Genomic DNA, 57671 nt, shown 5'->3' with positions numbered 1-57671 from the left:
GGGTCCAGGCCCCAGTCGGTCCCGAGGCCGGCCGCCACTGCCGGTCCATGTACTCGATGATCCAGGGATCGCGCTCGACCCGGGAGAACACCCGCACCAGCTCGCGCCGATCCAGGCCCTTATCCTCCATCTGCGCGATAAAGCGCTCGACATCAGGGCGGCCTGCATAATCGCCCGTGGTCAAGCGAGCAGGATAGGCACCGACATCGCTAGCTCGACTCGTGGCTCGGAAGCTGCTAGTCACCGGCTCGGCGCTCCGCTCGAGCTCGGCCGCGTTGCCGGCGCCCGGACTGAGATCGGAAGGGGGCCCGGCGCTCTTAGCGGGACTGGAGCCACAGCCAGCCAGCCCGAAGGCAGCGAAAATGGACAGAACGAGAACAGACAGAACGAGCGGCTGACGCATTGGTTCTTCCCCCGGCTAATCGGTCAGCACCATCACCGCATCCATCTCGACCGCGGCCCCCTTCGGCAGCGCCGCAACCCCGATCGCCGCGCGCGCCGGATAGGGCTCGGCGAAGGTCTCGGCCATCACCTCGTTGACGAGCGGGAAGTGCGAAAGGTCGGTCAGGAAGATATTCAGCTTCGCGACATCGGCCAGGCTGCCGCCGGCGGCCTCGGCCACCGCGGCCAGGTTCGCGAACACGCGCCGGGTCTGGGCCTGGATGTCACCGGCGACCAGCTCACCGGTCTCGGGCTGCAGCGGGATCTGCCCGGAGAGATAGACGGTCTCGCCGACCCGAACCGCCTGCGAATAGGGACCGATCGCCGCCGGCGCGCGGTCGGTGTGGATGATCTGTTTGGTCATTTCGAATACCTCCGCCGTGGATCGCCCTGGAAGCGCCTTAGAAGCGCCCTGAGAGCGCCTTGGAAGCGCCCTGGAAGCGCCTTGGGAGCACCCGGGTAACGCCTCGGGCGACTCGACTTCATCGATGTTCTGCGCACTAGGAAACTGTCCATCAACGTCTTCCCGATTTGAGGGGCACTGTTGGACGATCATCGGGAAGTAGAAAATGGACAGCCACGAGGCCCGTCGATCGCAGCCGCCTTGGCCACTGCGTCAATGGAAATGCGCCGGATCATACTGCACGCCCAAAGAGGATCGAGGCTCGCCGCCTCACGCGTGGCGAGTATAGCGAAACGCGCCTGTTCGTTGACTGATCCCGCTTTCACCTTCGCCGTCCCATGACTCGCCCCGTTCTGCGGGGCTCCTTGCTCCTTTGCGGTCGGACGCGCCTCCGAGCGCTTGCCCGCAAATGCTGATGCAGGGCGCTCCGCCCCCAGCGCACGCCCGGAGCAGGCCGCGCAGGCCCAGGATGGGGCCCCTCGTAGGTCGCTCCGCCCCCCCCCAGCGAACGCCCCGCTGCGTCATAGTCGCTCGCCTTGTTTTCCGGACAGGCTGAGCCCGTCGGCGCTGACTGTTCCGGCGCTTTCTGTCCGACGATCAGGCGGAATGGCGATACAACGCATTGGGGTCGCATGATGTCCCGCCTCGTTGTGCCTTGCTGGCCTGTTTGCGAGCAGGCACGTGGAACGCATCCTGACAGCCGTTCATCTGCCGTTTCGAGAGGATTATCGCTGCCCGCACTGGTCATGGGGTAGGAGCCCGCTTGCGGGCGATCTTCGCCGCCGCGCGCGCGGCCTGGTCGCCCGCAAGCGGGTTCCTACAGCGCCGAGAGCCCAGGTGGCAGGATCAGGTGGCAGGATCAGGTGGCAGGATCAGGTGGCAGGATCAGGTGGCAGGATCAGGTGACAGGAAAAGGGTCTCGGTATTGCTAATGCGATGCACTAGGACGCCTCTGCCCCAGCCCCAGCGAACAACCGCTGCCACCAGCGCCGGCGACCCTTGGGCACCAGTTGGGTCGCCGGCAGATCGACCGGCGGCAATTTGCTCATCACCCAGCCCGGCAGCGGCGGATTGCTGCTCGAGCCACAGACTACACCGAGGTTGTTCGGATCGTAGATCTTGACCAGACTCGGCACCCGTAGGTCGTCCGCATAGACGATCCCGCACAGGCGCTCATCGTGCTCGCGGCGCAGCAGCGCATCGATCTCGTCGATGAAGCGCTCGACCGTCGCCGCGTCGGCGGGCACTTCCGGCGGTGGCTCGCCGATCGCATAGAGATACCAACCGGCCTTGGCATCGATGCGCAGCCGCTGCCAGAGCGCATCCAGATCGCTCCAACGCAGCGCCGAGGTGAAGCTGCCGCGAAAGGCGCGCAGGAACGGATCGGTCGGGGCCGAGGCATCGAGCGCGTTGTGGCTTGGGCGTGACATCGGAGTAACGGAGCCTGAAATCGGGATGACAGAGAGGGATCGACGGCGGCGAGCGGTGCGCTGGTATAGTCGCAAGGCCGACAACCAACCCGCAACCGAGATGACCAGCCTCTACCAGTCCGAGCTCACCGAGCTGCCCCTGCTCAACCGCGGCAAGGTCCGCGACCTCTATGCCGCCGGCGACGACCATCTGCTGATCGTGACCAGCGACCGCATCTCAGCATTCGATGTCGTCCTGCCGCAGCCGATCCCGGGCAAGGGCGAGGTACTCAACCGCCTCAGCCGCTTCTGGCTCGAGCGCACCGCCGATCTGGTCGCGAACCACCTTGCCAATCGCCCAGTCGAGGACTTCGTCACCGACCCCGAGCAGCGCCGCACGCTCGGCGACCGCGCGCTGGTCGTGCGCAGGCTCAAACCATTGCCGATCGAGGCGATCGCACGCGGCTACCTGATCGGCTCCGGCTGGAAGGACTACCAGACCAGCGGCGCCGTCAGCGGCATCGCACTACCGAGTGGGCTGCGCCAGGCCGACCGCCTGCCCGAGCCGATCTTCACCCCGTCGACCAAGGCCGACGTCGGCGCGCACGACGAGAACATCGACTTCGACGGCGCCGTCGCGCGCATCGGTGGCGCCGTCGCCGAGCAGGTGCGCGACCTGACACTGCGCATCTACCAGCAGAGCGCCGCCTATGCGCTCGAGCGCGGCATCATCATCGCCGACACCAAGTTCGAGTTCGGCCTCGATGACACCGGCCGGCTGCACCTGATCGACGAGGTGCTGACGCCGGATTCCTCCCGCTTCTGGCCGGTCGATCAGTACCAGCCCGGCAGCAGCCCGCCGAGCTTCGATAAACAGTTCGTCCGTGATTACCTGGAGACCCTGGGTTGGGACAAGACCGCTCCCGGGCCGGACCTGCCCGAGACAATCATCGAGCAGACCGCGGCCCGTTATGCCGAGGCCGAGCGTTGCTTGACCGGCCCCTGAGAACCGCTGAGCGCCCGGACTCAGGCGCTAAGGCGATTGCCGGTCGCCAAGTCGTGCCTCGTTCGACTGGCAAATGCCCCTACCAGTGACAGGCCTTGCGCAACGGACCGATCGCGGCCTCGAGGCCCATGACCGGAAAGACGATGGGCTCATCAACCTCCTGGAGCGAGTGCAACCGGATACGGACCTCGTTGGCCTCGAACAGCTCTCTGACCAGCGGGATCGAGTGTTTTCCGAGCCACAGCCCAAGCCCGGGCTCAGTGCTCGGCTTGGTCATCCTCAGGGTTTGCGCCGATTGATCATCGACCTGCCAGTCGATCACCGCTTCGGCATCGACGTCGGCCAGAGCGCAGTCCGAGACCAGATAGAGCGAGGTCGTATTGTCCTTGCAGCGGATGTGCAGCTCCACTCGCTCGCTCTCCGACTGCTCGCACGCGATCCGCTCGCTCGAGCGCGTGCTCAGCACCACAGCCCGCTCGCCACCCGGCCCGGTCGCGTTGATGTGCCGAAGCCAGGCGCTGCGAAGACGCCGAAACCGCGGCAGCAGCTCGCGCTCAGGCGTCGCCTGCGCCCCGGACCCCATCTGTGACTGGGCGCCAAGCGCGGACTGGACCTCGGCGGCCTGTCCTGATTCATGCTGCGCGTCATAGCACGCGAGCCGTTCGGCGTCGTCGGCGATCTCGCTGCAATTCACACCGAAGGCTGGGCTGCTGGCGAGCGCAATCACCGCACCGAATGCACTGCCGAATGCACCAAGGGACCAATGCACAGTCATCGCTCTTCCGTTTATCCGTTAGGAGTATCGGCCCCGGGCTCGAGGCGCGCCGGGAGGCTGTTCAGATCAGTCTGCGGCGCCGTTACCCTGAAACGGCCGGGGAGCCTAGCCCGAGCCGGCCGATGTCGGCGCTGAGCATCGGCCCAGAGCCGTTTTCGAGGCCGATGCCGTCCAGTCTACTGCGCCTTGACGGGCAATGGCCCAACTGCCTAAGTTGCCGATCCGGTATCCTTATATCGGGCGGTTTCGAAGGCTGCGGATCAGGCGCCACTCCGGCCGACCCGTCCCGGCGGGATCGCCGTCCGCCAGCCAGTCTAAAGCTCCGATGAATCGGCGCTTCCTTCGCCCGCCTGTTCGCGGTAAACAGGCTAGCAGTCCATCGCAATCCCCGGAGGCTTGCTCAATGCCCGGCCGTGGCCATGATCTGGTTGGTTCCGACCAGAACGTCGATTGGAAGCGCAATCCACCTCAATCCGGGGAGGGTGCCGGCCGTCTGCCGCAGATCGAGGTCGTCACGCGCGAGGGTCCCGAAGAGCGCCCCTCCAAGCGACGCTCGACCGGATCACTGGTCGTCTGGTTCCTCGCGGCCTTCGCATTGGTCGCGATACCGGCCAGCATCTGGAACTTCAGCCGACCGCCGGTCTACCGAGCGGCCGCCATGGTGCTGACCATCGTCCCCGAAGCCCGCAGCGGCTACGGCGCCTCCGAGGCCAACCTACAGCATGTTGCGATCCAGCGCAGTGTCCTGCTGAGCCGGCGACTGCTCGAGGACACTTTGGCACGCCTGCGCCGCGAACCGGCGCCGGCCCCAGCGGTTGAAGACAACCCACGGCAGACATCCGAGCAGTCCACAGCGGAGCATCGCACCGCAGGCAGCCGCAGCGCGGCACTCAATCCGCTCAGCGCCCATGTCACCTCTGGCACTGGCACTGGCACTGGCACTGGCACTGGCACTGGTACTGGCACTGGCACTGGCTCTGGCTCTGGCTCTGGCACTAGCACTGGCGATGCGGTCTTGGTCTCAGATACAGCGGGCGCGGCAAGCCAGTCCAACCCGCCGGCGCCGGGATCAACGACCCCAACCGATGCCAGCGCCGATAGCGCACCGAGTGTCGAAGACCTCACGGCCGATGATCTGCTGACAATGCTGGCGGTCGACCCGGTCCCGCAGACGAACCTCGTCGAGCTGAGCGCACGCGGCGGTGATCCGGCACTGCTGGCACGAATCGTCAATGAATGGCTCGCGGCCTATGAGGTCCTGCGTGAGCGGGAGATCGAGGCCCAGGTCGGCGACCGGCTTGAGAAGCTCGAAGACCGTGCAAGTCGGCTGGAGGACCGCATCAAGGCCAAGCGCGATGCGCTCGATGCGTTCCGCGAGCGTTTCGACATCGTCACGCTGGGCCGCGACAGCAACGAGGCGATGGAGCGCCTGAGCTCGCTGCAAGAACAGCTGAGCCGGGCCGAAGAGGCCGTCGCAGCGGCCCGGGCCGAGCGCGACCGGATCGAGAGCGCCATCGCCGCCGGCCGCCCGGTGGTCCCAGAACAGCTGGAGGACAGGCTCTCGCGGCTGCGCCAGCAGGCCGAGCAGGCCCGCGCGCGGGTGCTGCGGCTGCGGGAGCGTTACACCGACTTCTTCATCGAGAAGGATCTGAACAAACGCCGCGTGGTCGATCAATTCGAGCAGCTCGAGCAAGAGGTCGCCGCGATGGAACGCCAGGGCAGCGAGCAGGCATTGCAGAGCGCACGCGAGGCGGTCGATGTCGCCCGCCGGCGTGTCGAGGAGCTGCAGCAGGCGTTGACGGCCCAGAAGGCCCGAGCGTCGCGCTTCTCGTCCGGATTCGCCGAATTCGAGGCCCTGAAGGAGGACCTCGCGCAGCTCGAGGCAATGCAGCGCGAGGTCGAATCCGAACGGGTCAGCCTGGAGACGACCGTCTACGCCGACTATCCACAGATCGAGGTCATCGATGCAGCCTTTACGCCGCGCGACCCGATCGAGCCCGACTACGGTCGGGACCTGATGGTCACGCTGATCGCGGCAACCGCCCTCGGGCTGCTGACGGTCATCGTATTGACCTGGCTCGACGCCGGCGCACGGCGCACGCGTTCGTCGACGCCGGTCACTGGGGTGCGCATCTGGGGTAGCGACGGTCAACGCAGCGAGGACGGCCCATCCGACAGCCAGCTTCCGCGGCAAGCGCGTTACCAAGCACTCGGCCGCGATGCGGCAGGCTCGGCCGATCCGCCCCCGCTGCTTGGCGCGGCGGAGAGCGCTCCCAGGCAGCTGACGGTCGGCGAGATCGAGGCGTTATGGCAGCTGGCGGACACCGCGGAACGGCAGTTGATCGGACTTCTATTGTCCGGTATCCAGCTGGACGAGGCGCGGGCACTCACCCATGAGGACTTCGATCTCGCCGCTAGGCAGGTGCAATTACGAAGCGCTGCACAGCCGGACGGGGCGCGCACACTGCCGCTGCCACCGCGGCTTCTCGAGTGCTTCCAGGGCGCCGAGCCGCTACCGCTGTGGGAAGGCCAGGAGGCTGACCGGTTCGACGACCTGATGCATCGAATCAGCCTGCTCGCCGCCGACGCCGGGATCGCTCACGCCGACGAGATCGACGGCCAGGCATTGCATGACACCTATGTGATCTACTTGGTCCGACAGGGTGCAAGGCTGACCCGACTCGACCAGGTAGCCGGCCCAATGAGCGGCGCTGAGGCCCGCCGCTTTGCGCCCTATGCCCCGCCAGGCCCATCCCGACCATTCGAGGAGCTCGAGTTGACCCATCCGGCGCTCACCTAATGCATCGGCCCGGCGACAACGGCGCAGACACCGCGGAACCGGCTCGCGCATCGAGATGGCGAATCAATACACCAGCATCCAGCCGGGCAACATGATCTCGTACATCTCGGTGACCTGCAGATTGATATCGCATGGCAGGTCAGTCATTGACTCCGGGGCCAACCCCAAACGCTTGGCAAGCGCTTGGAGCCTTTGGGTCACAGCGTCCGATTGCACCGCCTCGCCATCGAGCATGGAGGCCTGAAAGAGATTGGCGATCTCCCGAGCGGCGCACAAGATCTCGGTTTCGGGGCGATAGTGCAAGGCAGCCTCGGGATCGAGGTGATGCGCGATCGGCTGCCAGAGGGATTCGGGCAGTTGCCAGTTCCTGAGCAAGGCGGCGGTCAGCTCGGCCTGATTGAACCCGAAGACCCGCTGCTCGGCAGCAAACACGTCAAGACCGTCCTGCTCGGTGAGCTTCAGCACGTCCCGATACGCCTCAGGCCGTTGACCGAGGAGGACCAGCTTGCCAAGCGAATGCAGTAGCCCTGTGATAAAGAGCCGCTCGCTCTCGGGCACCGACAGGAGTGACGCCAGTTTCCTGGCAGCAACCCCACAGGCGACCGAATTGAGCCAAAAGCGCTCCATATCCATCTGCTCGCGCGGAAGTCCCTTGAACACCTCAACCGCAGAGGTGGCGAAGACAAGATCGCGCAGAGCCTCGTAACCGATCATATTGATCGCCTGGGTGACGGTCTCCACGGGATGAGGTCGAGCGTAGAAGGCGCTGTTGATGAGGCGCAGCAAACGCGCCGACAACGCTGGATCACAGAGGATGACCTCTGCCAGGTCAGAGGGCTGCGATGCGGGATCACCGATCAACTGATTGACGCGCAATGCGACATCAGGCAACGAATAGAGGTGTTCGGCTTCCTGGACGAGCGAATCGGGAGTCATGACCGGATTACCCCATGTGATGTCGACGTGAAGCGATCCTCACTATTCTATCAAGTCCCACGGGACCTGCTGGAACGGTCAAGCACCGGCAGGCTCTCGGCATCGTTGCGTGCGGACGGCTCGGCAAAGAAGGCTGACTTTCCGGATCAGCTTGACGGCATTGCCGTCAGCGGCAGTCCAGGCATCTCACGTTCGTCGCGCAGTGCCACCCCGGACGAGCAAGTCCGCGTGATTCACGGTAACGCGGACACTATTACAGTCACCTGCCCTGGTTTCCGGACAGGCTGAGCCCATCGGCGCTGACTTTCCCGGCGCTTTCTGTCCGGCGATCAGGCGGAATGGCGATACGATCTGCAGCTCAAGCGCAGCCCGGAAACGGCGCGCTGACCTCACGGATCGACCGGGCACAAAAAAGCCGCTGTTAAGCGGCTGATTTGACTTTGCATTTCTGGTGGCTACGGATGGACTCGAACCACCGACATCGGCATTATGAGAACTGTCGAGCCGGTTTTCCTAGGTCGCTGACCTGCCGGCCGATTCTCGGCTAAAATAGTGTTCTTGCAAACTTTTCCTGCTTCTCAAAAAGCCGCATTGAATTGCAGGAAATTGCATAATTCTGTGACCCCAGCGTGACCCCCAGCACCCCCAGGGTCACAGAAACGACGAAGCCGAGCGGTGCGGTAACACCAACCCGGCTTCTAGTCACAACCCGCTGAGCAGGAGCGAACCGTGACAGATGCAACCATACCCCAAGACCCGTTCAAGTTCACTCAGGCACGACTGAACGCGCTACCCCCGGCTAAGGGCAAGCGCTACAGCGTCAAGGACACCGATCAGCCCGGCTTGATCTGTGTCGTCTATCCAGCGAGCGCGACCTATCCCGATGGCCTGAAGGTTCTACAGGTCCGCAGTCGACCGCGCGGCGGAACCAATGCGATCAGGGTCAAGGTCTGCAATCTCGGCGAACTACCCATCACTGCACTGAAGGGACAGCCCAGCGTCCGCAGCCGCGTTGCCGAGATACTGGCGAAGCTCCGGGAAGGCATCAATCCGAACGACGAGCTACGCCAGCAACAAGCCGAGCAGCGCCAGCAAGCGGCGGTCGATCAGGTCGCTTCAATCACGCTCGGCGACGCCTTCGCCGAGTACGTCGTCACCAAGGCACTGCGCAAGCAGACGCTCGACGGCTATCAACGCGCCATCGATCGCGACCTGAAGGCATGGAAGGACAAGCCGCTGAAAGACATCACCGGCGCGATGGCGGTCACTCGTCACGCCGAGCTGAGCAAGAAGGCATCGCCCAACGTCGCCATGCGGGCGATGCAGGTCCTACGTGCGACGCATCGGTTCGCGACCGAGTTCTACGGCACCGAGGACAACGAGCTACCGTTCGGCCGCTGCCCGGTCGACAAGATCAACAAGATTCAGCGCAAGTGGTCGCAGTCGAAGCCGCGCACCGGCCGGCTTTCCGTTGACGAGCTGGCGCCCTGGCTGACGGCAGTCCGCAACCTGCCAGCGCATCAGAAGCGAAGCATCGGCGACTGGTCCCGCGTTGCGGTCTACCTGGAGCTGATCCTGCTCACCTGCTTACGTCGGCGCGAGGCGGCCTATCTGCGCTGGGAGGATGTCGATTTGAGGCGCGGCACCTACACGGTTCGCGCGACCAAGAACGGCGACGATCACACGCTTCCGATCAGCAAGCGCGTTCGCCAACTGTTCGAGCAGCGCCAGCAAGCCGCAACCGAACTGGCAGAGGTCGCCAAGCGGCAACCGACCGAGCGCAACATCGCGGCGGCAGAGCTGGCTGAGACCTACGTCATCGGCACCGCACAGATTCAGCGCCAGCTCGACGCCATCGAAGCCGAGACCGGCCTGAAGATCGGCCCGCATGATCTGCGGCGGACGTGGGCATCGATGGCAGAGCGCGCGGGAGTCGGCGGCTACGGCATCAAGGCGGCACTGAACCACAAGACCACCGGCGACGTCACGGGCCTGCACTATGCCCAAGTCACGGTCGAGGATCTGCGGCCGATCATGCAACAGGTCGAGGACGCCATCCTGCGGCGCGCCGAGCAACGAACCGATAACGTCGTCGCACTGCGCAGCGAAGCGGCCGCATGAGCAGTCACTTCGACCCTGACCGCATCGGAATGCGAGAGTTCGTGAGACAGCTGCGACCGCACATCAAGATCGGCGACAACGGCGACTTCGTGATCGATGAAAACGGCGTGCGCGCAGTCGGCATGCCTGACTCGAGGGAAATCAACAGGCTCGGCCTAAGCGACAATGAAATCGATGCCCTATGGGATTTTGAAGACGCGTGTCGGCTAGACTTCCCGGTCACGATTGAGGAAGTTCATGACTGGGCTTCCCGCGTGTTGGGCGTCAACCATCCTGAATTGATGGACGCTGCTCTCATTCTCAACCAAGACGAGCCCAAGGCTTCAGTCTTATGGTTCAAGATGCCAGAAACTATCCTGGACTTGTGCAGGACGCGCAAAGCCAATGGCCCCTCTGACGCCACTCAGATGCCCACACAGGAAGAAGGCACCAGCGAGACAGCGGTCGCGTCGGCGCTCGAGATCCCCATCGTCGAGCCTGGCAAGCCCGGCCGCCGTGTGACGAAAGCGGAAGCCGCAGCGTTCGCAATCCAAATCTATCAGGGTCAGCCGAAAGAAAACAAGAATATGGCCGAAGCCTGTCGGCAAGCAGTCAAAGAGCACTTCCCAGGCCATCACGACCCAAAAAGAAAGGCAGACAGCATAGCGGGAACAATCCGCAATCAGAGAAACAAGGCAAAGCCGTAATGACCACCGACCGAGGTTCCAAATATGCCCGAACTTCATCCGCAATTCCTAACAAGCCCAGACGGCGAGCGCCTATCTGTCGTCTTACCGATCGCTGAGTACGAAGCCTTGATCGAACGACTTGAGGATCTCGAAGACTTGCAGGAGGCGCGCGAAGCGCTGGCTCAGATCGAACAAGGCGACGAGGACACCATCCCATGGGAAGCCGTGAAGGCGGAACATGGCCTATAAGGTCACCTTCACCAAGGCGGCCAAGCGGCAATTCGACAAGCTGAGCCCAGCGGCTCAACGCCAGCTTGGTAAGGCCGTTGACGCGCTCGCCATCGAGCCGCGCCCGGCCGGCGTCGTCAAGCTATCCGGCGAGGACCACCTGTACCGCATCCGCAGCGGCGACTACCGCGCCATCTACCAGATTCAGGATCAGCGTCTCCTGATCCTCGTCGTCAAAGTCGGACATCGGAGCCAAGTCTATCGTCGACATTGAACCGCTCGCCATCGAGTCGCGTCAAACCGACACCTACTAAGCCGCCGATCCTGGCGGCTTTTTTGTGCCTCTGGGACCGAGCGAATCAATGCGAATCTATTATTCGCCTAATGTTTCGATTTCATTCGCTTAGCGTGTCGGTCAATGCTTGCAAACCATCGCAACGGCTGAGCAATGCGGCTCATCGGTCGCACCGTTGCGCGAGGTTTTGCAATGAAAGCGAATCGCTCAAAGTCCAAGGCATATCAAGACTACTGCGCACGCTGGGGAGTCGATCCAGAGAGCCATCCAAACCGGCCGACGTCCGACTCCATTAAGGGATTCTGCGAGCGCTGGGGCATCAATCCCTCGACTTTCTACCGGCACCCTGAGCTGATGCCGCGAACGATCAAGGTCGCCGGTCAACGGCTCATTCTTGACGCCGACGAGCAGGAATGGATTGAACAACAGCGCCAAGGGAGGGCTGCGTTATGAATGACACGGGTGGAGGCGCCCGGCCGGCTGGCACCGGACCGAGCGCTAAGCAATGCGACCTGTTCGAGTCTGATGATAGCAAGGAGGCGCCCGATGCGTAAGGACTGCCATATGGACCCGGCGCGCTGGATCCGCGAGTTCCGCCAAGCGCTGAAGCTCGGCGACGCCGCGCTCAAGGTCCTGATCTACTGCGAGAGCGGACCGGAGTCGCACCGCACCGGCCTGTATCACGTCTCCGACGGCACAGTCGCGAGCATGGTCGGCGAGCCGATCGACATCGTCGAGCGCGCGTTCGAGGACCTGGAGACGGCCGGCCTGCTGATGCGTGACGCTGACGCCGGCCTGGTCTACCTGCCGGACTACTGCGAGCGGCAATTCGCCTGGAAGGGCAAGGCAACGGCCGCGAAGGACTGGCGCGTCATCGAGGCACGGCGCCATATCGCACGGCTTCCAGCTTCGCATCTGGTCGCGCATTTCCTCGACGCATGGCCCATGCTCCGGCCTCAGCAAAGCCCCTTGGAAGCCCCTTCCAAAGCCCCTTGGCAAGGGACCCCCCATGCCTCCCCCCAAGCCTCAACTACATCTACAGAGAGGGAGGGGACGAGTGGATTGGCGCCCGACGGCCAGCACCACGGCCAGCCGGATGACGATCAGGCCGAGATAAAGCGATCGGCCCGCCGAGGTATCCGGCTGAAGGAGATCGAGCCATCGGTGAAGCTCGGGGATGCAGCATGATCAAGCTCAGCACCCGCACCGAGTATCTGAGCCGATTGTTCGCTGATAACGGCCTGGTCGAGCTACGCCACCATGCCGGCGGTCGCTGGCAGACCGGCTGGTTCACAGACGTTGACCGCATCGAGAGGGAGATTCAGCAGCGTGAGGATCACGGCGACCTGTACACGTCGCTGAATGCACCGCGACCACGGTCAGCACCCAACGCCATGCGCGGCGAGCCGATCACGAATGACGCGATCGGCTGGATCACCCGGCTGCCGTTCGATTTCGATCCGGTTCGACCGGCTGGCGTATGCAGCACGGCCGGCGAGCTCGCAGCGGCGAATCGTCGGCGCGACGGCCTGGTCGCCATGCTGCGCAAGCTGGACTGGCCGATGCCGTTACACGCCCTAAGCGGCAACGGCTACCACGCGCAATATCGCTGTCGGCTGCCGAATAACGGCGAAACCGCGGAGATGCTGCGAGCCATATACAGCGGCCTGCACGCGGAGTATTCCGACGACGAGGTCGACTTCGATCGCTCGGTCCGCAATCCCGGCCGCATCTTCCGGCTCTACGGCACCATAAATCGAAAGGGACCGGACACGCCGGAGCGCCCGCATCGGCGCGCACAATGCTGGATACCGGCGCGATGGAGACAGGTTGACCGGCATTTGATCGAGCGACTAGCGGATCAGTACGCGCGTCGCGCCGAGAACCGACCGCCGAGCAGCGCAGGAGGCGCACAGAGCGGTTTTCGAGCCACCGGCCGAGGCGACTATCGGACACTCGACATCGTCGCTCTCATGCGCGCCCACGACCTGTACCGGCGCGCGCTCGGCAATGGAGCGCACTCGGTCTGGTGCCCTTGGAGAGACGGACACTCGACACCGCACGGCGCGACCGGCGCGGTCATCTTCGAGGACGGCCCGGACACTTGGCCCGGCTTTCATTGCCACCACGGAAGCTGCAACGGCCGGACCATCGCCGACGTCATCGCCAAGCTCGGCGATGCGGATCAGTTCTGTCGCGATGCGTTCAAGGGAAAGAGAGCATCATGATCGAGCTGTACCCATTCCAGCGCCAGCTACTCGACGAGCTGCGAGCCGGCTATGCGGCCGGGCATCGGTGCCAACTCTGTGCGCTCGCCACCGGAGGCGGCAAGACCGTTGTTGCAAGCCATGCGATCAAGGCATCGGCGGACCGAGGGACGACCGCAATGTTCATCGTCGACCGCGTCGAGCTGGTCATGCAAGCCGCGCGGACCTTGGCTGCACTCGGTCTGAAGGTCGGCACATTCCAAGGTGACAACACATTCTTGCGCCCGGACGACGACGTCATCGTCGCATCCATTCAATCGATTAGAGCGCGCGAGGCGCCGCCGGCCGGCTTTGTCATCATCGACGAGGCACACGTCCTGCACAAAGCGCACATCGAGCTGATGCAGCGCTGGAACGCGGTTCCGTTCATCGGCCTGTCGGCGACACCGTTACGGCCGGACCGGGGAAAGCACTTCACCAACCTGGTGCGAGGTCCGACCGTCCGCTGGCTAATCGATCAGGGATTTCTGACGCCGGTTCGCGCGTTCTGTCCGATGAAAGACAAGATCGACAAGGCCCTGGAGTCGGTCAAGGTCCGCGCTGGCGACTTCGTCGAGTCGCATTTAAGGCGATTTCTGTCAAAGCTCATACCGCCTTGCTGGTCTTTTCGCTCGCCTTCTTCGTCGCGCCGCCGGTCACATAGCCCGGCTATACTCCCGGCGACGCTCCTCGAAGGCAAACGAAAATCCTGCGCAATTCGGTACGAGCTTTTCCGGCAATCGCCTAAGCGAAGCCTTCAACCGCAAGGAACTGGTCGGCGACATCATCACCACATGGAAGGAGCGCGCGACCGATCGGCCTACCCTGGTATTCGCGGTCGACATCGCGCATTCAAAGGCGATCATCGAGGATTTCGTCGACGAGGGCATCGCAGCAGCACACTTGGACGCCTACACCACGGCGGACGAACGCGAGCGAATCATCGACGCCTTCCGCACAGGCGAGATCAAGGTCCTGTCGTCGGTCAACGTGCTCGGCATCGGCTTCGACTATCCCGGCGCAAGCTGCGCCATTCTGGCCCGACCTACTCTGTCAGAAGCCTTGCACATGCATCAAATGGGACGCGCCATTCGCAAGGCGGAAGGCAAGACCGATGCGGTTATTCTGGATCATGCCGGCAATACCCTGCGGTTCGGTCTGCCTGAACATTTCGAGGTCCCGGATCTTGGCAAAGCGTACATCAGTCGACCAAGGCGAAGCGCAAGGACAAGAACGACACCATCCGCCGCCGCCTAGACCGGCTCGAAGCAGACGACGACTGGACCATATACCGACCGTGCCCGCACTGCGGCAAGCTGGTGCGTAACGACACCCTAGACAATTGCGCCGCGCACGTCGTCGCGCCGCCTGAATCGGAGCGGCACGGCTGGATCACGCTGCGATGGGCGGGCGGTCAGAGCAACATCGACTGGTGCTAGCCCCGGCTTCGTCCGCACCCAAAGCCGCACGGTCCCACCCTGCGGCTTTTCTTATGGCCGCCGTCGTCGCGACCGTTGAAAACCGTGACCCCAGCCAGGCCGGCCAATTTCCAGACCAGTGCCGATACAAAAAAGCCGCTGTTAAGCGGCTGATTTGACTTTGCATTTCTGGTGGCTACGGGTGGACTCGAACCACCGACATCGGCATTATGAGTGCCGCGCTCTAACCAACTGAGCTACGTAGCCGGCAAGCCGTGCAGAATAGCGTTTCTGCAGGGGCGGGTCAATACCGACCGCGCGGCGCATCGGCGGACTCAGACGTTGAAACGGAAATGGATCACATCGCCGTCCTGGACGATGTATTCCTTGCCTTCACTGCGCAGCTTGCCGGCCTCCTTTGCACCCTGCTCGCCGTTGCAGGCGACGAAGTCGTCGTAGGCGATGACCTCGGCACGGATGAAACCGCGCTCAAAGTCGCTGTGGATCACGCCGGCGGCCTGCGGGGCGGTGGCACCAGCGGGGACGGTCCAGGCGCGGGCCTCTTTTGGCCCGGCGGTGAAGTAGGTCTCGAGCCCGAGCAGCCGATAGCCGGCGCGCACGACGCGGTTCAGGCCGGGCTCGTCGAGCCCGAGATCGGCCATGAACTCGGCGCGCTCGTCCTCGTCGAGCTCGACGATCTCGGCCTCAATCGCGGCGCAGACCGGCACCACGATGGCGCCCTCCCCGGCAGCATGCTCGCGGATGCGCTCGAGCAGCGGATTGTCCGCGAAGCCGTCCTCGGCGACGTTGGCGATGTACATCGTCGGTTTGGCCGTGAGCAGAAACAGCTCGCGCAGCTCAGCGCGCTCGTCGTCGCTGAGCCCCATGGCGCGCACCGGTCGGCCTGCGTCGAGGTGCGCACTGACGCGCTCGAGCAGCGCCTTGCGCGCGAGCTGCGTCTTGTCACCGGTCTTCGATTGCTTGACCGCCTTCTCGAGCGCCTTGCCGACCGTCTCCATGTCGGCGAGCGCCAGTTCGGTGTCGATCACCTCGATATCGCCGATCGGATCGACCCGACCGGCGACATGGACCACATCGTCGTTCTCGAAGCAGCGCACCACATGCGCGATCGCGTCGGTCTCGCGGATGTTGGCGAGGAACTTGTTGCCGAGCCCCTCGCCCTTGGAGGCTCCGGCGACCAGACCGGCGATGTCGACGAACTGCATCGTGGTCGGGATCACATTGGCCGGCTTGACGATCCCGGCGATCACGTCGAGCCGGGCATCGGGCAGCGGCACCACGCCGACATTCGGATCGATGGTGCAGAAGGGATAGTTCTCGGCCGCGATCCCGGATTTGGTTAAGGCGTTGAACAGCGTCGATTTGCCGACGTTCGGCAGACCGACGATCCCGCATTTGAAGCCCATGCTGATGCCCTGCTGACAAAAGCCCGCGATGGTAACGAAAGCCAGGCAGCGCCGCTACAGCAAATGGCGCCCGAGTCAAGGGTGCCCCGAAGTCCTGCTTGCTTCCGCGCGACACCAAGCGCCGGCTCAGTAACGGCTCAGCAACTGCTGTCACCGCCGCGGTTGTAGAGGTCCTCGAAGCGGACGATGTCGTCCTCGCCCAGGTAGCTGCCGGACTGGACCTCGATGATCTCGAGCGCGATGGTGCCCGGATTCTCGAGCCGGTGGGTGGTGCCGATCGGGATGTAGGTCGATTCGTTCTCGGTCAGCAGGAAGACCTTCTCGTCGCAGGTGACCTTGGCGGTGCCCGAGACCACCACCCAGTGCTCGGCGCGATGATGATGCATCTGCATCGAGAGCGCCTCGCCGGGCTTCACGGTCAGACGCTTGACCTGATAGCGCCCGCCCATCGTGATCGACTCGAAGGTGCCCCAAGGGCGATGCACGCGCTGGTGATGCCGGTGCTCGTTGCGCTGCGCCTCGTTCAGGAATTGGGTGACGGTCTTCACATCCTGGGCGCGCTCGCGGTCGGCGACCAGCACCGCGTCCGGGGTCTCGATCACGATCAGATTGTCGACCCCGACCGCCGCCAGCAGCCGGCTCTGCGCGATCAGCAGGTTGTTCCTGGACTCGTGCACGAAGGCATCGCCATCGAGCACGTTGCCGGCCGCGTCCTGCTCGCGCACCTCCCAGAGCGCCGACCAGGCACCGACGTCGGACCAGCCGGCATCGAGCGGCAGCACCAGCGCCGGGTGCTCCGTTGGAGCCTCGGCCTCGGACAAGCGCTCCATCACCGCGTAGTCGATCGAGTCGCTCGGGCAGCCCTTGAAGTGCACCGCGTCGAGCCGCTGGAACTCGCCATCGCGATGGCCCGCCGCCAGTGCGTTCTCGCAGGCCTCGGCGATCTCGGGGCGGAAACGGCGGATCAGCTCCAGCCAGACCGAAGCGCGCATCATGAAGATGCCGCTGTTCCAGAGGTATTCGCCGCTGTCGAGATAACGCTCGGCGGTCGTCCGGTCCGGCTTCTCGACGAACGCATGCAGCCGGTAGGCGCGGCCATTGAGGTCCTCATCCTGCCGGGCCTCGCCCTGCTGGATGTAGCCATAACCGGTCTCCGGCTTTGCGGGCACGATGCCGAAGGTGATCACAGCCCCCTGCTCGGCCAGTGTGGCACCGTCGGCGACCGCGCTGCGGAAGGTCTCGGCATCGACGATCGCGTGGTCGGCCGGGGCAACGAGCAGGACCGGGTCATCATCACCGGCCGCCTCGACGCTCAGTGCCGCGAGCGTCAGCGCCGGCGCGGTGTTGCGGCCGAAGGGCTCGAGCAGGATCGTCGCCAGCTCGCGCCCGAGCAGCCGGAACTGCTCCGCGACCAGGAAGCGATGCGCCTCATTGCAGACAACGACCGGGTCGCGCATCAGTAGCCCAAGCCGCGGATGCTCATCGACCAGGCCATCGAGCCGCAGTGCGGTCTCCTGCAGCATGGTGTGGGCGCCGGTCAGCGGCAGGAATTGTTTCGGGTAGGTCTCGCGCGAGAGGGGCCAGAGCCGGGTGCCCGAGCCGCCGGACAGGATCACAGGCTGAAGGTGCATCGCGTTTCCTCTGCTGGCGCTTGGTGGCTACTGAGGCTTGCTGGCGCTGGGATGCGCGGCGCCGAGGTCGCTCGGTCCGATTCCACGCCGATTTGCGCCAGGAGTATATACCGATCGCCAGCTGGGGTACGGCTCCACAGCGTCCTTCAGCTCAGAGCACGGCCCTTCCTCTAGGCAAACAAGCTTGGCGAGAAGGGACCGCCCTTCACCTTCGGCAAGCCCTGCCTCTACAATCCAGGCTCGTAATTTCCGGTCCCGCGCGTCAGCAGCCACCTCCGTTTGGCCCCCCAGCCGGTGGTCCAGCCGGTGGCCCAGCCGGGCGCGCCTGATCCCTCAGCAGCGAGAGCACCATGAAGATCCTGATCCTCGGCGGCGGTGGCCGCGAGCACGCCCTGGCCTGGAAGGTCGCGCAGTCTCCGCACGCCGATCTGGTCTATGTCGCCCCCGGCAACGGCGGCACCGCGACCGAGCCGGGTGTTGAGAACCTGGCCATCGACGCGCTCGACGCCGAGGCGCTGGTCGCCTTTGCCCAGGACAACGCGGTCGAGCTGTGCATCATCGGCCCGGAAGCCCCCCTGGTCGCCGGGGTCGGTGATGCACTCGCGGCAGCCGGTATTCGCTGTTGCGGCCCCTCGCAGCAGGCGGCCCAACTCGAGGGCTCGAAGGACTTCGCGAAGGCCTTCATGCAGCGGCACGGGATTCCGACCGCGCACTACCGCACCTTCACCGAGCGCGAGTCCGCCCTCGCCTATCTCGATGAGGTCGGCGCCCCGATCGTGATCAAGGCCGACGGACTCGCGGCGGGCAAAGGGGTCGTGGTGGCCGAGGACCTCGAGCGTGCTCGCAACGCCGTTGAAAGCATGCTCGGCGCCGGGCGTTTCGGCAGTGCCGGACAGCGCGTGGTGATCGAGGAGAGGCTGACGGGCGACGAGGTGAGCTTCATCGTGCTGGTCGGCGGCGGCCAGGTGCTGCCATTGGCGACCTCACAGGACCACAAGGCGCGCGACGAGGGCGACCGGGGGCCGAACACGGGCGGCATGGGCGCCTATTCGCCGGCCCCGATCGTCGGCGCGGCGCTCCAGGCGCGGATCATCGACGAGATCATCAAGCCCACCGTCGCTGGCCTCGATGCCGAAGGCATGCCCTACACCGGTTTCCTCTACGCCGGGCTGATGATCGGCCCGGACGGCGCGCCACGGGTGCTCGAGTACAACTGCCGGCTCGGCGATCCGGAAACGCAGCCGATCCTGATGCGGCTCGAGAGCGATCTGGTCGAGCTCTGTCTCGCCGCCACCGATGGCCACCTGGCCTCCGAAACGGCACGCTGGACCGCTCAGGCAGCACTCGGCGTCGTGATCGCAGCCGGTGGTTACCCGGGCGACTATGCCAAAGGCGACCCGATTGCCGGGCTGGAGAGCGCCCCCAGCGAGGACGCCAAGCTGTTCCATGCCGGCACCCGACGGGAAGGCGGACAGACCCTGACACACGGTGGGCGCGTGCTCTGCGCGACCGCACTCGGCGACGACGTCGCCGCCGCAGCCGCCAGGGCCTACTCGCTCGCCGAGGGCATCCACTTCGAGGGTGCCTTCTACCGCCGCGACATCGGCCACCGCGCGATTGGCCGCAGCATCGATGCGAGCTGAAGCGAGCTACCGGTCGCGGTTGAGCCCGTCCAGGCGCGGTCGAACGCGCTCGCTGATCAGTCCCGCGAGCGGCCTCAACTCGGGATAGAGACCTCCAAGCTCCTCGACGTAACCGAGCGTCCGCGGCAGATCGGCCAGATAGCCGTGCCGCCCGTCGCGCACCGCAAGACGGGCGAAGATACCTGCCGCCTTGAGGTGGCGCTGCGCCCCCATCAGATCGAACCAGCGCACGAGTTGCCCCCAATCGGCTGGAACTGGGAGGCGCGCTGCGCGGGCTCGCTCCGCATAGCGCGCCAGCCATCTCAGCACCATCTTCCGCGGCCAAGCGATATAGCAGTCCTTCAGGAGCGAGACGGGGTCATAGGTCAAGGGCCCCAAGACGGCATCCTGCAGGTCCAGCACGCCTGGGTTGGCGAACTCTGACAGCATCAGATTGCGGCTGTGATAATCACGATGGACGGCAACCCGCGGCTGCTCGAGGGCATGCTCGACGAGCTGCCCGAACGCCGCTTCCACCTGGGCCTTCTCAGACGCCGCAAGCTCGAGCTCGAGCAGTGCTTCGAGCAGCCAGTCGACGAACAGGCTCAGCTCACGCCACAGCAACCGTTCGTCGTAGAGCGGCAGGTCCGCCGCGGACAACCCGACCTGGAGCTTGATCAGCGCATCGATCGCGTCACCGTAGAGGGCATCCGCAGTGGTTGTCGTCAAGCGTTTGAGGTAGGTGATGCGGCCCAGGTCCGAGAGCACCAGAAAGCCGCGGCGATGGTCCTCAGCGATCACCTCTGGGCTGTTGATCCCGACCTGCCGGAACGCCCGTGTCAGACGGGCAAAGCGGGCGCTATCCTCCCGCTCCGGCGGGGCGTCGACGGCGATCAGGGTCCAGTCCTGGTATGCGAAACGCCAATAACGGCGAAAGCTGGCGTCCGAAGAGGCCGACTCGAGCGGACCAACCCACTCGGGTCGCACCAGATCGAGCCACTGCTCGAGTAATCGTCTGCGGTCGCCCGACACGCGGCCTCCAGATGGTTGAACGAGCCAGCACAGGGGGTTGTTGCTGTGCGCCCGGTTTGCCGCACCGCGGCGGATGTGCGACCTTACACCGATTTTGCCGGTGATGGCAGCAGACCCCGATTGGGCGGATGGGCCAGCCGCTCGCCCGCAACCGCGAAGACGTAACCAGAGCATGACCGCCCCGGACCGCAGACGCACCCTCGCGAGCGTCGCCCTACTTCTATTCTGGGCGGCAGGGCAGGCCGAGCCACCTGTCGACGCGTCCACTGCCTCTGCGGACCTCCCGCCGTCGCAACTTCGACCGCTCGCGGAAGCTGGGCTCGAGCCCGGGCCAACGAAAGGGGTCGATCGTCCCCAGGCAGGAGACAGCGCACCCAACGCAGCAGCCGCGCAAGCCGGCGCCGTGCCGACGCAATGGCCCACGCAAGAGGCGATGGCGGACGTCGCATCGGCCATACCGAAGGCCGATGACGCCGACCGCCGCAGAGCGGCAGGCGGCGAGCCCCGCCATGCCCCCGGTCGCGAAGCCCGCCTGCATCAGGGGCTCGACTGGACCTTCTGCGGGCCGGCTTCAGCCGGAGGCCGCTCGGTACAAGCCCCGTCTCCGCCGGCGCCGGGGACGCCGATCGACATCGAGACCGGCACGCTGACCTATCAACAGGACACCGGTATCCTGACGCTCGCCGACGGCGTCGATCTGCGCCGTGGCGGCGAGCGCGTCAGCGCCGACGCCATCACCTATGACCGCACCAGCGGGGCGATCGCGACCACAGGAGAGACCTTGGTCGAGCGCTCAGGGGTTCGGCTCATCGGCGATCGCGCACTGCTCAATCTGGAGACCAACCGCGGGCAGATCGAGCATGTGAGCTATCGCTTCTCGGGCAGCGCCAATCTGCGCGGCACCGCCGAGCTCGCCGAACTGGTCGAGCCGTCATTGACCCGTTACAGCGATCTCGTCTACTCCACCTGCCCGCCGGGCGATAACGCCTGGTCGTTGAGGGCCTCGAAGCTGAGGCTGGATCGGAAAAAGGGGATCGGGGTCGCCCGCAACGCCCGGCTCCGGGTCAAGGGCGTCCCGGTCCTCTATATGCCCTATCTGCGCTTCCCGATCGACGACCGGCGCAAGAGCGGCCTGCTGATCCCGACGGTCGGCTCATCGGATGAGAACGGGTTCGAGCTGGTCGTGCCCTATTACTGGAATATCGCTCCGAACATGGACGCGACGCTGTCGCCGCGTTATCTGAGCGAGCGCGGCCTGATGCTCGGGACCGAGTTCCGCTACCTGACCCGGCATGATCAAGGCCGGATCGAGGCCGAGATCATCCCGAATGACAGCCAATACGAAGAGAATGGGGCGCGCTGGGCGCTGAGCCTCGAAGAGGAAGGCCGATGGCTCGGACGGCTCAGCACAGCCCTGGACTTCAGCGCCGTCTCGGACGACGACTATCTCGAGGATTTCGGTAACGGGCTCGATATCACCAGCACGCGGCGGCTGCTGCAGCGCGGCTCAGCGACCTACCACGGACGCGGCTGGTCCTTGATGACGGCCCTAGAGGGGTACCAGACCGTCGATCCCACCATAACCCCAGCGCAGCGCCCCTACGGACGCTTCCCTCAAGTGCTGTTCAATCTGAGCCCGGTCGAGCTCGCCGGCGGGTGGGTCGCCGACCTGAACGCCGAGTACGATTACTTCGATCACAACCACATCGTCCACGGCCAACGGCTGGCGATGCAACCGGCCCTTAGCCTGCCGCTGCGCCGCAGCTATGGGCATCTGATCCCGCGCGTGACACTGAACCTGACCGGCTATGACCTGACCGACACCGCCCCGGGGCAGGCGGGCTCGCCGCATCACAGCATCCCGACGGTCGAGGTCGACGGCAGGCTGGTGTTCGAGCGCAGCACCGAACTGTTAGGGCAGACCGCGATGCAGACCTTAGAGCCGCGGCTGTTCTATCTCTACACGCCCTATGAGGACCAATCGGAGACGCCGGTCTTCGACAGCGCCGAGCTGGACTTCGATTTCGCCAACCTGTTCCGAAGCAACCGCTTCACCGGACGGGACCGCATCGGCGATGCGAACCAGATCACCACGGCATTGACGTCGCGCTACCTGGATGTGCGCACAGGTGAAGAGATGCTGCGTCTGAGCGTCGGCCGCATCCTCTATTTCGCTGATCGAAGGGTCCAGATCACGGGTCCGACCGAGGTCACGGACGAGTCCCCGGTCGCCGGCGAGCTCTCGGCACGTCTGTTCGACGGGTGGCGCGCCCGCGCCAGCTTCGAATGGGATCCGGCTGAAGGGGCCGACCAGTGGGGCCGGCGGACCCTCCAGCTCGGGTACGCGGGCCCCAAGGCGAAACAGCTGCTCAACATGGCCTATCGTTTCGACCGCGGCGCCACGATCGAGAACCGCTATGAGACCACGGACCTCTCGTTCCGGATGCCGGTCTCCAAACAGGTCGAGGTCGTCGGGCGCTGGCTCTACTCATTCGAGAGCGATGAGACCACCGATGCCTTCGCCGGGATCGAATACGGTCAGTGCTGCTGGAAGCTGCGTGTGCTCGGTCGGCACTTCAAGAATCGCCCCGACAGTAACGGAAGCACATCGGTGATGCTCCAACTCGAGCTTGCCGGCCTTGGCGCCTTTGGCAGCTCCATCGACAGTTTTTTGCAACGAGAAGTCTATGGCTATCAAGTCGATTGACAAGGCGGTGAGGCCCTTTCGATTTTGGATCAGGCTGGTCATGATGGCCGCCGCGGTCGCACCCGCGCTCGCTCAAGTGCAGCCGCTCGATGCGATCGTCGCCGTCGTCAATGACGATGTGATCGTCCAGAGCGAACTCGAGGACGAGATCGCGATGCTGATTCCGGAGCTGCAGGCGCGCGGCGCCGCGCTGCCAGACCCGCAAACCCTGCAGCAGCAGATGCTCGATGAACTGATCCTTGAGCGCCTCCAGATCCAGCGAGCACAAAGCCTCGGCCTCGAGGTCGACGAGGCCACGCTCACGGAGGCCCTGACCAACATCGCTGCACGCAACAATATGGGCCTGATGCAGCTGCGCGATGCGCTCGAAGCGAACGGTCTGTCGTTCGAGCAGTTCCGCGAAGACACGCGGCGGCAGATCCTGACCCAACGGCTGCAACAGGAGGACGTGGTCAAGGGCATCCAGGTCAGCGAGCAGGAGGTCGACCGGTTCATGGAGACCAACCGCGACAGCCTGATCAATCGCAGTGAGGTGCGACTCAGCCATATCCTGATCGCGCTGCCGGAGAACCCGACCGACGAGCAGGTCGAGCAGGCCCGAAGCGAGGCGCGCGATCTCGCGCGGCGGCTCCGAGCAGGCGAGGATTTCGCCGCGCTGGCCCGCGCCCGCTCCGATGGCGGCCGTGCCCAGCAGGGCGGTGACCTCGGTTGGTTCCCGATCGGCGAGGTGCCGACGCTGGCCGCGCAGCCCGCCCAGCGCCTCGGTCGCGGCGAGCTGACCGACCCGATCCGCAGCCCGAGCGGTTTTCACATCATCAGGGTCAGCGACATCAAGGGCGACGCGCCGGAACCGGTCACCCAGACGCATGCCCGACACATCCTGATCCGGACCAGCGAGGTGGTCTCGGACGAGGATGCAAAGCGCCGTCTCGAGCAGCTGCGGCTTCGGATCGTCGGCGGCGACGACTTTGCGACCCTCGCGCGCTCGCATTCGGACGATACCGGCTCGGCATTGAACGGCGGCGATCTGGGTTGGGTGAACCCGGGCGACACGGTACCGGACTTCGAGGACGAGATGGATTCGCTGGCACCAGGGGAGATCAGCCAGCCATTCGAGAGCCCGTTTGGCTGGCATATCGTCCAGGTCATCGAGCGCCGTGATCAAGACACGGCCGATGAGCTGCTGCGCCTGCGCGCAAAGGACGCCTTGCGGCTGCGCAAGGCCGAAGAGGCCAAGGAGATTTGGCTACAGCGACTGCGCGATGAGGCCTATGTGGAGATCCGCCTCGATGAGCTCGAAGGCTGAGACCAAACGCCTGGCGCTGACCCCGGGCGAGCCGGCCGGCATCGGCCCAGACCTCTGCGTCGCCCTGGCTCAGCAGACGCAGGCGGTCGAACTGGTCGCCGTCTGCGATCCAGACCTGCTCGAGACCCGCGCTAAGGTCCTCGGACTACCGCTCGCGCTCGAGCCGTTCGACCCCGCCGGACCACCGAGCCCGACTGCGCCGGGCGTGCTGCGAGTCGATGCCGCAGCGCGGCTCGCAACGCCGGGCATACCGGGCGAGCTGAATCCGGACAATGCGAGCTATGTGCTCGAGACGCTGAACGCCGCCTGCGCAGGCTGCCTCAACGGCCGCTGGGAAGCGATGGTCACGGCCCCGGTCCACAAAGGCGTGATCAATGACGCCGGGCTGGCCTTCAGCGGGCACACCGAATTCCTCGCCCAGCGCTGCGCTCAGCTTACGGCCTCCGGCCGCGCCGAGCCGGCACCGGAGCCCCTGATCGAGCCAGTGACCGAGCCAGTGATGGAGCCAGTGATGCTGCTGAGCGCTCCAGTTCTGCGCGTCGCGTTGGCAACCACGCACCTGCCCCTCTCGCAGGTGCCGAATGCGATCACCGCGCCTCGGCTCGAGCACATCATTCGGGTCCTGACCGCCGGGCTGCAGGAGTCCTTCGGGATACCGCGGCCGCGCATCCTGGTCTGCGGGCTCAACCCCCACGCCGGTGAAGGCGGCCATCTCGGTCACGAGGAGCAGGACGTGATCATCCCGCTGCTCGAGCGGTTACGCGCCGAGGGCCTGAACCTCGCGGGTCCAATGCCAGCGGACACGGTCTTCGTACCCCCGCAGCTCGAGCGGGCCGATGCGGTGCTCGCGATGTATCACGATCAGGGGCTGCCGGTGCTGAAGCATCTCGGCTTCGGCCAAGCGGTCAACGTGACTCTCGGCCTACCGATCGTGCGCACCTCGGTCGATCATGGCACCGCCCTCGACCTAGCGGGCTCCGGCCGTGCCGACGCAGGCAGCCTGCGTGCTGCGATCGCGCTCGCGGCGGAGATCGTCACGAAGAAACCCTAACAGAATACCCTCTATGGCCTCGCAAATCAGCAGCTTGTGCAGGCTAGCCAGGCATTTTGATAGGGCCTCTAAACGCCGCCGCGCGGTCTAGCATGGTGATCGCTCCCGAGCGGGCAGCCAGGGCGAAACGCGATGGCGGCCGATTGTCGCCGACGCTTAGAAACTGTCCATCAACTTCTTCCCGATTTACGGGCCAGCGTTGGGCGATCATCGGGAAGTAGAAAATGGACAGCCACTTAGGGCAGGCGATGCGGTTAGCGTCCGTCGCCCGCGATGCTGGCCTGCACCTTCAACGCCAGTTCCAGAGCACGCAGCCCGGTCCGACCGTCGACCAGCGGTCGCTTGCGCTGCCTAACGCAGTCGAGGAAGGCCTCGATCTCCCGATCCAATGGCCGCACAGGCTCCACCTTGATCCGTGAGCGCTGGATCTCGGGTCGCTCAGCCTCTTCACGCCGCTCGGGCGCGGCGATGTCCAATGTCTGCTCGATGAAGTCGAGCGACAGATAGCCGGTCGGCTGAAACACCCGGATACGGCGTGTCTTCTTGTCCGAGACCCTGCTTGCAACGGCATTGGCCACGGTGCCGCTGCTGAATTCGAGGCGGGCGCTGGCGATATCGATCCGGTCCGTCAGCACCGGCGTACCGACGGCCCGTACATCGACCAGCTCCCCTTCGACCAGGGCGAGGATGATGTCCAGGTCATGGATCATCAGGTCCGCGACCACATCGACATCGGTTGCGCGCTCGACAAACCCACCCATGCGCTGGGCTTCGATATAACGCGGCCCGTCGATCCGAGCCGCCAAGGCCATGATGCCGGCGTTGAAGCGCTCCAGATGCCCGACTTGAAGCACCAGACCCTGCTGCTCGGCGGCCTTGACGATTGCCGCACCGTCGCTCGCACCGACCGCGAGCGGCTTCTCCAATAGGACGTGGATGCCTTGCTCGAGGTAGGCACAGGCGATCTCGCGATGCGCAGTCGTCGGCACGGCGATGCTGACCGCATCGACCTGTCCGATCAGTGCCAATGGATCATCCCACCCTGGGCAGCCGGCCTCGTCGGCGACCGTCGCGATCCGTGCCGGATCGGTATCGCAGACCCCAACGAGCTCAGCCTGCTCGAGGCGAGAGTAGATCAGCGCATGGAACCGGCCAAGATAGCCAACCCCAATGACACCAACCTTGAGCGGAGCCTGACTGTGATCGGGCATGCCGAGCAGGGCGTCGGGAATCAGCCGTCGACAATCGACGGAGTCGGTGCCCGTTCGGCCATTGGTTGAACCTGCGCCCCGTAATAGAGACTGATCTGGTAGCCGAGGGTCAACGTCATACCGACGGTCAAACCCGTGAGTAGAACCTTGAACAGATCGGGGCGGCGGCCGCGACGCTTCGGTGACATGTGCTCGATCAGCTCAGTTTGGCGTGTGAGTGAGGTGGCGCCCGCCGCCCGGAACAACGACCCCGATGGTCCCGGGCACTGGCGGCCAACCGATTGGGCACCGCGCGAACGCTGCCTCTAGGGCGTTATTATCCACGAGCAAACTCGGCCTGTCTGCGGTCGGGGTCACATTCATTGCCGAATCCCCCGAGCGGATGGCGATCAGGCCGCCATCGCTTCGACGAGAAGCGCTGCCCGACCCAGCAGTCTTTGCAACCTCTCGCTGCTCGCGCGGCAGTGGCGATGATCCATGCCTGCGGCTCAACCCGCCACCTGTGTGCGCGACACCCTTCGCCGTCCAGGTCCGCTATGCTGTTGGGATGGGCTCGGCGCAGCGCTCAGGTTCGAGACCAGCCCGGCCCCGCCAGGCGAGTGATTGGCCGCAGACAATCAACTCCGCTCCTACCCGCAGCACGGGACGCCGCTCAACCGGACGCTCACACGCATGCCAACCAGCCTCGAGACCCTCCGCGCAGCCGATACCGCTCATGCCGTCGAGATCGCCGAGCGCGTCTGGTGGGTCGGCCACGTGATCCCCGATGACAACTTTCAATGCCATGTCTACCTGATCGAGCAGGGCGATCAATCGGTCCTGCTCGATCCCGGCTCCCAACTGACCTTCAAGCATACCCTGCGCAAGATCGAGGAGGTCGTGCCCTTTGGCGCGATCCGATGGTTCGTATGCCACCACCAGGACCCGGATATCGCCGCGTCCATGCCGCTGATCGACGCCCTCGTCAGCCGTCCCGATGCCGCCCTCGTCACCCACTGGCGTGCCCATGCCTTGCTCAAGCACTACGGACTGGCACTGCCCTTCTGGCTCATCGAAGAGCATGACTGGCGCCTGCCGCTCGAAGATCGGACGCTCGAGTTCATCTTCACCCCCTACGCCCACTTTCCCGGCGCCTTCTGCAGCTTCGATTGGCATACACGGGTCCTGTTCTCCAGCGATCTCTTCGGCGGTTTCACCGCAACGCCGCAGCTCGTCGCTGTCGACGAGACCTACCTGAACGCCGCGCGGCCGTTCCACGAGCACTATATACCGAGCACCGATATCCTCGATTACGCGCTGACCCAGCTCGAGCGCTTCCCGATCGCGGCCATCGCGCCCCAGCACGGCTCAATCATCCCGGCGCATCTGATCGATTTCATGATCGACAAGCTGCGACATCTCCAATGCGGGATCTATCTGCTCGGCCAGCATGACACCGATATCCAGCGCCTCTCGGAGCTCAATCGAACGCTGCGCGAGATCACCGAGACGATGTTGCTGTATCGAGATTTCAGGGACATCGCGACGCGTCTCCTCGCCGTGATCCAGCGCAGTCTGCCAGTGGCCCATATCGATTACTACGCCCAGCTGCCGAGTGAGGAGTTCCTCGCGCTCAAGGCCAAGGCCCGCTTTGTCGGCATCATCGAGCCCCGGGTACCGGAGGCCTGTCATTTCTTCGGGCACACGCTGGGCGAGTGGGAACGCGCGCATCAGCACGACCCAGCCCTGCGGGATCACTGGCTTCATAAGCAAGGATTCTGCATGCAGTCGGGGGCTGGCGGTGCTGCGGTGATCGCGATCCCGCTCGCGGTGCAGGATAGCGAGGTGGTCGACGCAATGGCGCTGATGACGTTCGACGAGCAGCCTGTGATCGATGAGAACGCCGCGCAGATGATCGCGCAGATGATCGAGCCGCTGAAGGTCGCGCTCGAGCGCGAGGTCATCTACCGCTCGATCGATCTCGAGCGCGAGCGCGCCTACCAGCGCTCGATCCGCGACCCGCTGACCAAGCTATTCACCCGCTTCTACATGCAAGACGTGCTGCAGCGCCATCTTGCTCTGCAGGAGCGCAACATGGCGCCGCCGGTTGCGGCCCTGATGATCGACCTCGATTACTTCAAGCAGATCAACGATCACTACGGTCACGGTGCCGGTGACCGTGTGCTGGAGCAGGTCGCGGAATCGATCAGCAAGAGCTGCCGCAGCGCCGATGTACCGGTGCGTTTCGGGGGTGAAGAGTTTCTCGTGCTGGTGATCGGTCAGGGGCTGGACGGGGCAGTCGCGCTCGCGCAGCGCTTGCACGCGCTGATCGAGCAGCAACCAATCGATATCGGCGAGTCCGAGCCACTGCGGGTCACGGCAAGCCTCGGCCTCGCCGAGCGGCATCCAGACGAAGCAATCGATGCGCTGATCCATCGCGCCGACACGGCCCTCTACGAGGCCAAGCGGGCCGGGCGCAATTGCTACCGCGTTGCCGGACAGGGGATTGCCTAAGAGGCACGCTCAAAACGGCCGTTTGACTCGCGCAAGCTCCTGATTTAATGGCCATAGGAGCCGTTCTGTTAGGGCCTCTAACAAGTAGGGTCGCTCGCCTCCAGAGGCCATCCTGTCAGGGCCTTTCGGTCGTTGCGGACGGCGGGCGATGCGTGGGCGGTACGGCATGGAGACCCAGCGCGTCGCGCATATAGTGTGGGAAATCCGGATTGAGCCAGCCATCGGCCGCAAGTTTGGCCGGGTCCGGCCTGAGCCGGGCCGTGTAATCGAGCACCGCCGCCCGTTCAGCCGCAGAGAGGTCTTTGATCTCGTCAGTCATCTTGGAATCGGCATTCTTCCGCTCGCCGCTGCGGATGGCGTCGAACTGACGCATCAGATAGGCGTAGTGCTGCCCGGCGATAGCCGGGATATGTTCTTCTGCGTCACCCTCGCCCTTCGCACCATGGCAATCGGCGCAGTGCCGCTCGTACAGTTCCGCCCCGAGCTCGAGATCGGTCCCCGGCCCGAGCCCATTGTTCGGAGTCATCGGCAGTTGCGCGACATAGGCCGCCACATCGGCGATCTCCTGTGGTCCGCCAAGGATCAACGGCACCGAGAAGGGATACATTAGCGGGTTTTCGCGGTTACCGGCGCGGAAATCGGCCAGTTGCTTGATGGTGACCGTGCGCAGTTGGCCCGCAATCTGCGGATAGGTGCCGTCCGTGCTGCCCCATCCCTCGGGTAGATGGCAGACGGCGCAGGTGAGGTAGACCTGCCGCCCGCGCTCAACGCTCGGGGTCAGCGACAGCACCTCGTCGTACTCGCGCTCGGCGATCTCGGCAGGGGTGTCCGCCCAGAGCCCCTCCGCCCAGAGCACCGGTGTCAGGGCAGCGCTCAGCAGTGCGGCGCTGAATCGCAGCTGGCGTCGATCCATGCTTTCCTCCGGTTTTTGGCAGCCTAGATGGTCTACGCGCTTGACCCGCTTGAACGGTCATCACGCGATGGTTGCTTGCGCCCAGCCCGGCCGCTGTTGTTTGTGCTGTTGTCGACCAGGTGCGCGCGAGTATAGCGCCAGCCTCCTTCGCTTGCGAAAGCGGCATCGCGGCCTGCTTGCAATCTCACCGAGCACTGGTCTCCGGGATGACCTGAATCGGCCATCGTCGCTGCAGCAGCGCCGGGGTTTCAGCCCTCGCAATCTGTCCACAAGCCAATCCCTCAACGGCGCGCACCATCGCGGTTTTCGCGCGAGTTATCCACAAATCTTGCATAGCCTGTCCAGAGCCTATGCGCAGACAAAGCACAAGATATTGTGGTTGACATGATTGACACTGGGTATATATTGAGCCCAGACAGCGATCACCCGACTCGCACGCTCAAGCATTCACTGTCGCGCACACGCGGTGCAGCCGGCGCAGCCTCGACGCGCCCCTGCCTTGCTGCGTCGCCAGCGATCTGCGCCGTGACGACCGACCATCACCCGAGGACGAAGCCATGACTGCTGCCGACGAGACCGTTCAGACACCGCACCGGCCGGACGCCGAGTCGCCCACGCAGCGGCAGCAGGGGACCTCACCCGAGCTGAGCCCGAGCACCGAGACCGCGGCCCACAGGCCGGGCCAGGTCCAGGTGATCCGGCGCAATGGCAAGGTCACCCATTTCGACCCGAGCAAGATCAAGGTCGCGATGACCAAGGCCTTCCTCGCGGTCGAGGGCAGCGGCGCGGCCGCTTCCAGCCGCATCCACCATCTGGTCGACGAACTCGCCGAGCAGGTCGTCGCCGCGCTGACCCGGCGGCTGCCGGGCGGCGGCACCGTCCATATCGAGGACATCCAGGACCAGGTCGAGCTCGCGCTGATGCGCGCCGGTGAGCACAAGGTGGCACGCGACTACGTGCTCTATCGCGACGCCCGGGCCCGTGAGCGGGCCGAGAAGGCGGCCGCCGCCGGCCCCGCCGGTGACGCAACGCCGGGGCTGAACGTCACCCTCGCCGACGGCAGCACCCGGCCGTTGGATACCGAGCGTCTGCGCCGGCTGGTCGAGGAGGCAGCCACCGGGCTCGATGGCGTCGATCCAGAGGCGATCCTCGCCGACACCCTGCGCAACCTGTTCGATGGGGTCAACGAGGCCGATGTCGGCCAGGCGTTGGTGATGTCGGCGCGGGCGTTGATCGAGCGCGAGCCGGCCTACAGCCGGGCCGCCGCCCGCCTCCTGCTCGACAGCCTCCGGCGCGAGGCGCTCGGTGAGCTCGGCATGGCGGTCGGCGTCGAGACGCAAGCCGAGATGGGCGCGCGCTACGCCGACTATTTCGCCGCCTACATCAAGACCGCCGGCGATCGGGAGCTGCTCGACAAGCAGCTGCGGCAATTCGATCTGGCTCGCCTCGGCGCCGCGCTCAAGCCGGAGCGCGACCTGCAGTTCAACTATCTCGGGCTGCAGACGCTCTATGACCGCTATTTCATCCATACCGCCGAGGGGCCGCGCATCGAATTGCCGCAGGCGTTCTTCATGCGCGTCGCGATGGGGCTCGCGATCAACGAGATCGACCGCGAGGAGCGCGCGATCGAGTTCTACGAGCTGCTCTCGAGCTTCGACTTCATGAGCAGCACGCCGACCCTGTTCAACTCCGGCACGCTGCGCCCGCAGCTCAGCTCCTGCTACCTGACCACGGTGCCGGACGATCTCGACGGCATCTACGGCGCGATCAAGGACAATGCGCTGCTGTCCAAGTTCGCCGGCGGCCTCGGCAACGACTGGAGCCGCGTGCGCGGCATGGGCGCGCACATCAAGGGCACCAACGGCAAGAGCCAGGGTGTGGTGCCCTTCTTGAAGGTCGCCAACGATACCGCGGTGGCCGTCAACCAGGGCGGCAAGCGCAAGGGCGCGGTCTGCGCCTATCTCGAGACCTGGCACATCGACATCGAGGAGTTCGTCGAGCTGCGCAAGAATACCGGCGACGACCGGCGGCGCACGCACGATATGAACACCGCCAACTGGGTGCCGGACCTGTTCATGAAGCGGGTCGCCGAGGACGCGCACTGGACGTTGTTCTCGCCCGACGAGACGCCGGACCTGCACGACCTGACCGGTCAGGCGTTCGAGCAGGCCTATCTGGCCTATGAGGAACGCGCCGCGCGCGGTGAGCTGAAGGTCAGCAAGCGGGTCAAGGCGGTCGATCTCTGGCGCAAGATGCTGGCGATGCTGTTCGAGACCGGCCATCCCTGGCTGACCTTCAAGGACCCGTGCAACCTGCGCTACACCAATCAGCACGTCGGCCAGGTGCACAGCTCCAACCTCTGCACCGAGATCACCTTGCACACCAACGATCAGGAGATCGCGGTCTGCAACCTGGGCTCGGTCAACCTGGCCGCGCATGTGACCGAGCGCGGGCTCGATACCGAGCGGCTGCGCAAGACGGTGCGCACGGCGATGCGCATGCTCGACAACGTGATCGACTACAACTTCTACAACGTGCCGCAGGCGCGCAACGCGAACCTGCGCCACCGTCCGGTCGGGCTCGGGCTGATGGGCTTTCAGGATGCGCTCTACCAGCTGCGCCTCCCCTACGCGAGCCAAGAGGCGGTGCGCTTCGCCGATCAGAGCATGGAGATGCTCTCGTACTACGCGATCGAGGCCAGCACCGAGCTGGCCGCCGAGCGCGGGCGCTATCAAAGCTTCGATGGCAGCCTCTGGAGCCAGGGCATCCTGCCGATCGACAGCATCGAGCGGTTGGCCGCGGGGCGCGGCGGCTATCTGGAGATGGATACCGATACGACGCTCGACTGGGGCGGCCTGCGTGAGCGCGTGCGCCAGGTCGGGATGCGCAACAGCAACTGCATGGCGATCGCGCCGACCGCGACGATCAGCAACATCGTTGGTGTCGGCCAGTCGATCGAGCCGACCTATCAGAACCTGTTCGTGAAGTCGAACCTCTCGGGCGAGTTCACGGTGGTCAATCCGTTCCTGGTCGAGGACCTGAAGGCGCTGGGGCTCTGGGACAGCGTGATGGTCAGCGATCTGAAGTACTACGACGGCAGCGTGCAGCAGATCGAGCGCATTCCGGATGAGCTCAAGGCGTTGTATGCGACCGCGTTCGAGATCGATCCGCGCTGGCTGGTCGAGGCCGGCAGCCGGCGGCAGAAGTGGCTGGATCAGGCGCAGAGCCTGAACCTGTACATGAGCGAGCCATCGGGCAAGAAGCTCGATAATCTATACAAGCTGGCCTGGGTCCGGGGGCTGAAGACGACCTATTACCTGCGCTCAATGGGCGCGACCCATGTCGAGAAGTCGACGATGGATGATTCGAGCAAGGCGAATCGGCTGTCGGCGGTTGGTGGTAGCTATGTCTCGCCGGGGAAGGCGAAGTCGAATGGCGGCGGCAAGCCGGCGACCGCGAGCGCAGCGCCGCAGGCCTGTGCGATCGATGATCCGGAGTGTGAGAGCTGTCAGTGAGGTCTTGAGGAGCGGAGGTCGCGGAGCTCGGGGCAGGATGCTACATCAGCCGCTGGGGGCGGCTGGGCTCGAGCCCTGGTGCCAGGGTCGCGCCGCCACCCCGAGCGGCTGTCGGGCGGACGCCGTGAATACGTCCTTGTAGGCTCGGCGATCGCCATCCTGGCGATCGACGCCGCCCGACAGCCGCTCGGGGTGGCGGCGCAGCGGTGTTCGAGCATTCGAGCCTGCAAGGCCCTCAACACCTGCACGGCAGTCGCAGCGGACTGCCCCTATTCCATAACCGCATCAGCTGGATGCGCAGGTTCATGCAATGACCGAGTTGATCAAGCCAGCTGCCGAGTGGGTCGCCGCCTTCGTCGAGGCGGTTGGAGTCGGCATCATCGGCGCCGTCAGTCTGTTCGTGGTCGTGCTATTCGTAGTGCGTTTGCTGCAGCAGCGGTCGGTGCGCTCGGCCTACGAGGAGGTGCGGCTAGTGCTCGGGCGCGGGATCTTGCTCGGCCTCGAGTTCCTGGTCGCGGCCGATATCGTGCATACGGTCGCCGTGGAGCTCACCTTCCAGACGGTCGGGGTGCTGGCGATCATCGTGCTGATCCGGACCTTCTTGAGCGTCACACTGGAGCTGGAATTGACCGGCCGCTGGCCTTGGCAGAAGGCCGATGAAACAGAGTGAGCCGAGGCGAGCGATGAGCGATTTGCCCCCTGCGGTGGATCTAATGCACCGCGTCGAGGGACGCTTCACGACGCTGCTCGCGGACCCGCCTTGGCGGTTCCAGAACCGCACCGGGAAGATGGCACCGGAGCACCAGCGCCTGCTGCGCTATCCGACCCTTGACCTGGAAGCGATCAGCGCCTTGCCGATCAGTCAGTTATGCACCGATTCGGCCCATCTCTACCTGTGGGTGCCGAATGCGCTGCTCGCCGAGGGGCTGCAGGTGATGCAGGCTTGGGGCTTCACCTACAAGACGAATCTGGTCTGGTACAAGGTTCGCAGGGATGGTGGACCGGACGGGCGCGGTGTCGGGTTCTACTTCCGTAACGTCACCGAGCTGCTGTTGTTCGGGGTGCGCGGCAGCCTGCGCACGCTCGCGCCCGGCCGTACCCAAGTGAACCTGCTGGCAACCCGCAAGCGCGAGCACTCGCGCAAACCCGAGGAGGTCTACGAGCTGATCGAGCGCTGCTCACCAGGCCCCTACCTGGAGCTGTTCGCACGATTTCCGCGCCCACACTGGCAGCAATGGGGGAATGAAACCGTCGAAGCGGCTTCCCCTAAGAGCGCCCCGCAACCGGATCTGATCTCAAGCCTTGACGAAGGGTCGCCGTTCCTGTGTCCCTGAACCGCGCGGGAGGCGAGCAAACCGCGGATGCCAGCCAACCGATTCACCTTTGCAAGCGAGCGCATCACCTATGACGGAGCCGAAAGACAATCTGAGCGCCCATCAGGAACTGCCGACGAATGAACGTGACTTCATCCTGCGCTGGCTGCATCGCGTCATGCGCTTGGCAGCCTACCTGCTGGCGATCGCGATGGTGGTGGTCATCCTGGTCGGCGTCGCCAGCGTCATCCACACCATCTACCTGAATCTGGCTACCCCGCCGTACTTCCTGATCCCGGACATCATCAAGACGTTCGGGGCGTTCCTGGCTGTGCTGATCGCCTACGAGATCTTCTCCAACATCACGTTGTACATCCGTGCTGACGTCTTCCCGATGAAGCTCGTAGTCGCCACGGCCATCATGGCGATCTCTCGGAAGCTCATCATCCTGGACATGGAGGAGTACTCGGCCCTGGACCTCGTCGGAATGGGCAGCGTCATCCTCGGTCTCGGCTTGGCCTACTGGCTGATCTCGATCGCCGACGCCCGCGGCGCCAGCGGCAGGGCCGGCTCTCTTCTAAGCGGCGCTCATACCCTGACGCCGAGCAGCAAGACCGACACCCCCTAGCGACACCCCCTAGCGCCCGATCGCCCTGATCCGCGTACAACCTCAACCCCGCCACGGAGAACAGAGAATCATGTTGAATTGGGATGACCCACTCGCCAGTGCCCGCACGCACAAGCGCACCACCAACGCAACCCCGCCGACTGACCTGGCGCCACCGGTCGAGTCCAATGAGCAGGGGTTGAACGATTCAGAGGACTTCGAGCTGTCCGGACCGCAGCAAGGCGCAACCCATGACGGTGGGGACCCGGTGCGTCCGGGTGGCGGAATGGTGTCGAATGCCGCCTTGATGGCCACTGCCGGCAGTGCACCAGTCGTGAGCCCCAATCCCGGGCCTCATCAGCCTGCCCTGCTCGATGACGACCCGCCGAGGGCGCTCAAGGCCAAGGACGAGTCGGGCGCCTCGGCACAAGCGATGGCCCCGGTGTCCGCGATTGAGACCTCCGCCGCGGGCGGGGCGACCGGCCTCGAGGACCTCGAGATCGGCGCCGGCCGGGTGCGCGTCGATGACAAGCGGATCATCAACTGCCACGCCGACCTCAACCAGCTCGTGCCCTTCAAGTACGACTGGGCCTGGCAGAAATACCTTGACGCCTGCGCCAACCACTGGATGCCGCAGGAGATCAACATGAACGCGGACATCGCGCTCTGGAAGGACCCACAGGGCCTCACCGACGACGAGCGCACCATCATCAAGCGCAACCTCGGCTTCTTCTCGACCGCCGACTCGCTCGTCGCCAACAACCTGGTGCTCGCGGTCTACCGGCACATCACCAACCCCGAGTGCCGCCAGTACCTGCTGCGTCAGGCCTTCGAGGAGGCGCTTCACACCCACGCCTATCAGTATGTCGTCGAGTCCCTGGGGCTGGACGAGGGTGAGATCTTCAACATGTACCGCGAGGTCCCGTCGGTCGCGCGCAAGGCCGAGTGGGCGCTGCCCTACACCCAGTACCTGGCCGACCCGCACTTCCACACCGGCACCCCGGAGAACGACCGCCGACTGCTGCGTGAGTTGGTCGCCTTCTATGTGATCTTCGAGGGGATCTTCTTCTACGTCGGCTTCGTACAGGTCTTGAGCATGGGCCGACGCAACAAGATGACCGGCACCGCCGAGCAGTTCCAGTACATCCTGCGCGACGAGTCGATGCACATGAACTTCGGCATCGATGTGATCAACCAGATCAAGATCGAGAACCCGCACCTGTGGACGGCCGAGTTCAAGGATGAGCTGGTGACGATGATCCGCGATGCGGTCCAGCTCGAGGCCGACTACGCCCATGAGACCATGCCGCGCGGCGTGCTCGGGCTGAACGCGCCGATGTTCGAGGAGTACCTGCACTTCATCGCGAACCGACGCTGCGCGCAGATCGGCCTGCCGGAGCAGTATCCCGGCGCGACCAATCCGTTCCCCTGGATGTCCGAGGTGCTGGACCTGAAGAAGGAGAAGAACTTCTTCGAGACCCGGGTCACCGAGTACCAGACCGGTGGCGCGCTGAGCTGGGATTGAGGTCCAGCCGCGATCTCAGATCGAATCGATCGGGCTGCTCACCTGCATGAGATCAGCCCGATTGCCGAGCCGCGCATAGCGCATCGTCGTCGCGATGTCCGTATGGCCAAGCAAGCCTTGGAGCGTGCGGATATCGCAACCGCTCTCCAGCACATGGATGGCAAAGGCATCCCGCAATGCCTGCGCATTGACGCGGGTGCTGATTTGCGCGCTCTGCGCTGTCGAACGGAGCGCGCGCTGTAACGAGGACGCATGCAGATGCGTGCGCCCAACCTGCCCGGATGCCGGATCGCGTGAAAGCTGCGCACTCGGAAAGACATACTGCCAAGCCCATTCACGTGCAGCCTCCGGCGATTCCCCTGCCACTGTCGCTGGCAGGCTGACCGTTGCAACACCGCTCGCCAAATCGTCCCGATACTGCGCAGAGACCTGTTGCAAATGCTGTCGCAGCCGCTCATGCAGCGTCTCCGGTAGAGGGAGCTCCCGATCTTTTTCTCCGTTGCGATCGCGCACACTGATCCTGCGCTGCTCGAAATCGATATCGCGCACCCTGAGGCGCACGCATTCCATTAGGCGCATCCCTGTCCCATAGAGCAGATGCGCCATCAGCCCTAGGCTGCCACTCATCGTCTCGAGAAGGCGCTTGACCTCCTCGCGCTCGAGCATCGTCGGCGGCTGCCGCTGTGGCCTCCTCCTGTCGACTGAAGCGCCGTCAAGCGGCTTATCCAAGACGTGCTGAAAAAAGAACGCGACGGCATTATAGGCTAGGCTCTGGGTCTTCGGCGCCAACCCACAGTCTTCTTCGAGATGCCGCAGAAAACGCTGGACATCCGCTTGTTCGATCTGTTCTCGCTCCTTATCGGAACAAAACGCGAGAAACCGGTTACACCAATCGATATAGGACTGCTCAGTGCGCACCGAATACCTGCGCTGCTGAACAGCTGCCGCCAATTCGTTCAAAATTGGAAAGGTCTGTGCAGCGCGCGCAATGCGCGGCACACCGGTCGCGACTGTCGTATGGGTGCCGGGAGCATCAACCGCTCTTGACGGGGATGACGCGGTTTCGGGAGAGACCGCACGGCGGCGCTCCAACCAGCCTGACCAGTCGACGTCTTGTCCGGCCGGCGTGCGCGTCAGTTGCAGCAGCAACAAGCGCAGCGCCCCAATGGCCCGGCGCACCTGCTCGTCCTCGAGATCAGGGCGCTGGCAGAGTCGTTCGAGATAGTCGCTCACCGCATCGGTGGAGAGGGCATGCAGCGTAGCGGGTCGAAGTGCCCGCAGAAACGCCTCGACCGCGCTGACATACTCCGGATGCTCCGACTCGGGCACCCCGGTATCCTCTAAAAGACTGATATATCGCTGTTTCTGAGATAATGCAACCGGTTCCCTCGAGGGCTGCCTGGCGCCGTTCTGTGACATTTTCAGGAAACCTGTTGAACTAAGCTGATATCAGTCTAGCTCGCAAGCAGATAAACGCAATCGCTCGTCGTCGAGCCTGACATCATGCCAAGCACCGGCAGCGCTGTGCGCTCTCTAGCACACGGGTCCACGCGTACTAAATCTTGGGGACTGCCTTGTTGCACTCCACTGGCACTGCAAGGCCCTAACGATCATGGCGGCCAGCCACCCTGAAGAATGAGACGATCCCCGATTGTCTCACGGTAACAGGATGACTTCTGCAGCCTTCCAAATCGGGGACACTTGTGCAAGTCAAGCGGTCGTTTTGAGCGCGCTATTAGGGGCGCCGACGGAGGGGACTTGCAGCTACTGCAAATAAGACGCTTATACAGCCGATATCGATCGTGGCTCACGATCGGCGCCCGCGGGCGCCGATCGTCGCATTAGCCCTGCGGCTCAATGCGGGCTGTCTCTAGCTGAATACCGATGGGTCCCCGAGGCAGCCATATCTCTTGCAGCTCACCCTCTCGGCGCACTTGAACCGGGACCAGTTCTCCGCTGATCCCATCGCTGGTCGCATTCCGCAGATCGCGGGGATCGAAGATTGCCGCCTCCGCGTAGCGCTCGACGACGTCGCCGGGCATAAGACCATTCTGATCACCCGCCGAGCCGGGAATCACCGCATCGACCAACACCCGGTTATCTGAGCCTGTCTCATAGAGGAACCGATCATAGATCTCGGGGCCAACCTCATCCCGCACCGACACTCGGTCCGCGTTGATCCGCTGCAGCTCCTCCCGATAGCGATCACTGTTGATCCAGCCCTCCCTAATCGCCCGATCGCGGAGCTCCAGCCGGCGCAGCGAAACCTCACTGCGCCGCAGCACCAGGTCCTCAGCGACATCGATCGCGACACCCGCCTGGACCAAGGCGTCGCGCTGCTGCTCTGGCGTCCGAGCGCGCCGAGGGCGGTCATCCTCATCCCGCTCTGCTGCGGCCGCAGGTACTGGCCGACGTTCCAGCATCGCGACCCGCTGACGCAGGTCGGCGAGCTCCGACTGCATTCGGCCCCAGGCATCGCTGATCCGATCGATGCGCTCGATAAACTCTGGCGGCGGTGCTGCGACAGAAGGCTCAACCTCCGGTTCAGCCGTCGCCGCCTTGGCCGCCTCGGTTGATTCCTCCTCGCCAGACTCGACGGTTAGCGCTGTCGCTGCGGGCGCTTGCCCTTGATCAGCTAGCGGCGCTGTCTCGGGCTGTTGCTCGCCGGGCGCTGAGAACACGAGTGCGCCAGCCGTCAGTCCAGCAAAGAAGGTCAGGGTTGGTGTGATCAGGGTAGCGATTTTGAACATAGGCAGGCATCTGAGCGGTTAGATCCAATCGGCGTTTACGATGGGCGCGGTATGACGGAACCCAGCGACCTCCGAAGCGAGGATGAGCAGGCGAGTCCGACCAGCATTCCGACGGAGACGGACCCGCTCTGCCCCATTCGATCCCTGTTTGGTCCCTCTGTTCCAGACGCGTCTGGCCGCCAGCGAATCATCGGAGGTTCCGACCAGCGCCGCCGAGCACCCGCGCAGCGACCCGGGGCGAGCGCGCGGGGCCTCTGCGCCCGGCCCGTAATGCTTAGGCGATTTCTGTCAAAGCTCATACCGCCTTGCTGGTCTTTTCGCTCGCCTTCTTCGTCGCGCCGCCGGTCACATAGCCCGGCTATGCTCCCGGCGACGTTCCTCGAAGGCAAACGAAAATCCTGCGCAATTCGGTACGAGCTCTTCCGGCAATCGTCTTAGGAATCGTCCATCATTTGCTTCCCGGAGCCGCAACGACCGGCGGCTCTGCAATCGGGACGTCGTCTCTGGACAGCCACTCGCCTACAAGACGGTCCAGTCCACCCTCCAAGGCCCGATGCAGCGCCTCAAGGCCTCGGCCTCCGAAACAACGACGCCGCGGTATCATGGCAAGGTCGATCGAGAGGCAGCACATTTGGAGGAGGGCCCGACTGCCTCGCAATGACCCTGCACGCCCAGATCATGCCGCCGCGAGGGCCTGATCCAGATCGGCGATGATGTCGTCGACATGCTCGATGCCGATCGAGAGCCGAACCAGATCCTCGGAGACCCCGGCAGACTCGAGCTCCGCTGCCGAGAGCTGCCGGTGGGTCGTGGTCGCCGGGTGGCAGGCCAGGGTCTTCGCATCCCCGATATTAACGAGTCGGACCGCAAGCTTGAGCGCATCGATGAAGCGGGCGCCAGCCTCGCGGCCACCGCCTGATCCGGAACCAGAGCCGGAGCGGATGCCGAACGACAGGATCGAGCTCGCCTTGCCGCCGTCCATGTACTGCTGCACCAGCGGATAGTCCGGGCTGTCCGGCAGGCCCGCATAACGGACCCATTCCACCTTCTCATGCGCCTTGAGGAACTCGGCGACGGCCATCGCGTTCTCGCAATGGCGGTCCATGCGCACCGGCAGGGTCTCGATCCCTTGCAGGATCAAGAAACTGTTGAACGGCGAGATCGCGCTGCCCATGTTGCGCAGCGGCACCACGCGCGCCCGACCGATGTAGGCGGCAGGGCCGAGCGCCTCGGTATAGACCACCCCATGGTACGAGACATCGGGTTCGTTCAGCATCGGGAAGCGCTCGGCGTGCTCGGCCCAGGGGAAGTTGCCGGAGTCCACCAGCACCCCGCCGATGGTGGTGCCGTGCCCGCCCATGTACTTGGTCAGCGCGTGCACGACGATGTCAGCGCCATGCTCAAACGGGCGGCACAGGTAAGGGCTGGGCACCGTGTTGTCGCAGATCACCGGCACCCCCTGCGCGTGGGCCATCTCCGCAACGGCCTTGAGATTGGCGACGTTGCCAGCCGGATTGCCGATTGACTCGCAGAAGACCGCCTTGGTGTTGGCATCGATCTGCGCAGCCATCGCATCGATGTCGTTGGGCTTGACCAGCCGGACCTCGATCCCGAGCCGCGGCAGTGTATGTGCGAACAGGTTGTAGGTCCCCCCGTAAAGGGTCGAGGTGGCGATGATGTTGTCGCCGGACTGGGCCAGCGTGAAGATCGCATTCGTCACAGCCGCCATCCCGGACGCCAAAGCCAGCGCACCCACCCCCCCTTCCATCGCCGCGACCCGTTGCTCGAGCACGTCGCTGGTCGGATTCATGATTCGGGTGTAGATATTGCCCTGGACCTTCAAATCGAATAGGTCAGCACCGTGTTGGGTATCGTCGAACGCATAGCTGGTCGTCTGGTAGATCGGCGTCGCGACTGACTTCGTCGTCGGGTCCGGTTCAAAGCCGGCATGAATGGCCATGGTCTCGAGTTTCATCGTCTCCTCCAGGGGCTGCGGTGATAGCCTGCTCTGTATTCTGATGCAAAGGCGGCAGGGGGTGGATAGCATAGCGGATCGGGCCGTCGACTCGGGTTCGCTGTGAGCAACGGCCACTCACCACCTAAGACGATCAAGCGTGCCGCGGTCGGCAACCACCATCATCCGAGGAGGACACCATGGTCGAGATCAAACACAAAGACACGGGCGAGGTGCTGGCCTCGGTCGAAGGCGATTCGCTCATCGGCGCCGATCTACGCGATATGCGGCTGAACGGCGCCGACCTGCGCGGCATGGACCTGACCGACGCGAATCTCGAGTTCAGCGATCTGGTCGGAGCCGATCTGCGCGAAGCAACCCTTGTCGGGGCCAGACTGCTTAGCGCCCACCTCAACGAAGCGATGCTGAGCGGCGCGGACCTATCACGGGTGCGGGCCGGCTCGGAACGACCGGCGGCAGCCGCAGTACTCAGCCAGTGCGATCTCAGTGATGCGATCTTGGACGGTGCCGACCTGCGAAAGGCCGAGGTCCGTTTCGCCACACTGCAGCGGGCGCGTCTGAATGGCGCCGACATGCGCGGCGCTGATTTCTGCCACAGCAACCTCTGTCATGTCACCGCCCCACGCGCGCTCTTCATCCAGGCCAATCTGCGCGAGGCCAACCTGTGCTCGGCCGATCTTCGCGATTGCCACCTCAACGACGCGAATCTGGTCAACGCCAACCTCCGCGAGGCCGATCTGACCAGCTCGCAGGCGGGCGGTTTCACAGTGATCAACCTGGCCAACCTCGAAGGTGCCGATCTCAGCTGGGCCCGGCTACACAACGTCTCGGCGCAGGATGCGAACCTCCGCAACGCCGACCTGACCGGGGCCGACCTCACCGGGGCCGTCCTCGGCGGCGCCATCCTGCGCGGCGCGATCGTCACCGATGCCGATTTCAGCGGCGTCCAGCTCGCCAGCGTAACCATGGAGTTCGCCAACTTCTCGAAGGCTCGCAACGCCAAGATCCCGAGCTATAAGAAGAATCTGCGCTAATCCAGCCTAAGAAGCCCTAACAGAATGCCCGCTCTAGCCAGTTAGATCAGGAGGTTGTGCGAGTCAAGCGGCTGTTTTGATAGGGCATCTAAGGCGCCGGCGCGGATGGCAGCCCATCCGCGCCTGGGAATCGCCAGGGGCTTGTTCATCATTTGCCTCCAGCAGCTGCCGGCACCCGTTGCCTCGGAATCGGGAAGTCATCTGCTGACGGGCACTCAGCCGCCGCACCAACGGACAGTCCGGCAGCACGCGCGCTGCCGACCGCGCGCCGAACGAGCGGCCACGCCCATCTATACTCATCGCAGATCAGTTTTCGGCGTTTCGAGCCCGCTCCGGGTCGGGCAGCGGCAATCGGGGGACGCCGTGAATCCATCCTTGGAGGCTTGACGACGGCTTCCATGCCGTCGACACCCCCAATTGCCGCTACCCGACCCTCCGCTACGCCCTGCCGTCGACTGACGTGGTTTGGGTATATGGATGCTTGCGCCGCATCACCATTTCTGCGACAAAGCCGGCGCGCTGTTTGAACCACCCCGGCCCGGGCGCCGCGCTTGCCGGCAAGAGCCGCCCGGGGCACCAAGATGGAAAGCTGTGGTATGCCCTACTTCGTCTACAAGATCCGGCCCAACCTCGTCCTGACCCATATCGATACCAAGGACCGCTACCAGGATGCCCGCAGCATCGTGCGTCACCTCCGCGCCGAGCGCGCCGAAGGCGATGACGCCGACTACCGGATGATCTTCGCCAAGCACCAATCAGAGGCCGAGAAGCTCCTTTCCCGCCCAAAAGACGAGCGCGTCATCGGCGAGGACTAACGCTCATGGCAGGGCGCCATCCCGGACGATGAATCCCGCATGATTCATCCCATTGAAGAGCAACGGGGCGCGCTGCACCTTGTGCGGCGCTGGCTGGCACAACGGCAGATGCGACTGCGGGAGACGCCCGGCCGGTGCAGGTCGCGCCGGCCGGGCCGATCTCAACGCGGTGCTCGATAGGTTTCGCTGCGCCCGCCCGGATGGCTCAGCACGAGCTGCCAGAGATCATCGTGGCGCGAACGGAAGGACCCCGCCGAGCAATGCAGGTAGTACCTCCACATGCGCCGGAAGCGCGCGTCGTAGCCAGCATCGGCGAGCGCTGGCCAGGCCTGCTCGACGTTCGCCCACCAGGCCATCAAAGTACGATCGTAGTCCGGTCCGAACGCATGCCAGTCCTCGAACACGAAGCGCGATCGCAGCGCCTGGGCGAGCCGCTCGGCATTGGGCAGCTCGCCGTTGGGGAAGATATCGCGGTCGATCCAGGGGTCATTGACCGGACTGTCGGCGCTGGGGCCGATGGTATGGAGTAGGAACAGACCGTCCTCTTTCAGCAGCCGCGCGGCGGTGTCGAAGAAGGCCGCGTCGTTATTGCGACCGGCGTCCTCGAACATGCCCACCGAGGCGATCTTGTCGAAACGCCCATCCAGCTCCCGATCACCCTGGAGCCGGACATCGACCGGCAGCCCGGCGCAACACTCCCGCGCCAACTGCGCCTGCTCGCGCGAGCTAGTCAGCCCGACCACCTGCGCGTCATTGTGACGCGCGGCGTGCTCGGCCAAGCCGCCGCAGCCGATGTCGAGCACCCGTTCGCCGGGCTCGAGAACGCCGGGAGCGAGGCCGAAGGGGCTTCTACATCCCGGTTATCGATATCGCCGCGGGCGCATTGAACCAGCGGCGGCCGAAATACCCCAGCCACCCATCGCGCACTGGAACCCGACGGCTCATCGAAAGCCGCCCGCCTGCCAATGAAAATCGCCCGGCATGAAACTCGCCCGGCACGAAACTCGCTTTAGTCGAGGCTACAGCCGAGATCTGTATTCAAGACAGCATCCCGAATGACATTACCTGCAATCTTGCGAATGCCGATTCGCTCGCTCATCGCCTTGCTGATGCTGATCGCGACGGGGCCTCTGACAAGCTCAGCAGCCGATGTGCGGGAGGCGCTGATCATCCCGATCGACGGCGCCATCGGTGCCGCCACCGGCGAACTGGTCGTCACCGGCCTGGAGCAGGCCGCGCGGACCGATGCCGAGATCGTCGTCCTCAGGATGGACACCCCGGGCGGCCTGGATCAGGCGATGCGCCGCATCATCAAGGCGACCCTCGCCTCGCCAGTGCCGGTGGCCAGCTTCGTTGCCCCACCGGGCGCCCGAGCGGCTAGCGCCGGCACCTATATCCTCTACGCCAGCCAGATCGCCGCCATGGCGCCGGCCACTAACCTGGGCGCGGCAACGCCGATTCAGGTCGGCGGAGGCGATCTGCCGGGGCTCGGCGACCGCTTCCCGGCCCCCGAAGCCCCTGCGGACGGGAATGCGGATGTCAACGACGGCGACAACGGTCAGCAGCCCGAGCCCGAGCCCGGGCCCGAGGCCGAGCCGGCCCCAGCAGAAGCCGCTCCCACCATCGCCGCTGACGCCAAGGGGCGCAAGCTGGTCAATGACGCCGTCGCGTACATCCGCGGGCTGGCCGAGCTGCGCGGGCGCAATGCCGACTGGGCCGAGGAGGCGGTGCGCGCCTCGGTCAGCCTGGCATCCGGCGCCGCCGCCGAGCGCGACGTGATCGACCTGGTTGCGAATGACATTCCCACCCTACTCAAGCGCATCGACGGGCGTCGCGTGCAGACCGCAACTGGCGAGCAGGTGCTCGACACCTCAAGCCTCGAGCTGCGCGAACTCGAGGCCGATTGGCGCATTGAGCTACTGTCCGTGATCGCCAACCCGAATGTCGCCTACATCCTGCTGCTGATCGGCATCTACGGGATCATCTTCGAGCTCTCGAACCCGGGCGCCCTATTCCCAGGGATTATCGGTGCGATCAGCCTGCTGCTCGCCCTGTATGCGCTGCAGGTGCTGCCGGTCAATTACGCCGGCGTCGGCCTGATCCTGCTTGGGGTGCTGCTGATGGTCGGCGAGGCCCTAGCGCCGAGCTTCGGGGCCCTTGGTATCGGCGGGCTTGCCGCCTTCCTGTTCGGCTCGGTGATCCTGATGGATGAACAAGGCGTCGCCGTCTCCTGGCCGGTGATCGCCATCACCGCCGGCTTGAGCGCCGCCCTCTCGATCTGGCTGATCGGACGCTTCCTCGGCCTGCGCAGCAGGACCTCGGTGGTGGGCGCCGATCACCTGGTGGGCGAAACCGGCGAGGCACGCGCAGACTTTGGCGGCGCGCCGAACAATGCAGGCCAAGTGCATATTGAGGGCGAGCTCTGGCAGGCCAGTAGTCAGTCACCGGTCCGACGTGGCGAGTCGGTGCGGGTGCTCGCCGTCAAAGGCCTCAAGCTCGAGGTCGCGCCCGTCTCTTCGCCCGACCACGCGCCATCCGCCAACCCTTCGATGGAGTAACCCATGGCCTATAGCGCATTCCTGACCTACCTCCTTCCTCTGGGTCTGATCATCCTGTTCTTGGGCGCGGCGATCCGCATCCTGCCCGAGTATCAGCGTGGCGTCGTCTTCTTCCTCGGCCGTTTCCAAGCAGTCAAGGGCCCCGGACTCATCATCATTGTCCCGGGAATCCAGCAGATGGTTCGGGTCGACCTGCGGGTGGTCACCATGGACATCCCGGAGCAGGACCTGATCACCAAGGACAACGTCACCGTGCGTGTCAACGCCGTGCTCTATTTCAAGGTGGTCGAGTCCGACAAGGCGGTGATCCAGGTCGAGGATTTCCAAATGGCCACCAGCCAGTTGGCACAGACGACGCTGCGCTCCGTGCTCGGCCAGCACGACCTCGACGAGCTGCTCTCCGAGCGCGAGCGGCTCAATCGCGACATCCAAGACATCCTCGATGATCAGACCGACGCTTGGGGCATCAAGGTGGTCAATGTCGAGATCAAGCACGTGGATCTGAACGAGAGCATGATCCGCGCGATCGCCCGTCAGGCCGAGGCCGAGCGCAACCGCCGCGCCAAGGTGATCAATGCCGAGGGCGAGATGCAGGCCTCTGAGCGCCTGCGCGGCGCGGCGGAGGTCATCTCCACGCAACCGCAGGCGTTGCAACTGCGCTACCTGCAGACCCTCGCCGACATGTCCAGCGATCGCGCTACCACCGTCGTCTTTCCGCTGCCGATGGAATGGCTCAGCGCCCTCACCGGCGCTCCCGGTACGACGCACTCATCACCGCAAGAAGCCGATTCCGAGGCGTCGGAACGCCCGGCGTGAGGATTTGGCATCATCCGTGCATTTTCTCGGCCACATTGACCCGCCACATCGACCTGTCGCTGGAGGACACATGGCAAACGAGCTTAACAACCGGACCATTGGGGTTCTGGTCGAGAATCTCTTCGAAGACCTGGAGCTCTGGTATCCGCTGATTCGAATGCGCGAGGCGGGTGCGCAAACCCGGCTCATCGGCACTGCGAAAACGACCTATCGGGGCAAGCATGGCCTGACTGCTGATGCCGAAGAGGCTGCCGGCTCAGTCCGCGCGGATGAGCTCAATGCGCTGATCATCCCAGGCGGCTATGCCCCCGATAGGATGCGTCGCGACCAGCCGCTGCTCGAGCTGGTACAAGGCGTCTCGGTATTGGAACGGCCCATCGCCTTCATCTGTCACGCCGGCTGGGTGCCGATCTCGGCGGAGGTCGTGCGCGGCCGACGCGTCACCTCGGCACCGTCGATCAAAGATGATCTGCGCAACGCCGGTGCTGAGTGGGAGGACGAAGCGGTGGTCGTCGATGGCCCACTGATCTCGAGCCGGCACCCGGGCGATCTGCCGATGTTCTGCCAAGCCCTGATCGCACAGCTGAGCTGAGGGTCCGCATGCAATCGGTTGCCGGGCAAATCACCCAAACGATGGTGGATCGCCCCTTAACGCGGTGCTGCCAGTGCCCGCCCCCCGGGTCCTCCTCTCCCTCGGTCCAGCCGCCGCGATCGAGCAGATAAGGATGACGTGCAATCCGGCCCGGCTCCCGTTCAATCTCGCCCGGTGGCAGCGCGAAATCCACGGCGCCACTGGCGATGGCGTTACCGGGCATACCGAAATACTGCGCGGTGTCCTCGTCCTGCGCAAAGGGCATCCCGCCAGCGACCTTGATCGCCTGGAGCCCGCGGGTGCCGTTTCCGGACCCGGAGCGTAGGATGGATGTGTGCCTAGGATGGATTCAGTCTCTTGTTGTCGCATAGCACAGCAAATTCGGCGCTAGCCCTGTCGCAGCGCCCGTGCGATGGCGACACAGACTGGACGCGAGCACCCAAGTGGTTGCTTTAGACAGCCCTTTGGTTCTAAAGACCCGATCCTAGCCGGCAGCTCAGTGACTGGAGCGTCGCGCCATGGACGGCGAGAGACGATCACGAGAACGGCATGCTCATTGCAGAAGGCTCATTGAAATCGAAGGAGGCGCAGCGACGAGGCGTATCAAAGCGAGCGCATCTGCGCCATCCAACCCCTCTTGATCATCGATAACCCATGGAGACATGAGCCATGCAACTGCAAGAGTTTCTCGGACAGGTCCAACATCAGGCTCGGATGAGCTCGATCGATGAAGCGCTGAGCGCCACCCGGGCGACGCTTGAAACGCTCAGCGAGCGTCTGCAGGGCGGCGAGCCCGAGAATCTTGGTGCGCAATTACCGGGCGAGCTCAAGCTCATGCTCGACAGCCATCGTGACAAGACCGAGACCTTCTCCTCGGACGACTTCCTGCAACGCGTCAGCGAGCGCGAGGGCGCCGACCTGCCGGCGAGTGTGTTCCATACCCGGGCCGTGCTCAATGTTCTGAAGGATGCGGTGACACCGGGCGCCATCGACCATGTGCGCGATCAGCTCCCGGCCGACTATCAACGGCTGTTCGATGCCGGCAGCGAAGGCAAGATGTCGCATTGAGCCGGTCGCATTGAGCCGGCCCCATGATCCGGCCCCATGATCCGGCCACAGCCACCGTGATCGCATCCGAATACCAGGGTTGGGCCTATCGCAGTGCGACCATGGCCCAACCGGAATCATCATCAAGCACACCCGAGAGTCATGATATGTCAGTATCCAGTCGCACCTTGACGCCGTTTTCAGCGGCCGCTCTGCTCGGTCCTTTTCTGCTTCCACTCTGGGCGCCTCAGGCGATTGCCGAGACCGGCAACGCGGAATCTCAGGCCCAGCAAGGCGAGCAGATCGCCGAGCAGATCTGTACCACCTGCCACCGCGTTCCTGATGAAGGCGGCGCCCCCGTCGGTCCAGAGTTCGGTAAACTCGCTGAGCGCAGCGATTGGACCGCGCCGCAATTGCAGCAGATCCTCAATACCGAGCAGCACGAAGAAGCGGTGCCGGCAAGCAAGCTCCAGCTGGAAGCCGTAGCCAGCTATCTCAATCAGCTCGACGATTGAGCGGCTCAGACCGCTCCCCCTGCTGCCAGTGCAGGGCGTGCCCGGGGGGCAGATCATCGTTGGCAAGGCCAGAAGGAAAGACTCACCATGCATCCGCCCCTCCACCCTCTGCTCCTCGGCACCACCTTCAGTGTGCTCGCCTCGCTCCCGGTCGCGTCCGTCGGAGCCAGCGGCGAGTCCCTCTACAATCCCGAAGCGGTAGTCCCGCCGCAGTGCTATACCAAGCACGAAGGCAAACACAATCCCTGCTATGTCTGCCACCAAAGTCATCAGGGCGAGCCGCGGCTCAATGCGATGAACGATGCGCGGCTGCAGTCGGAGTACGACTTCGCCAAGGAGGCTTTCCACAATCACTGGACCAACCTGTTCGTCGACCGCAGCGAGCGTATCGCCGCGATCAGCGACCGCGAGATCCTCGCCTACGTGGCCGAGGATAATGTCACGCCGCTGGCCGCCCGCCTCGATGAGCAAGGCTGGCCCGGCTATGTGCCGCGCATGCAGGATCTGGACAAGGGCGCCGACGCCTTCGACGAGGCTGGCTTCGCCCGCGATGGCAGCGGCTGGGTCGCCTTCAATTACAAGCCTTTGCCGAGCACCTTCTGGCCCACCAACGGCTCCATCGATGACGTCTTCGTCCGCCTACCGCCGCGGTTCCAGAAGAATGCTGACGGCGAGCCGGACCGGCGCATCTATCAGCTCAACCTCAGCGCCCTGGAGGCGGCCATCAAGGACCTGGACAGCCTCTCGATCCCGACGACCGACGAGACGGCCTTGGGCCGGGACCTTGACGGCGACGGCGTGCTAAGCAAGCAGGTTACCCGGCTGCGCCGCCCGGCGAGCTATTTTGGCGCTGCGGCAGACGAGCCCCTGGCTCGATTCCTCTACCCAGAGGGTACCGAGTTCCTGCACAGCGTCCGCTACCTGGGCATTGGAAAGGACGGTGCCATCGCGGCACCGCCGCGCATGAAGGAGCTGCGCTACATGAAGAAGCACCGCTTCCTCGGACCCGACGAGGTGGCAGCGCGCTACGCGGCCTTCGAGGAAGCGGAGGGTGGCTTCCAAGAGGTGCCGGGCTACGGCATGGACAATGGCTTCGGCTGGTACGTACTCGGCTTCATCGAAGACGCCGAGGGCGCCCTGCGCCCGCAGACCCACGAGGAAGGCCTGTTCTGCATGGGCTGTCACACCAGCATTGGAGCGACCATCGACCAGACCTTCGCCTTCCCTCGCAAGATCACCGGCGTCCGCGGCTGGGGCTACATCGATTTGCACGGCATGGAGGACGCCCCACTGCGCGGCGACACACGGCCGGAGATCCTCCAGTACTTTGAGCGCGTGGGCGGCGGCGACGAGTTTCGCGAGAACAAGGAGCTGTTTGAGCGCTTCTTCACGGACAACAACGAGGTCCTGACCGACAAGGTGCGCGGGCGCGACGTCTACGACTTGATCATTCCCTCGCGCGAGCGCGCGCTCGCGCTCAACAAGGCCTATCTCACGATTGTGCGCGAGCAGAGCTACGTCCGCGGTCGGGACGCCAACCTCGACCCGATGCGCAACGTCTACCGCGAGGTCGATCCGGAGACGTCCCCGACGCTGCCCGATGACAAGATCTTCAAAGGCGAGATCCGTCTCGACTGGAGCGCGACAGACTAGGCTGGATTGCTGTCAGACTCATCCGCGCTTAAGCAGCGTGCGCAGCGCCTCAAGCGAGCGGGTGTTGATCACGTCATCGGCCTCGAGCCAGCCGCGACGCGCTTGGTCGACACCGAAGCGGATGTAGTCCAGATGGGTGCTGCTATGGGCGTCGGTCGAGATCGCGACCTTGACGCCGATCTCCTTGGCGAGGCGGCAATCGGCATCGCTGAGATCAAGCCGCTTCGGCTGGGCGTTGACCTCGAGGAAACAGCCGCGCTCGGCCGCCGCCGCGAGCACCCGCTCCAGATCCAACTCATAGGAATCGCGCTTACCGATCAGACGCCCGCGCGGATGGCCAAGGATGGAGAAATTCGGGTTCTCCATCGCCCGCAGCACCCGCTCGGTCTGCTGCTCGCGCGAGCGATCGAGCTTGTCGTGGATCGAGCAGACACAGAGGTCGAGCTGCTCGAGGATGGAATCCGGGAGGTCGAGCGAGCCGTCCGCCAGGATGTCGACTTCCGCGGACTTGAGCACTGTGATCCGACCGTCAAGCTCATCGTTCAGCCGATCGATGCGCTCGATCTGCTCGCGTAGCCGGGTCTCGTCGAGGCCGCCGGCGACGGTCAGGTTCTGGGTGTGATCGGTGATCGCCAGGTACTCATAGCCGCGCTCGGCGCCGGCCTCGGCCATCGCCCGCAGGCTCTCGTGCCCATCGCTGGCCCGGGTATGGCAATGCAGATCGCCGCGGATGGCGTCAAGCTCGATGAGCTGCGGCAGCCGACCCTGCTGCGCGGCCTCGATCTCGCCGTGATGCTCGCGCAGCACCGGCTCGATATACGGCAGGTCCACGCTGGCGTAGACCTCCTCCTCGGTGCGCCCGGCGATGCGCTCGTCGTCGCGGAAGACACCGTACTCGTTGATCTTGAGGCCGCGCTCGACCCCCATTCGGCGCACGGCAATGTTGTGCGCCTTGGAGCCGGTGAAGTAATGCAGCGCGGCGCCGTAGGCGGCCTCTGGCATCAGGCGCAGGTCCACCTGCAGGCCCGAGCGCAGCACCACCGTGGAGCGGGTCTCACCCTGGGAGACGATCTCCCGGACCTCGTCATGGCCGGTGAATTGCTCCATTACTGCTGACCCTTCCTCGGCGGTGACCAAGATATCGAGATCGCCGACCGTCTCCTTGCGGCGGCGGAAGCTGCCGGCGACGGTGAGCTGCTGGACGCCTTCGATCCCACCCAGATCCCTGACGAGCGTTTCAGCGACCTCCTCGGCCTCCATCAAGCGCGTGCGCGCCTCCTGGCCCTGGCGCCGGGCCAGATGCTCGGCGATGGTCTCCTCGGTCTTGCGGCCAAAGCCCTCGAGCTGGCGCACCCGCTGCTGATCGACGGCCTGCTTGAGATCATCGAGATTGTCAATTCCCAGGTCCTGATGCAGCGCCTTGACCCGCTTCGGCCCCAGCCCGGAGAGCTGCATCAGCTCGCTCAATTGGGCTGGCAGGGTCTCCTCGAGCTCGTCGAGCTGGGGCAGCTCGCCGGTCTGCGCGATGGTCGCGATCTTTTCGGCCATACGCTGGCCGATATCGGGCAGCTCGGTCAGGTCGGCGCCGTTCTCGACCCGATCGGCCAGGCTCTGTGCCAGCCCAGAGACGGTCTGGGCGGCTTGGCGATAGGCACGTACCCGGAAGGCATCGCTGCCACCGATCTCGAGCAGATCGGCCGCGCGCTCGAGCCGATCAGCGATTTCTTGGTTATGGATCGTCATGATGTCTGATGAGCTGTTTTGGTGACTGTCCATTTTCTACTTCCCGATCATCGCCCAGCAGTGACCCTCAAATCGGGAAGACGTTGATGGACGGTTTCTTAGGCGATTGCCGGAAAAGCTCGTACCGAACTGCGCAGGATTTTCGTTTGCCTTCGAGGAGCGTCGCCGGGAGCATAGCCGGGCTATGTGACCGGCGGTGCGACGAAGAAGGCGAGCGAAAAGACCAGCAAGGCGGTATGAGCTTTGACAGAAATCGCCTTAGTCGGAATACCCGCCACCGCCTCCACGCGGCCCGCGGGCGAAGAAAGGCGTCCGGCCGCGTGGCACCACCACGATGCCAGAGTCGGTCACCGGCAGGCTGGCGCGGTCCTGCTCGAGGTCCCAGCCAATGCTCGTCTCCCGCTCGATCAGGTTGTGTCGGTCGACGATGACGCGGCGCAGCCGCGCACCCTTGCTGACCCTTGCATAGTCCATGATGATGCTGTCCTCGATCTCCGCGCCCTCCTCGATGACCGCCTCGCGCCGCACGATCGAGTTGCACACGCGGGCGCCCTCCACCAGCGTGGCCGCCCCCAGCAGTGAGTTATCGATCTCGCTGTCCATCACACGCGCCACCGGCCCCTGATAATTGCTCGAGAACACCGGCCAACGGGGATTGAACAGATCCAGGATCGGCTGGGCACCCAAGACGTCCTGGTGCGCCGCGTAATAGGCATCGATGGTGCCGACATCACGCCAATAAGCTTGCTCTTCATAAGACTTGACCCCCGGCACCCGATTGTCGGCAAAGTCATACGCAAACACCCGGCTCCCGGCGAGCATGCGCGGCAGCACGTGGCTGCCGAAATCGGTCTCACCGTTGCGCTGCGCATCGCGCAGTGCGCGCACCAGGCAGCCTGCCCTGAACACATAGTTGCCCATCGACGCATAGACCCGGCTCGGATCATCCGGTATCGGCGTACCCTGTGCCGGCTTCTCCTCGAAACCGCGCACCCGGCCATCGCTGTCGGCAACGATGACGCCGAAGCTCGATGATTCTTCGCGCGCGACCGGGAGCGCGGCGACGGTCACATCGGCGTCGTGCTCAAGGTGATGCTCGATCATCCGGCCGACATCCATGCGATAGACATGATCGGCCCCGAACACCAGCACGAGGTCCGGATGATGCGATTCGATCAGCTCGAGATTCTGGGCCACGGCGTCCGCCGTGCCAGTGAACCAGGTCTTGCCGTTAAGCATCTGCGGCGGCACCACGGTCACGAACTGATCCGGAAACAGCGGCGAGATCGTCCAAGCCTTGCGCACATGCTCGATCAGCGACTGCGACTTGTATTGCACCAGCAGATAGATCGTCGAGATCCCGGAATTGACCAGATTGCTGAGCACGAAATCGATGATCCGGTAGCGCGAGCCAAACGGGACCGCCGGCTTCGAGCGCTTATCGGTGAGCGGACGCAGTCGTGATCCCTGTCCTCCAGCCATCACCATGGCCATGATGCTGTTGCGATTGTCAGCATGTGATTGGGTCGGTTGCATCGATTAGGCTCCTGTCCCCTGTGTCGGTGAGTGACGGTTCAAAACACCACCAATCGTTGACTTGACCCACCCGACACAGGCCAGGAGCTGCTCTGGCTCCTAGGAGCGATTCGATACCCGCCCCCGGTTCTAAAGGCGGATCGGGAAGCTTGGCGTCCTGTCAGAAGCGCTGCGCAGACCGAGATCATGGAGCCTCCATCGCGACGGGTGGTTGTATCCATTTCAGGACTCAAGCAAACGGGGGGCCACACCGCCTTGGCCGGATGTCTATGCGGCACGCTCGTTGCGGCGTCATCTTGGTATCAAACACAGCGTCGCACAGGGCCGTTGCCGAGCGCCGCTCTTTCCCTAGAGCCTGCCCTGGAGTTGAGAGGCAATGAGCGCTGCGATGACCGATGCACAACATCACGCGCGTCGCGGCACGACCTGTTGGGGTGGCGCGACCGCCATCTTGTTCAACCGCCCTTGGATGCGATTGTTGAGCCGCCGAGGCGCTGCCGCCCGGCTTGCTTAGGCCCCGCCTAGGCCTGGTCGAGCTGCGCATCGGCGCCCCGATCGATGCCAAGACGCTCGCGCGGGAAGGTCACGGAGAGGACGATGCCGAGCGCATCGCCAATGCGGCTCAGGAGCGGGTCCGCGGCCTCGGCGTCGACCCCCACGGCGCCTGAACACCAGCAAAGTGCACATCGCGACAAGCCGAGGTAAGGCGCTCCAAGACTCAAGAATACGCCAAACAGGCGTAACTGCCCCGCGATGAGGATGCGGACTGATCGGAGTTGTCCAGCATCGATTCTGGCTCCCGTCGATCTTGTGCTTGCGCCTGGCTTAAATCTTGCTTTATCAAGCTCGACAGCAATGGGAGAGATCGAATGAACCACCAGTCGACTAATAGCCCTAACTCGGCTCAATCCAGCCTTGCAAGATCGCGAGGAGCAGGCTCGCAAGGCTTGCGTATTGGTCGCATTGCCGGTATCGAGGTCACACTCGACTGGAGTCTGCTGATCATCTTCATCCTGATCAGCTTCACCCTCGCCGCCGGCGTATTGCCCACTTGGCACCCGGAGTGGAGCCAGCCGATTATTCTGATCACGGCGGTCACCGCGGCGCTTCTGTTCCTGGCATCGGTCCTGCTGCACGAGCTCTCGCATGCGGTGGTCGGCCGCCGGCTTAGTATCTCGGTGCCGCGCATTACGCTGTTCGTGTTCGGCGGTATGGCGCACATGGAAGGCGAGCCTCGCAGCTGGAAAGACGAGCTTGGCATGGCCATCGCTGGCCCGATCACGAGTCTCGCGCTCGGCTTCGGCTTCCTCTACCTCGCCGGCGCCCTGGCCGGACCGATCGAAGCGGACCCGGAGAAGCCAATGGATCTGCTGTCCAGTCTGGGTCCGGTGGCGACCGTCTTTTTCTGGCTCGGGCCCATCAACATCGTGCTCGGCCTGTTCAATCTGGTGCCGGGTTTTCCCCTCGACGGCGGGCGTGTCCTGCGGGCGGTGCTCTGGGGACTGAGCGGCGATCTGCTGCGCGCCACCCGCTGGGCCGCAGCCGCGGGCCAGGCCTTCGGCTTGCTGCTGATCGCGAGCGGCTTCGCGATGGTCTTTGGGCTCACCGTGCCGGTATTCGGCTCCGGCCCCCTCGGTGGGCTGTGGCTCGCGTTGATCGGCTGGTTCCTGAGCAATGCCGCGGCAATGAGCTATCGCCGGCTCGCGACCGAGCAGGGGCTGGGCAGGATTTCGGTCAGCCGGGTGATGCAACGAGATCCGGCCACCGTCGCCCCCGAGACCAGCGTCCAGGCAATAATCGACGACCATTTGCTCGGTCACGGTCAGCGCGCCTTCCCTGTCGTCAAGGGCAACGACCGTCTGCAGGGTCTGGTCTGCTTGGCCGACATCCGCAAGCTCGAGCCGTCAAAACGCAGCGAAACGCCGGTCTCGGCCATCATGACCCCGGTCGACGAGCTGCAGGTCGCCGCGCCTTCGGAGTCGGCCAGCGCGGTGATGAAGCGGCTCGGGGAGCGCGGTATCAATCAGATGCCGGTGTTGAAGGATGGCCGCCTCGTCGGCCTGATCAGCCGCGAGAACCTGCTCACCTGGTTGTCACTGCAGCAGGGGTCAGCCCATGAGGCCAAGCTATCGGCGCGCAGTTGAAATCGGCCACGCCTTGATCAAGCTGCCATCAACCGGCCGAGCGAATCGGCCGGTGCATGCCAAGGAGTTGTCCATCATTTGCTTCCCAGCGCTGCCGCGACCGCTCTCTCCGAAATCGGGGAGTCATTCCCGGACGGTCACCAAGAGAGCGCCTGGCAACGGCTCAGTCGGCCATAGGCCAGGTGCTCCCGATCCCCTATTCCTGCTCCCTGCTCGGCGCTAATGCGCCTTGACCTCGATCCTGCGCGGCTGTAGCTCGGCGCGCTTGGGGATCTTCAGACTGAGCACGCCGTTGCCCAGATTGGCGTCGACATTCTCGGTATCGAGCTCCGGACTGAGGCTAAAGCTGCGGCGGTATCGGGTTCCGCGGACATCGGCGTACAGGGGCTTGACGTTCTCGGACACCTCGACCGCGACCTCGCCTTCGATCGTCAGGTTGTTGTGGTCGATTTGGATATCGAGCCGATCCCTGGAAACGCCCGGCAGGTCCGCCTCGAGGGTGATGCCTGCATCGTTCTCATAGATGTCGACTGCCGGTAACAGCTCGATCTCACCGTCGCCCTGTCTGGGCAGTGTGCGACTGCGCTCGGCGGTGGTCATGTCGGTCTTCTCATTCATGGTCATTGGCTCCGCTGTTTGCGTTGGATGCTGTTTGCGTTGCACCTGGGTGATTGGAACAGGGCCAGGTATGTCGGGAGGCTCAGCATGTCGAGAGACTCAGCCAGTCGGGAAGACTCACTGCAGGCGGATCTGCCGCGGCTTACCCTGCTCCGATCGCTGCATCCGGATGTGCAGCACGCCATCGCGATAGTTGGCCTCGACCTTGTCTGGATCGACGTCGTCAGGGAGCGACATGACCCGGCGGAATGACCCGCTCATGCGCTCGTTGAGGTAATACTCGGCATCAGGCTGACGCTCGAGCTTGCGCTCGCCGGCAACGGTAAGGACATTGCGCTGCACCGAGAGATCGAGACTTGACGTATCGATCCCCGGGGCGAAGGCGTAGACCTCGACCTCATCGTCCGAAGCGCCGATATTGATGGCCGGAAAGGTGCCGCGTGCGGCGGCGCGGATACTCGCGGGCATGCCCGAGGCGCCATAGGGACCGCCCAAGTCGCGGCTCAGGCGGGCAAGCTCGTTGAAGAGACTGTCGACACTCGTGGGATAGCTGAACATCGGTTTTCCTCCGTTTTTCAGTGTTGGCGCTGAAGCGGCGAAGAGCTGCTCATTCCATGACGAAGGTCAATTTCATATCGACGCGAAAGCCGGTGATCTTGCCGTCGTTGACGACGACCTTTTGCTCCTTGACCCAGGCCCCTTCGATGTTCTTGAGGCTCTTGCTCGCCTCTTCGATGCCAGTGCGAATCGCGCTCTCGAAACTTTCGGTCGATTCG

At 64.4% G+C, this 57671-nt stretch carries 49 protein-coding genes, 2 tRNA genes and 3 pseudogenes (2 of these 54 cut by a window edge); 31 read left to right on the top strand and 23 right to left on the bottom strand.

Annotation, left to right across the window (positions count from 1 at the left end):
* The 3 genes from mltB to CKO40_RS06840 all read right to left on the bottom strand — a co-directional run.
* Positions 1-244: the 5' end (the start) of a lytic murein transglycosylase B gene (gene mltB, locus CKO40_RS06850; protein ID WP_338074133.1), read on the bottom strand. 803 nt of this gene lie to the left of the window's left edge; only the first 244 of its 1047 coding nucleotides appear in the window; it begins with the start codon at positions 242-244; its stop codon lies beyond the left edge, outside the window.
* A gap of 174 nt (positions 245-418) precedes the next feature.
* Entirely contained in the window at positions 419-805 is a 387-nt protein-coding gene (locus CKO40_RS06845; RefSeq protein ID WP_200345452.1) for a RidA family protein, read from the bottom strand.
* Positions 806-1785: 980 nt separating this feature from the next.
* Complete coding sequence (locus CKO40_RS06840; RefSeq protein ID WP_200345451.1) at positions 1786-2274, bottom strand: hypothetical protein; 489 nt, start codon at positions 2272-2274, stop codon at positions 1786-1788.
* A 100-nt stretch (positions 2275-2374) separates the two neighbouring features.
* Here CKO40_RS06840 and CKO40_RS06835 point away from each other — a divergent pair, with 100 nt between their 5' ends.
* Positions 2375-3259, top strand: coding sequence for a phosphoribosylaminoimidazolesuccinocarboxamide synthase (locus CKO40_RS06835; protein ID WP_200345450.1), 885 nt, complete (start codon positions 2375-2377; stop codon positions 3257-3259).
* A 79-nt stretch (positions 3260-3338) separates the two neighbouring features.
* On the opposite strand, the gene CKO40_RS06830 is transcribed toward CKO40_RS06835, so the two are convergent.
* Positions 3339-4034, bottom strand: coding sequence for a type VI secretion system-associated protein TagO (locus tag CKO40_RS06830; RefSeq protein WP_200345449.1), 696 nt, complete (start codon positions 4032-4034; stop codon positions 3339-3341).
* Between the two features lie 403 nt (positions 4035-4437).
* On the opposite strand from CKO40_RS06830, the gene CKO40_RS06825 reads away from it, so the two are divergent.
* Entirely contained in the window at positions 4438-6834 is a 2397-nt protein-coding gene (locus CKO40_RS06825; protein WP_200345448.1) for a GumC family protein, read from the top strand.
* A 63-nt stretch (positions 6835-6897) separates the two neighbouring features.
* On the opposite strand, the gene CKO40_RS06820 is transcribed toward CKO40_RS06825, so the two are convergent.
* Together CKO40_RS06820 and CKO40_RS06815 are read right to left on the bottom strand one after the other, a co-directional pair.
* Positions 6898-7770 (bottom strand): HDOD domain-containing protein, encoded by an 873-nt coding sequence (locus tag CKO40_RS06820; RefSeq protein ID WP_200345447.1) that lies wholly within the window; start codon positions 7768-7770, stop codon positions 6898-6900.
* Positions 7771-8219: 449 nt separating this feature from the next.
* Positions 8220-8301: transfer RNA gene (locus CKO40_RS06815), tRNA-OTHER, on the bottom strand.
* Positions 8302-8499: 198 nt separating this feature from the next.
* Between CKO40_RS06815 and CKO40_RS25120 the strand changes: the two genes are divergently transcribed.
* The 9 genes and pseudogenes from CKO40_RS25120 to CKO40_RS06770 all read left to right on the top strand — a co-directional run bounded on the left by CKO40_RS25120 (position 8500) and on the right by CKO40_RS06770 (position 14585).
* A complete protein-coding gene (locus CKO40_RS25120; RefSeq protein WP_200345446.1) occupies positions 8500-9891 on the top strand; it encodes a tyrosine-type recombinase/integrase in 1392 nt (463 codons plus the stop codon).
* Entirely contained in the window at positions 9888-10577 is a 690-nt protein-coding gene (locus CKO40_RS06805) for a hypothetical protein (RefSeq protein WP_200345445.1), read from the top strand. Before CKO40_RS25120 ends, CKO40_RS06805 begins: the two co-directional genes overlap by 4 nt.
* Positions 10578-10601: 24 nt before the next feature.
* The gene (locus CKO40_RS06800; RefSeq protein WP_200345444.1) at positions 10602-10808 is read left to right on the top strand and encodes a hypothetical protein; all 207 of its coding nucleotides are present in this window, start codon (positions 10602-10604) and stop codon (positions 10806-10808) included.
* Positions 10798-11061 (top strand): type II toxin-antitoxin system RelE family toxin, encoded by a 264-nt coding sequence (locus CKO40_RS06795; protein WP_200345443.1) that lies wholly within the window; start codon positions 10798-10800, stop codon positions 11059-11061. The genes CKO40_RS06800 and CKO40_RS06795 overlap by 11 nt, the downstream gene beginning before the upstream one ends.
* A 213-nt stretch (positions 11062-11274) precedes the next feature.
* Positions 11275-11535 carry a hypothetical protein gene (locus CKO40_RS06790; RefSeq protein WP_200345442.1) on the top strand — a complete coding sequence of 87 codons (261 nt, stop codon included), beginning with the start codon at positions 11275-11277 and terminating at the stop codon, positions 11533-11535.
* Positions 11536-11628: 93 nt separating this feature from the next.
* On the top strand, positions 11629-12270 hold the full coding sequence (locus CKO40_RS06785) for a hypothetical protein (RefSeq protein WP_200345441.1): 642 nt from the start codon (positions 11629-11631) through the stop codon (positions 12268-12270).
* Positions 12267-13310, top strand: coding sequence for a hypothetical protein (locus CKO40_RS06780; protein WP_200345440.1), 1044 nt, complete (start codon positions 12267-12269; stop codon positions 13308-13310). The genes CKO40_RS06785 and CKO40_RS06780 overlap by 4 nt, the downstream gene beginning before the upstream one ends.
* A pseudogene (locus tag CKO40_RS25280) lies at positions 13307-13681 on the top strand (DEAD/DEAH box helicase); the annotation flags it as partial. The gene CKO40_RS06780 and the pseudogene CKO40_RS25280, both read left to right, overlap by 4 nt.
* Before the next feature lie 307 nt (positions 13682-13988).
* Positions 13989-14585, top strand: coding sequence for a helicase-related protein (locus CKO40_RS06770; RefSeq protein ID WP_200345471.1), 597 nt, complete (start codon positions 13989-13991; stop codon positions 14583-14585).
* A 351-nt stretch (positions 14586-14936) separates the two neighbouring features.
* Here CKO40_RS06770 and CKO40_RS06765 read toward each other — a convergent pair.
* The 3 genes from CKO40_RS06765 to CKO40_RS06755 all read right to left on the bottom strand — a co-directional run bounded on the left by CKO40_RS06765 (position 14937) and on the right by CKO40_RS06755 (position 17804).
* Positions 14937-15013: transfer RNA gene (locus CKO40_RS06765), tRNA-Met, on the bottom strand.
* Between the two features lie 68 nt (positions 15014-15081).
* Positions 15082-16173, bottom strand: a complete 1092-nt coding sequence (gene ychF / locus CKO40_RS06760) for a redox-regulated ATPase YchF (protein WP_200345439.1) — start codon at positions 16171-16173, stop codon at positions 15082-15084.
* Between the two features lie 137 nt (positions 16174-16310).
* Complete coding sequence (locus CKO40_RS06755; RefSeq protein WP_200345438.1) at positions 16311-17804, bottom strand: mannose-1-phosphate guanylyltransferase/mannose-6-phosphate isomerase; 1494 nt, start codon at positions 17802-17804, stop codon at positions 16311-16313.
* A gap of 350 nt (positions 17805-18154) precedes the next feature.
* Between CKO40_RS06755 and purD the strand changes: the two genes are divergently transcribed.
* On the top strand, positions 18155-19447 hold the full coding sequence (gene purD, locus CKO40_RS06750) for a phosphoribosylamine--glycine ligase (protein WP_200345437.1): 1293 nt from the start codon (positions 18155-18157) through the stop codon (positions 19445-19447).
* 6 nt (positions 19448-19453) lie between these two features.
* Here the strand turns inward: purD and CKO40_RS06745 are convergent, their stop codons facing one another.
* Positions 19454-20458, bottom strand: a complete 1005-nt coding sequence (locus tag CKO40_RS06745; RefSeq protein ID WP_338074132.1) for an aminoglycoside phosphotransferase family protein — start codon at positions 20456-20458, stop codon at positions 19454-19456.
* A gap of 172 nt (positions 20459-20630) precedes the next feature.
* On the opposite strand from CKO40_RS06745, the gene CKO40_RS06740 reads away from it, so the two are divergent.
* Genes CKO40_RS06740 through pdxA form a run of 3 tightly spaced genes read left to right on the top strand, consistent with a single transcriptional unit; the run spans position 20631 to position 25522 of the window.
* Entirely contained in the window at positions 20631-23165 is a 2535-nt protein-coding gene (locus CKO40_RS06740) for an LPS-assembly protein LptD (protein ID WP_242476877.1), read from the top strand.
* Entirely contained in the window at positions 23146-24471 is a 1326-nt protein-coding gene (locus CKO40_RS06735; protein ID WP_200345435.1) for a peptidylprolyl isomerase, read from the top strand. Before CKO40_RS06740 ends, CKO40_RS06735 begins: the two co-directional genes overlap by 20 nt.
* Complete coding sequence (gene pdxA, locus CKO40_RS06730) at positions 24455-25522, top strand: 4-hydroxythreonine-4-phosphate dehydrogenase PdxA (protein ID WP_200345434.1); 1068 nt, start codon at positions 24455-24457, stop codon at positions 25520-25522. Before CKO40_RS06735 ends, pdxA begins: the two co-directional genes overlap by 17 nt.
* 254 nt (positions 25523-25776) lie before the next feature.
* Here the strand turns inward: pdxA and CKO40_RS06725 are convergent, their stop codons facing one another.
* The gene (locus tag CKO40_RS06725; protein ID WP_200345433.1) at positions 25777-26733 is read right to left on the bottom strand and encodes a Gfo/Idh/MocA family protein; all 957 of its coding nucleotides are present in this window, start codon (positions 26731-26733) and stop codon (positions 25777-25779) included.
* Between the two features lie 20 nt (positions 26734-26753).
* Positions 26754-26921, bottom strand: coding sequence for a hypothetical protein (locus tag CKO40_RS06720; RefSeq protein WP_200345432.1), 168 nt, complete (start codon positions 26919-26921; stop codon positions 26754-26756).
* 484 nt (positions 26922-27405) lie between these two features.
* Between CKO40_RS06720 and CKO40_RS06715 the strand changes: the two genes are divergently transcribed.
* Positions 27406-29226, top strand: coding sequence for an oxygen-binding di-iron domain-containing protein (locus CKO40_RS06715; protein ID WP_200345431.1), 1821 nt, complete (start codon positions 27406-27408; stop codon positions 29224-29226).
* A 115-nt stretch (positions 29227-29341) separates the two neighbouring features.
* On the opposite strand, the gene CKO40_RS06710 is transcribed toward CKO40_RS06715, so the two are convergent.
* Entirely contained in the window at positions 29342-30139 is a 798-nt protein-coding gene (locus CKO40_RS06710; RefSeq protein WP_200345430.1) for a c-type cytochrome, read from the bottom strand.
* Positions 30140-30696: 557 nt separating this feature from the next.
* Here CKO40_RS06710 and CKO40_RS06705 point away from each other — a divergent pair.
* From CKO40_RS06705 to CKO40_RS06685, 5 genes are all read left to right on the top strand, one after another.
* Positions 30697-33654 carry a ribonucleoside-diphosphate reductase subunit alpha gene (locus CKO40_RS06705; protein WP_200345429.1) on the top strand — a complete coding sequence of 986 codons (2958 nt, stop codon included), beginning with the start codon at positions 30697-30699 and terminating at the stop codon, positions 33652-33654.
* Positions 33655-33964: 310 nt separating this feature from the next.
* Positions 33965-34324 carry a DUF1622 domain-containing protein gene (locus tag CKO40_RS06700; RefSeq protein ID WP_200345428.1) on the top strand — a complete coding sequence of 120 codons (360 nt, stop codon included), beginning with the start codon at positions 33965-33967 and terminating at the stop codon, positions 34322-34324.
* A 13-nt stretch (positions 34325-34337) separates the two neighbouring features.
* On the top strand, positions 34338-34988 hold the full coding sequence (locus CKO40_RS06695) for an MT-A70 family methyltransferase (RefSeq protein ID WP_200345427.1): 651 nt from the start codon (positions 34338-34340) through the stop codon (positions 34986-34988).
* 70 nt (positions 34989-35058) lie between these two features.
* Positions 35059-35595, top strand: coding sequence for a phosphate-starvation-inducible PsiE family protein (locus CKO40_RS06690; protein WP_200345426.1), 537 nt, complete (start codon positions 35059-35061; stop codon positions 35593-35595).
* Between the two features lie 70 nt (positions 35596-35665).
* A complete protein-coding gene (locus tag CKO40_RS06685; protein ID WP_200345425.1) occupies positions 35666-37099 on the top strand; it encodes a ribonucleotide-diphosphate reductase subunit beta in 1434 nt (477 codons plus the stop codon).
* Between the two features lie 15 nt (positions 37100-37114).
* On the opposite strand, the gene CKO40_RS06680 is transcribed toward CKO40_RS06685, so the two are convergent.
* From CKO40_RS06680 to CKO40_RS06670, 3 genes are all read right to left on the bottom strand, one after another.
* Positions 37115-38428, bottom strand: coding sequence for an integron integrase (locus CKO40_RS06680; RefSeq protein ID WP_200345424.1), 1314 nt, complete (start codon positions 38426-38428; stop codon positions 37115-37117).
* A gap of 512 nt (positions 38429-38940) precedes the next feature.
* Positions 38941-39849, bottom strand: coding sequence for a PDZ domain-containing protein (locus CKO40_RS06675; protein ID WP_200345423.1), 909 nt, complete (start codon positions 39847-39849; stop codon positions 38941-38943).
* Positions 39850-40525: 676 nt separating this feature from the next.
* On the bottom strand, positions 40526-41824 hold the full coding sequence (locus CKO40_RS06670; RefSeq protein ID WP_200345422.1) for an O-acetylhomoserine aminocarboxypropyltransferase/cysteine synthase family protein: 1299 nt from the start codon (positions 41822-41824) through the stop codon (positions 40526-40528).
* 179 nt (positions 41825-42003) lie between these two features.
* On the opposite strand from CKO40_RS06670, the gene CKO40_RS06665 reads away from it, so the two are divergent.
* Both CKO40_RS06665 and CKO40_RS06660 read left to right on the top strand, forming a co-directional pair.
* Complete coding sequence (locus CKO40_RS06665) at positions 42004-42858, top strand: pentapeptide repeat-containing protein (RefSeq protein ID WP_200345421.1); 855 nt, start codon at positions 42004-42006, stop codon at positions 42856-42858.
* A gap of 596 nt (positions 42859-43454) precedes the next feature.
* Positions 43455-43673 carry a hypothetical protein gene (locus CKO40_RS06660; RefSeq protein WP_200345420.1) on the top strand — a complete coding sequence of 73 codons (219 nt, stop codon included), beginning with the start codon at positions 43455-43457 and terminating at the stop codon, positions 43671-43673.
* A gap of 161 nt (positions 43674-43834) precedes the next feature.
* On the opposite strand, the pseudogene CKO40_RS06655 reads toward CKO40_RS06660, so the two are convergent.
* Positions 43835-44482, bottom strand: a pseudogene (locus CKO40_RS06655) (class I SAM-dependent methyltransferase); the annotation flags it as partial.
* Positions 44483-44728: 246 nt separating this feature from the next.
* On the opposite strand from CKO40_RS06655, the gene CKO40_RS06650 reads away from it, so the two are divergent.
* The 3 genes from CKO40_RS06650 to CKO40_RS06640 all read left to right on the top strand — a co-directional run bounded on the left by CKO40_RS06650 (position 44729) and on the right by CKO40_RS06640 (position 47639).
* Positions 44729-46231, top strand: a complete 1503-nt coding sequence (locus tag CKO40_RS06650; protein WP_242476875.1) for an NfeD family protein — start codon at positions 44729-44731, stop codon at positions 46229-46231.
* Positions 46232-46234: 3 nt separating this feature from the next.
* Positions 46235-47047, top strand: coding sequence for a slipin family protein (locus CKO40_RS06645; RefSeq protein WP_200345418.1), 813 nt, complete (start codon positions 46235-46237; stop codon positions 47045-47047).
* A 70-nt stretch (positions 47048-47117) separates the two neighbouring features.
* Positions 47118-47639 (top strand): type 1 glutamine amidotransferase domain-containing protein, encoded by a 522-nt coding sequence (locus tag CKO40_RS06640; protein WP_200345417.1) that lies wholly within the window; start codon positions 47118-47120, stop codon positions 47637-47639.
* 169 nt (positions 47640-47808) lie between these two features.
* Here CKO40_RS06640 and CKO40_RS24870 read toward each other — a convergent pair.
* Positions 47809-47967 (bottom strand): annotated as a pseudogene (locus CKO40_RS24870) (chemotaxis protein CheB); the annotation flags it as partial.
* A 341-nt stretch (positions 47968-48308) separates the two neighbouring features.
* Here CKO40_RS24870 and CKO40_RS06630 point away from each other — a divergent pair.
* The 3 genes from CKO40_RS06630 (at position 48309) to CKO40_RS06620 (ending at position 50854) form a co-directional block, all read left to right on the top strand.
* A complete protein-coding gene (locus tag CKO40_RS06630; protein WP_200345416.1) occupies positions 48309-48707 on the top strand; it encodes a DUF2267 domain-containing protein in 399 nt (132 codons plus the stop codon).
* A gap of 146 nt (positions 48708-48853) precedes the next feature.
* Positions 48854-49201, top strand: coding sequence for a c-type cytochrome (locus tag CKO40_RS06625; protein ID WP_200345415.1), 348 nt, complete (start codon positions 48854-48856; stop codon positions 49199-49201).
* Positions 49202-49288: 87 nt separating this feature from the next.
* Entirely contained in the window at positions 49289-50854 is a 1566-nt protein-coding gene (locus tag CKO40_RS06620; RefSeq protein WP_200345414.1) for a hypothetical protein, read from the top strand.
* 18 nt (positions 50855-50872) lie between these two features.
* Here CKO40_RS06620 and polX read toward each other — a convergent pair whose 3' ends face one another.
* Positions 50873-52597: a DNA polymerase/3'-5' exonuclease PolX gene (gene polX, locus CKO40_RS06615; RefSeq protein WP_200345413.1), complete on the bottom strand. Its 1725-nt coding sequence runs from the start codon at positions 52595-52597 to the stop codon at positions 50873-50875.
* A 258-nt stretch (positions 52598-52855) separates the two neighbouring features.
* A complete protein-coding gene (locus CKO40_RS06610) occupies positions 52856-54133 on the bottom strand; it encodes a glucose-1-phosphate adenylyltransferase (protein WP_200345412.1) in 1278 nt (425 codons plus the stop codon).
* 506 nt (positions 54134-54639) lie between these two features.
* Here CKO40_RS06610 and CKO40_RS06605 point away from each other — a divergent pair.
* Together CKO40_RS06605 and CKO40_RS06600 are read left to right on the top strand one after the other, a co-directional pair.
* Positions 54640-54801 (top strand): hypothetical protein, encoded by a 162-nt coding sequence (locus CKO40_RS06605; protein WP_200345411.1) that lies wholly within the window; start codon positions 54640-54642, stop codon positions 54799-54801.
* Between the two features lie 279 nt (positions 54802-55080).
* Positions 55081-56277 (top strand): site-2 protease family protein, encoded by a 1197-nt coding sequence (locus tag CKO40_RS06600; RefSeq protein ID WP_242476874.1) that lies wholly within the window; start codon positions 55081-55083, stop codon positions 56275-56277.
* Between the two features lie 219 nt (positions 56278-56496).
* On the opposite strand, the gene CKO40_RS06595 is transcribed toward CKO40_RS06600, so the two are convergent.
* The 3 genes from CKO40_RS06595 to CKO40_RS06585 all read right to left on the bottom strand — a co-directional run.
* The gene (locus CKO40_RS06595; RefSeq protein WP_200345409.1) at positions 56497-56895 is read right to left on the bottom strand and encodes an Hsp20/alpha crystallin family protein; all 399 of its coding nucleotides are present in this window, start codon (positions 56893-56895) and stop codon (positions 56497-56499) included.
* A gap of 117 nt (positions 56896-57012) precedes the next feature.
* Positions 57013-57453, bottom strand: a complete 441-nt coding sequence (locus CKO40_RS06590) for an Hsp20/alpha crystallin family protein (RefSeq protein WP_200345408.1) — start codon at positions 57451-57453, stop codon at positions 57013-57015.
* 49 nt (positions 57454-57502) lie between these two features.
* A protein-coding gene (locus CKO40_RS06585; protein ID WP_200345407.1) for a dodecin family protein crosses the window boundary here: on the bottom strand, positions 57503-57671 show its 3' portion. Its footprint extends 32 nt past the window's final position; the window shows 169 of its 201 coding nt (coding positions 33-201); its start codon lies off the right edge, out of view — the gene reads right to left on this strand; it ends in the stop codon at positions 57503-57505.

The organism is Halochromatium glycolicum (genome assembly GCF_016584085.1).
Lineage (GTDB): Bacteria > Pseudomonadota > Gammaproteobacteria > Chromatiales > Chromatiaceae > Lamprobacter > Lamprobacter glycolicus.
The sequence above is the reverse complement of the archived record's forward strand: the minus strand, read 5'-3'. Positions and strand labels throughout refer to the sequence as shown.

Coding starts and splice junctions, on each gene's coding strand:
- CKO40_RS06840 (WP_200345451.1), bottom strand. CDS start 2,274: ATGTCACGCCCAAGCCACAACGCGCTCGATGCCTCGGCCCCGACCGAT.
- CKO40_RS06725 (WP_200345433.1), bottom strand. CDS start 26,733: ATGCCCGATCACAGTCAGGCTCCGCTCAAGGTTGGTGTCATTGGGGTT.
- CKO40_RS06685 (WP_200345425.1), top strand. CDS start 35,666: ATGTTGAATTGGGATGACCCACTCGCCAGTGCCCGCACGCACAAGCGC.
- CKO40_RS06660 (WP_200345420.1), top strand. CDS start 43,455: ATGCCCTACTTCGTCTACAAGATCCGGCCCAACCTCGTCCTGACCCAT.
- ychF (WP_200345439.1), bottom strand. CDS start 16,173: ATGGGCTTCAAATGCGGGATCGTCGGTCTGCCGAACGTCGGCAAATCG.
- CKO40_RS06735 (WP_200345435.1), top strand. CDS start 23,146: ATGGCTATCAAGTCGATTGACAAGGCGGTGAGGCCCTTTCGATTTTGG.
- CKO40_RS06665 (WP_200345421.1), top strand. CDS start 42,004: ATGGTCGAGATCAAACACAAAGACACGGGCGAGGTGCTGGCCTCGGTC.
- CKO40_RS06830 (WP_200345449.1), bottom strand. CDS start 4,034: ATGACTGTGCATTGGTCCCTTGGTGCATTCGGCAGTGCATTCGGTGCG.
- CKO40_RS06785 (WP_200345441.1), top strand. CDS start 11,629: ATGCGTAAGGACTGCCATATGGACCCGGCGCGCTGGATCCGCGAGTTC.
- CKO40_RS06705 (WP_200345429.1), top strand. CDS start 30,697: ATGACTGCTGCCGACGAGACCGTTCAGACACCGCACCGGCCGGACGCC.
- CKO40_RS06755 (WP_200345438.1), bottom strand. CDS start 17,804: ATGCACCTTCAGCCTGTGATCCTGTCCGGCGGCTCGGGCACCCGGCTC.
- CKO40_RS06790 (WP_200345442.1), top strand. CDS start 11,275: ATGAAAGCGAATCGCTCAAAGTCCAAGGCATATCAAGACTACTGCGCA.
- CKO40_RS06795 (WP_200345443.1), top strand. CDS start 10,798: ATGGCCTATAAGGTCACCTTCACCAAGGCGGCCAAGCGGCAATTCGAC.
- CKO40_RS06845 (WP_200345452.1), bottom strand. CDS start 805: ATGACCAAACAGATCATCCACACCGACCGCGCGCCGGCGGCGATCGGT.
- CKO40_RS06700 (WP_200345428.1), top strand. CDS start 33,965: ATGACCGAGTTGATCAAGCCAGCTGCCGAGTGGGTCGCCGCCTTCGTC.
- CKO40_RS06650 (WP_242476875.1), top strand. CDS start 44,729: ATGACATTACCTGCAATCTTGCGAATGCCGATTCGCTCGCTCATCGCC.
- CKO40_RS06800 (WP_200345444.1), top strand. CDS start 10,602: ATGCCCGAACTTCATCCGCAATTCCTAACAAGCCCAGACGGCGAGCGC.
- CKO40_RS06710 (WP_200345430.1), bottom strand. CDS start 30,139: ATGGATCGACGCCAGCTGCGATTCAGCGCCGCACTGCTGAGCGCTGCC.
- purD (WP_200345437.1), top strand. CDS start 18,155: ATGAAGATCCTGATCCTCGGCGGCGGTGGCCGCGAGCACGCCCTGGCC.
- CKO40_RS06610 (WP_200345412.1), bottom strand. CDS start 54,133: ATGCAACCGACCCAATCACATGCTGACAATCGCAACAGCATCATGGCC.
- CKO40_RS06620 (WP_200345414.1), top strand. CDS start 49,289: ATGCATCCGCCCCTCCACCCTCTGCTCCTCGGCACCACCTTCAGTGTG.
- CKO40_RS06780 (WP_200345440.1), top strand. CDS start 12,267: ATGATCAAGCTCAGCACCCGCACCGAGTATCTGAGCCGATTGTTCGCT.
- CKO40_RS06835 (WP_200345450.1), top strand. CDS start 2,375: ATGACCAGCCTCTACCAGTCCGAGCTCACCGAGCTGCCCCTGCTCAAC.
- CKO40_RS06590 (WP_200345408.1), bottom strand. CDS start 57,453: ATGTTCAGCTATCCCACGAGTGTCGACAGTCTCTTCAACGAGCTTGCC.
- CKO40_RS06690 (WP_200345426.1), top strand. CDS start 35,059: ATGACGGAGCCGAAAGACAATCTGAGCGCCCATCAGGAACTGCCGACG.
- CKO40_RS06630 (WP_200345416.1), top strand. CDS start 48,309: ATGCAACTGCAAGAGTTTCTCGGACAGGTCCAACATCAGGCTCGGATG.
- CKO40_RS06820 (WP_200345447.1), bottom strand. CDS start 7,770: ATGACTCCCGATTCGCTCGTCCAGGAAGCCGAACACCTCTATTCGTTG.
- CKO40_RS06695 (WP_200345427.1), top strand. CDS start 34,338: ATGAGCGATTTGCCCCCTGCGGTGGATCTAATGCACCGCGTCGAGGGA.
- CKO40_RS06595 (WP_200345409.1), bottom strand. CDS start 56,895: ATGAATGAGAAGACCGACATGACCACCGCCGAGCGCAGTCGCACACTG.
- CKO40_RS06825 (WP_200345448.1), top strand. CDS start 4,438: ATGCCCGGCCGTGGCCATGATCTGGTTGGTTCCGACCAGAACGTCGAT.
- CKO40_RS06625 (WP_200345415.1), top strand. CDS start 48,854: ATGTCAGTATCCAGTCGCACCTTGACGCCGTTTTCAGCGGCCGCTCTG.
- CKO40_RS06645 (WP_200345418.1), top strand. CDS start 46,235: ATGGCCTATAGCGCATTCCTGACCTACCTCCTTCCTCTGGGTCTGATC.
- CKO40_RS06740 (WP_242476877.1), top strand. CDS start 20,631: ATGACCGCCCCGGACCGCAGACGCACCCTCGCGAGCGTCGCCCTACTT.
- pdxA (WP_200345434.1), top strand. CDS start 24,455: ATGAGCTCGAAGGCTGAGACCAAACGCCTGGCGCTGACCCCGGGCGAG.
- polX (WP_200345413.1), bottom strand. CDS start 52,597: ATGACGATCCATAACCAAGAAATCGCTGATCGGCTCGAGCGCGCGGCC.
- CKO40_RS06640 (WP_200345417.1), top strand. CDS start 47,118: ATGGCAAACGAGCTTAACAACCGGACCATTGGGGTTCTGGTCGAGAAT.
- CKO40_RS06720 (WP_200345432.1), bottom strand. CDS start 26,921: ATGTCACCGAAGCGTCGCGGCCGCCGCCCCGATCTGTTCAAGGTTCTA.
- CKO40_RS06715 (WP_200345431.1), top strand. CDS start 27,406: ATGCCAACCAGCCTCGAGACCCTCCGCGCAGCCGATACCGCTCATGCC.
- CKO40_RS06805 (WP_200345445.1), top strand. CDS start 9,888: ATGAGCAGTCACTTCGACCCTGACCGCATCGGAATGCGAGAGTTCGTG.
- CKO40_RS06675 (WP_200345423.1), bottom strand. CDS start 39,849: ATGTTCAAAATCGCTACCCTGATCACACCAACCCTGACCTTCTTTGCT.
- CKO40_RS06670 (WP_200345422.1), bottom strand. CDS start 41,824: ATGAAACTCGAGACCATGGCCATTCATGCCGGCTTTGAACCGGACCCG.